The 57,671-nt window shown below is 72.1% G+C and carries 48 protein-coding genes, 1 tRNA gene and 1 other RNA gene (2 of these 50 cut by a window edge); 34 read left to right on the plus strand and 16 right to left on the minus strand.

The genetic code is table 11. The annotated features are described in order from the left end of the window. The 9 genes in view from ACIQM0_RS32070 to ACIQM0_RS32110 are tightly spaced (at most 49 nt apart) and all read right to left on the minus strand, a layout consistent with a single transcriptional unit that may run on beyond the window. Positions 1–473, minus strand: the 5' end (the start) of a protein-coding gene (locus ACIQM0_RS32070; protein WP_401293464.1) for an ATP-grasp domain-containing protein. The gene continues 781 nt to the left of window position 1, outside the view; the window shows 473 of its 1,254 coding nt (coding positions 1–473); its start codon is at positions 471–473; the stop codon falls past the left edge of the window. A gap of 49 nt (positions 474–522) precedes the next feature. Further along, positions 523–1,476, minus strand: coding sequence for a transketolase (locus ACIQM0_RS32075; protein ID WP_401293467.1), 954 nt, complete (start codon positions 1,474–1,476; stop codon positions 523–525). Further along, complete coding sequence (locus ACIQM0_RS32080) at positions 1,473–2,315, minus strand: 1-deoxy-D-xylulose-5-phosphate synthase N-terminal domain-containing protein (RefSeq protein WP_401293470.1); 843 nt, start codon at positions 2,313–2,315, stop codon at positions 1,473–1,475. The genes ACIQM0_RS32075 and ACIQM0_RS32080 overlap by 4 nt, the downstream gene beginning before the upstream one ends. Continuing rightward, positions 2,315–4,168 carry a M20/M25/M40 family metallo-hydrolase gene (locus ACIQM0_RS32085; protein WP_401293473.1) on the minus strand — a complete coding sequence of 618 codons (1,854 nt, stop codon included), beginning with the start codon at positions 4,166–4,168 and terminating at the stop codon, positions 2,315–2,317. Before ACIQM0_RS32085 ends, ACIQM0_RS32080 begins: the two co-directional genes overlap by 1 nt. Beyond that, complete coding sequence (gene argC, locus ACIQM0_RS32090) at positions 4,165–5,238, minus strand: N-acetyl-gamma-glutamyl-phosphate reductase (RefSeq protein ID WP_385351509.1); 1,074 nt, start codon at positions 5,236–5,238, stop codon at positions 4,165–4,167. The genes ACIQM0_RS32085 and argC overlap by 4 nt, the downstream gene beginning before the upstream one ends. Beyond that, positions 5,231–6,550 carry a DegT/DnrJ/EryC1/StrS family aminotransferase gene (locus tag ACIQM0_RS32095; RefSeq protein ID WP_363030606.1) on the minus strand — a complete coding sequence of 440 codons (1,320 nt, stop codon included), beginning with the start codon at positions 6,548–6,550 and terminating at the stop codon, positions 5,231–5,233. Before ACIQM0_RS32095 ends, argC begins: the two co-directional genes overlap by 8 nt. After that, on the minus strand, positions 6,547–7,176 hold the full coding sequence (locus ACIQM0_RS32100) for a degT/DnrJ/EryC1/StrS aminotransferase (protein ID WP_363030607.1): 630 nt from the start codon (positions 7,174–7,176) through the stop codon (positions 6,547–6,549). Before ACIQM0_RS32100 ends, ACIQM0_RS32095 begins: the two co-directional genes overlap by 4 nt. Before the next feature lie 20 nt (positions 7,177–7,196). Further along, a complete protein-coding gene (locus ACIQM0_RS32105; protein ID WP_401293477.1) occupies positions 7,197–8,078 on the minus strand; it encodes a RimK family alpha-L-glutamate ligase in 882 nt (293 codons plus the stop codon). Continuing rightward, complete coding sequence (locus ACIQM0_RS32110) at positions 8,075–8,263, minus strand: lysine biosynthesis protein LysW (RefSeq protein WP_362961380.1); 189 nt, start codon at positions 8,261–8,263, stop codon at positions 8,075–8,077. The genes ACIQM0_RS32105 and ACIQM0_RS32110 overlap by 4 nt, the downstream gene beginning before the upstream one ends. A 231-nt stretch (positions 8,264–8,494) precedes the next feature. On the opposite strand from ACIQM0_RS32110, the gene ACIQM0_RS32115 reads away from it, so the two are divergent. Further along, positions 8,495–9,400, plus strand: coding sequence for a hypothetical protein (locus tag ACIQM0_RS32115; RefSeq protein WP_401293480.1), 906 nt, complete (start codon positions 8,495–8,497; stop codon positions 9,398–9,400). A 91-nt stretch (positions 9,401–9,491) separates the two neighbouring features. Here ACIQM0_RS32115 and pabB read toward each other — a convergent pair whose 3' ends face one another. Further along, entirely contained in the window at positions 9,492–11,579 is a 2,088-nt protein-coding gene (gene pabB, locus ACIQM0_RS32120; RefSeq protein ID WP_401293483.1) for an aminodeoxychorismate synthase component I, read from the minus strand. Between the two features lie 9 nt (positions 11,580–11,588). Then, on the minus strand, positions 11,589–12,305 hold the full coding sequence (locus tag ACIQM0_RS32125; RefSeq protein WP_401293602.1) for a methyltransferase domain-containing protein: 717 nt from the start codon (positions 12,303–12,305) through the stop codon (positions 11,589–11,591). Positions 12,306–12,584: 279 nt separating this feature from the next. On the opposite strand from ACIQM0_RS32125, the gene ACIQM0_RS32130 reads away from it, so the two are divergent. Continuing rightward, complete coding sequence (locus ACIQM0_RS32130; protein ID WP_401293486.1) at positions 12,585–14,537, plus strand: helix-turn-helix domain-containing protein; 1,953 nt, start codon at positions 12,585–12,587, stop codon at positions 14,535–14,537. Here ACIQM0_RS32130 and ACIQM0_RS32135 read toward each other — a convergent pair. Further along, complete coding sequence (locus tag ACIQM0_RS32135) at positions 14,513–15,844, minus strand: IS701 family transposase (RefSeq protein ID WP_401293489.1); 1,332 nt, start codon at positions 15,842–15,844, stop codon at positions 14,513–14,515. The two genes, ACIQM0_RS32130 and ACIQM0_RS32135, sit on opposite strands and share 25 nt — an antisense overlap. Positions 15,845–16,158: 314 nt before the next feature. Here ACIQM0_RS32135 and ACIQM0_RS32140 point away from each other — a divergent pair, with 314 nt between their 5' ends. Both ACIQM0_RS32140 and ACIQM0_RS32145 read left to right on the plus strand, forming a co-directional pair. Next, positions 16,159–17,694 carry an arginine decarboxylase gene (locus ACIQM0_RS32140; protein ID WP_401293491.1) on the plus strand — a complete coding sequence of 512 codons (1,536 nt, stop codon included), beginning with the start codon at positions 16,159–16,161 and terminating at the stop codon, positions 17,692–17,694. Between the two features lie 4 nt (positions 17,695–17,698). Next, positions 17,699–19,261, plus strand: coding sequence for a class I adenylate-forming enzyme family protein (locus tag ACIQM0_RS32145; protein WP_401293494.1), 1,563 nt, complete (start codon positions 17,699–17,701; stop codon positions 19,259–19,261). A 31-nt stretch (positions 19,262–19,292) separates the two neighbouring features. Here the strand turns inward: ACIQM0_RS32145 and ACIQM0_RS32150 are convergent, their stop codons facing one another. After that, positions 19,293–19,496 carry a hypothetical protein gene (locus ACIQM0_RS32150; protein WP_363030616.1) on the minus strand — a complete coding sequence of 68 codons (204 nt, stop codon included), beginning with the start codon at positions 19,494–19,496 and terminating at the stop codon, positions 19,293–19,295. 259 nt (positions 19,497–19,755) lie between these two features. On the opposite strand from ACIQM0_RS32150, the gene ftsE reads away from it, so the two are divergent. The 9 genes from ftsE to ACIQM0_RS32195 all read left to right on the plus strand — a co-directional run bounded on the left by ftsE (position 19,756) and on the right by ACIQM0_RS32195 (position 29,754). Then, the gene (ftsE, locus tag ACIQM0_RS32155; protein ID WP_024489199.1) at positions 19,756–20,445 is read left to right on the plus strand and encodes a cell division ATP-binding protein FtsE; all 690 of its coding nucleotides are present in this window, start codon (positions 19,756–19,758) and stop codon (positions 20,443–20,445) included. Positions 20,446–20,468: 23 nt separating this feature from the next. Then, on the plus strand, positions 20,469–21,386 hold the full coding sequence (ftsX, locus tag ACIQM0_RS32160; RefSeq protein WP_401293497.1) for a permease-like cell division protein FtsX: 918 nt from the start codon (positions 20,469–20,471) through the stop codon (positions 21,384–21,386). Positions 21,387–21,454: 68 nt separating this feature from the next. Continuing rightward, the gene (locus ACIQM0_RS32165) at positions 21,455–22,642 is read left to right on the plus strand and encodes a S41 family peptidase (protein WP_401293500.1); all 1,188 of its coding nucleotides are present in this window, start codon (positions 21,455–21,457) and stop codon (positions 22,640–22,642) included. 18 nt (positions 22,643–22,660) lie between these two features. After that, complete coding sequence (smpB, locus tag ACIQM0_RS32170) at positions 22,661–23,149, plus strand: SsrA-binding protein SmpB (RefSeq protein ID WP_123471409.1); 489 nt, start codon at positions 22,661–22,663, stop codon at positions 23,147–23,149. 122 nt (positions 23,150–23,271) lie between these two features. Beyond that, positions 23,272–23,659, plus strand: a transfer-messenger RNA (tmRNA) gene (gene ssrA, locus ACIQM0_RS32175). Between the two features lie 318 nt (positions 23,660–23,977). After that, positions 23,978–24,658 (plus strand): hypothetical protein, encoded by a 681-nt coding sequence (locus ACIQM0_RS32180; protein WP_401293507.1) that lies wholly within the window; start codon positions 23,978–23,980, stop codon positions 24,656–24,658. Then, complete coding sequence (locus tag ACIQM0_RS32185; RefSeq protein WP_401293509.1) at positions 24,659–26,854, plus strand: glycosyltransferase; 2,196 nt, start codon at positions 24,659–24,661, stop codon at positions 26,852–26,854. It abuts the gene before it with no gap. Beyond that, positions 26,851–28,242 (plus strand): acyltransferase, encoded by a 1,392-nt coding sequence (locus ACIQM0_RS32190; protein ID WP_401293511.1) that lies wholly within the window; start codon positions 26,851–26,853, stop codon positions 28,240–28,242. Before ACIQM0_RS32185 ends, ACIQM0_RS32190 begins: the two co-directional genes overlap by 4 nt. A gap of 369 nt (positions 28,243–28,611) precedes the next feature. After that, positions 28,612–29,754 (plus strand): uroporphyrinogen-III synthase, encoded by a 1,143-nt coding sequence (locus tag ACIQM0_RS32195; protein WP_401293514.1) that lies wholly within the window; start codon positions 28,612–28,614, stop codon positions 29,752–29,754. Positions 29,755–29,871: 117 nt separating this feature from the next. Here ACIQM0_RS32195 and ACIQM0_RS32200 read toward each other — a convergent pair whose 3' ends face one another. Beyond that, the gene (locus tag ACIQM0_RS32200) at positions 29,872–30,066 is read right to left on the minus strand and encodes a hypothetical protein (RefSeq protein WP_401293517.1); all 195 of its coding nucleotides are present in this window, start codon (positions 30,064–30,066) and stop codon (positions 29,872–29,874) included. A gap of 105 nt (positions 30,067–30,171) precedes the next feature. Between ACIQM0_RS32200 and ACIQM0_RS32205 the strand changes: the two genes are divergently transcribed. The 7 genes from ACIQM0_RS32205 to ACIQM0_RS32235 all read left to right on the plus strand — a co-directional run bounded on the left by ACIQM0_RS32205 (position 30,172) and on the right by ACIQM0_RS32235 (position 38,050). Further along, positions 30,172–30,756: a GNAT family N-acetyltransferase gene (locus tag ACIQM0_RS32205; protein WP_401293520.1), complete on the plus strand. Its 585-nt coding sequence runs from the start codon at positions 30,172–30,174 to the stop codon at positions 30,754–30,756. 102 nt (positions 30,757–30,858) lie between these two features. After that, the gene (locus ACIQM0_RS32210) at positions 30,859–31,470 is read left to right on the plus strand and encodes an ABATE domain-containing protein (protein ID WP_363030635.1); all 612 of its coding nucleotides are present in this window, start codon (positions 30,859–30,861) and stop codon (positions 31,468–31,470) included. Between the two features lie 112 nt (positions 31,471–31,582). Then, positions 31,583–32,176, plus strand: a complete 594-nt coding sequence (locus ACIQM0_RS32215; protein ID WP_363030630.1) for a sigma-70 family RNA polymerase sigma factor — start codon at positions 31,583–31,585, stop codon at positions 32,174–32,176. Continuing rightward, positions 32,173–33,000: a zf-HC2 domain-containing protein gene (locus tag ACIQM0_RS32220; protein WP_401293524.1), complete on the plus strand. Its 828-nt coding sequence runs from the start codon at positions 32,173–32,175 to the stop codon at positions 32,998–33,000. Before ACIQM0_RS32215 ends, ACIQM0_RS32220 begins: the two co-directional genes overlap by 4 nt. Before the next feature lie 214 nt (positions 33,001–33,214). Further along, positions 33,215–35,521, plus strand: coding sequence for a HelD family protein (locus ACIQM0_RS32225; protein WP_401293605.1), 2,307 nt, complete (start codon positions 33,215–33,217; stop codon positions 35,519–35,521). A gap of 472 nt (positions 35,522–35,993) precedes the next feature. Beyond that, positions 35,994–37,427, plus strand: coding sequence for an NAD-dependent malic enzyme (locus ACIQM0_RS32230; RefSeq protein WP_363030633.1), 1,434 nt, complete (start codon positions 35,994–35,996; stop codon positions 37,425–37,427). A 341-nt stretch (positions 37,428–37,768) separates the two neighbouring features. Next, the gene (locus tag ACIQM0_RS32235; protein WP_003968811.1) at positions 37,769–38,050 is read left to right on the plus strand and encodes an HU family DNA-binding protein; all 282 of its coding nucleotides are present in this window, start codon (positions 37,769–37,771) and stop codon (positions 38,048–38,050) included. Between the two features lie 420 nt (positions 38,051–38,470). Here ACIQM0_RS32235 and murA read toward each other — a convergent pair whose 3' ends face one another. Then, positions 38,471–39,811 (minus strand): UDP-N-acetylglucosamine 1-carboxyvinyltransferase, encoded by a 1,341-nt coding sequence (murA, locus tag ACIQM0_RS32240; protein ID WP_327337128.1) that lies wholly within the window; start codon positions 39,809–39,811, stop codon positions 38,471–38,473. 274 nt (positions 39,812–40,085) lie between these two features. Between murA and ACIQM0_RS32245 the strand changes: the two genes are divergently transcribed. The 13 genes from ACIQM0_RS32245 (at position 40,086) to ACIQM0_RS32305 (ending at position 56,893) form a co-directional block, all read left to right on the plus strand. Beyond that, the gene (locus ACIQM0_RS32245; RefSeq protein ID WP_385041935.1) at positions 40,086–40,646 is read left to right on the plus strand and encodes a YqgE/AlgH family protein; all 561 of its coding nucleotides are present in this window, start codon (positions 40,086–40,088) and stop codon (positions 40,644–40,646) included. A 30-nt stretch (positions 40,647–40,676) separates the two neighbouring features. Next, on the plus strand, positions 40,677–40,970 hold the full coding sequence (locus ACIQM0_RS32250) for a DUF3039 domain-containing protein (protein WP_073723799.1): 294 nt from the start codon (positions 40,677–40,679) through the stop codon (positions 40,968–40,970). 229 nt (positions 40,971–41,199) lie between these two features. Then, positions 41,200–42,504, plus strand: a complete 1,305-nt coding sequence (locus ACIQM0_RS32255) for an extracellular solute-binding protein (protein ID WP_401293527.1) — start codon at positions 41,200–41,202, stop codon at positions 42,502–42,504. Between the two features lie 2 nt (positions 42,505–42,506). Further along, entirely contained in the window at positions 42,507–43,481 is a 975-nt protein-coding gene (locus ACIQM0_RS32260; RefSeq protein ID WP_401293529.1) for a carbohydrate ABC transporter permease, read from the plus strand. Beyond that, on the plus strand, positions 43,478–44,326 hold the full coding sequence (locus ACIQM0_RS32265; protein WP_401293530.1) for a carbohydrate ABC transporter permease: 849 nt from the start codon (positions 43,478–43,480) through the stop codon (positions 44,324–44,326). Before ACIQM0_RS32260 ends, ACIQM0_RS32265 begins: the two co-directional genes overlap by 4 nt. Before the next feature lies 1 nt (position 44,327). Beyond that, the gene (locus ACIQM0_RS32270) at positions 44,328–45,971 is read left to right on the plus strand and encodes a beta-N-acetylhexosaminidase (RefSeq protein WP_401293533.1); all 1,644 of its coding nucleotides are present in this window, start codon (positions 44,328–44,330) and stop codon (positions 45,969–45,971) included. 339 nt (positions 45,972–46,310) lie between these two features. Further along, on the plus strand, positions 46,311–47,207 hold the full coding sequence (locus ACIQM0_RS32275) for a xanthine dehydrogenase family protein subunit M (RefSeq protein ID WP_073738181.1): 897 nt from the start codon (positions 46,311–46,313) through the stop codon (positions 47,205–47,207). Continuing rightward, entirely contained in the window at positions 47,204–48,892 is a 1,689-nt protein-coding gene (locus ACIQM0_RS32280; RefSeq protein ID WP_401293536.1) for a 2Fe-2S iron-sulfur cluster-binding protein, read from the plus strand. Before ACIQM0_RS32275 ends, ACIQM0_RS32280 begins: the two co-directional genes overlap by 4 nt. Then, on the plus strand, positions 48,889–51,234 hold the full coding sequence (locus ACIQM0_RS32285) for a xanthine dehydrogenase family protein molybdopterin-binding subunit (RefSeq protein ID WP_401293539.1): 2,346 nt from the start codon (positions 48,889–48,891) through the stop codon (positions 51,232–51,234). The genes ACIQM0_RS32280 and ACIQM0_RS32285 overlap by 4 nt, the downstream gene beginning before the upstream one ends. A 64-nt stretch (positions 51,235–51,298) precedes the next feature. Continuing rightward, positions 51,299–52,945 (plus strand): PucR family transcriptional regulator, encoded by a 1,647-nt coding sequence (locus tag ACIQM0_RS32290; RefSeq protein WP_401293542.1) that lies wholly within the window; start codon positions 51,299–51,301, stop codon positions 52,943–52,945. Between the two features lie 183 nt (positions 52,946–53,128). Continuing rightward, on the plus strand, positions 53,129–54,508 hold the full coding sequence (locus tag ACIQM0_RS32295) for a diaminopimelate decarboxylase (protein WP_401293545.1): 1,380 nt from the start codon (positions 53,129–53,131) through the stop codon (positions 54,506–54,508). After that, positions 54,505–55,338, plus strand: a complete 834-nt coding sequence (locus ACIQM0_RS32300; protein WP_401293547.1) for a M55 family metallopeptidase — start codon at positions 54,505–54,507, stop codon at positions 55,336–55,338. The genes ACIQM0_RS32295 and ACIQM0_RS32300 overlap by 4 nt, the downstream gene beginning before the upstream one ends. A 115-nt stretch (positions 55,339–55,453) precedes the next feature. Further along, complete coding sequence (locus tag ACIQM0_RS32305; RefSeq protein WP_401293550.1) at positions 55,454–56,893, plus strand: amino acid permease; 1,440 nt, start codon at positions 55,454–55,456, stop codon at positions 56,891–56,893. Positions 56,894–56,957: 64 nt separating this feature from the next. Here the strand turns inward: ACIQM0_RS32305 and ACIQM0_RS32310 are convergent. After that, positions 56,958–57,029 (minus strand) — tRNA-Cys (locus ACIQM0_RS32310). A 182-nt stretch (positions 57,030–57,211) separates the two neighbouring features. Between ACIQM0_RS32310 and ACIQM0_RS32315 the strand changes: the two genes are divergently transcribed. Next, on the plus strand, positions 57,212–57,671 hold the beginning of the coding sequence (locus ACIQM0_RS32315) for an MFS transporter (protein WP_401293552.1). 1,019 nt of this gene lie beyond the right edge of the window; 460 of the gene's 1,479 nt are visible here — the first part of the coding sequence; the start codon lies at positions 57,212–57,214; its stop codon lies beyond the right edge, outside the window.

Here is a 57,671-nt window from a genome sequence, read left to right on the forward strand (position 1 = left end):
GACGGCTTCACCACGCAGGGGAAGCCGATCTCGCGGACCGCCGCCACCATGTCCTTCGGGTCCGCGACAGCCACGAAGCGCGGCTGGCGCACGTCCGTGTGCTCCAGGGTGAGGCGGGTGCGGTGCTTGTGGCGGGCGTTGAGGGCGCCCTCCACGCTCATCCCGGGCAGGCCCAGCGAGCGGGCCACCGACGCGGCGTGCACCGTGTGGTACTCGCTGTACGTCATGACGCCGTGCACCGGCTTGGCGGCGTGGATCTCCTTGGCGAGCCGCTCCAGCTCATCGATGGAGAAGGCCTCGACGCTCTTGATCACATCGCACTTGGGGTGGGCGAAGGCCGCCTCGGCCAGCGGCGAGGCGCCGAGGTAGAAGTCGGGGTCGGCGGAGACGAAGGTGACGTCGTGCCCCAGCTGGAGGGCGTTGGCGATGCCGGCGATGCCGTTCGGGTTGCATTCGACCATGAGGATGTGCATGGGAGATTCCTTTTCTCGGCAGGGTTGGGGGAGTTCAGGGGTGCGGCGGTCAGGCGGCCGCGGCGAGCACGGCGGGCAGATCGAGTCCGAGCCCGGCCATCACCTCTCGGTGGTCGCCGCCCTCGGTGGGCCAGGTGTGGCCCGCGTTCACGCCCACGACCTCGCACCGGGGCATCAGGAGCGCCAGCGCCTCGGCGGCGCCGCCCTCGCGCCGGTGCTCCTCGACGACCACGAACCGCCGGTGCGCAGCGGCCAGTTCACCGGCCGCGCGGGCGAGGTGGGCGTGGTCCAGATAGACGAGGTGCGCGTGGCCGAGCTCCGGGCGCCGCTCGCGTGCTTCGAGCGCCAGCCGGGTGCCCTCCTCGCCGACGGAGACGAGGCACGGCTCACCGGCACGGCCGGTGGAGTCCCAGGTCACCAGGGGCGGTTCGGAGCCGTCGCCGTCTGTCGCGGGCAGCGAGGTGTACGAGGCGTTGCGTCCGGTACGGATGTAGTGCGGCTTGCCCGAGCGGGCCGCGGCGCGCACGACGGCCCGCATCTCGGCTTCCCCGTACGGTGCCGCGATCGTCACGCCGGGCACGCTGCGCAGGACCGCGAGGTCCTCCAGGCAGTGGTGGGTGGTCCCGAACCAGGCCCCGGAGACACCGGCGTAGGGTGCGACGACGGTGACCCCGGCGCCCAGGTAGCCCAGCGTGAGCTTGAGGCTCTCGGCCGCCCTGAGCGCGGCGAACGGCGCGAAGGTCGACACGAACGGGCGGTAGCCGCCCACCGCGAGACCCGCGGCCATGTCCACCATGGCGCCCTCGGCGATGCCGAGGTTGAAGAACCGCTCCGGGTGGGCCAGTTGGAAGGGGTGGTTCTTGCCGCCGAGGTCGGCCTCCAGGCAGAGCACCCGGGAGTCCCGCGCGGCGATCGAGGTCAGCTCGTCGCGGTAGGCGTCCCGGCCCGAGAGGGCCTTCGGTGCCGCCTGCGGGGCCTGCGCCTCCGTCACGGTCGCCGTCATCGGATCGCTCGCTTCCACTTGGCGGCGCGCGCCGCGTCGATGGTGACGTAGTGGGAGGCGGCCTTGCCCTCCACGGCGGGGACGCCCTTGCCCTTGACCGTGTCGGCGACGACCGCGAGCGGCCGGGTGGCCGCGGAGCGGTCGCCGGACAGCACCTCGGTGAGGGCGGTGAGGTCGTGTCCGTCCACCTCGGCCGTCTCGAACCCGAAGGCGGCGAAGCGCTCGGCCAGCCGCGGCAGCGGTGAGACGTCCGCGACCATCCCGTCGTTCTGGCCGCCGTTGCGGTCGACCACCAGCACGAAGTTGCCCAGCCGCTGGGCGGCGGCGACCTGGCAGGTCTCCCAGACGAGGCCCTCCTGGAGCTCGCCGTCGCCCGTCACGGCGATGCCGAGGCCCGGCTGCCGGGCCAGCCGGCGGGACATCGCCCAGCCGGCCGCGTACGGCACACCGTGCCCGAGGCTGCCGGTCGGGAAGCGGACCCCGGGCACCTTCGGGCCCGGATGGCCGGTGTAGGGGTGGCCCGCCAGGCCGTACAGCGGGGCCGGGTTCTCCGGCAGGGTGCCGTTCACGTACAGGGCCGCGTACAGACCGGCGGCGGCGTGGCCCTTGCTGAGGACCACCTCCGTGCCGTCACCGGACGAGGCCCGGTGCAGTGCCGCGATCAGGATGTCCAGTACGGACAGGCTGCCCCCGAGGTGGCAGCCGCGCGGGCTCGCGGCCATGTCGACGACGAGCCCGCGGGCCCGCAGCGCCCGCTCCACCAGCAGTCCGTGGTCCGGGTCGACGGGACCGGCGGCCGCGGGACCCTGTGCGTCGATCGTGTCGGTCAGTACGGTCATCACCTGCTCCCTTCCGGCAGTGCGAACCAGCGGGCCACCGCGTCGCCCAGCAGCGACCGCGCGGTGCGGTACTCCTCGGCGCCGATGTGCTCCTGGTCCGTGTGGTCGAGGGCGGAGTCCCCGGGGCCGTAGGCGACCATCGGCACGCCGCGCCAGGTGGTGGCGAGCGTGTTCATGTCCGAGGTGCCCTTCTTGACGACGAACCTGGGCCGCACGCCCGTCTGCCCGAAGGCGCGGGTGAAGACCTTCACCAGCGAGCTGGTGCGGCCGCCGCTGTGGCCGGGGGTGGCCCGTTCCATCACGATCTCGACGCCGTCGCCCTCGTGCGCCAGTGCGGCGGTGCGCAGCGCGTCGAGGTCCGCGCCCGGCGGCACCCGGAAGTTGAGGATGCCGACGGCACGGTGGCGTTCCCGGCCGGTCTCGCAGCGGACGTCGATGACGGCGCTGAGGGCGTCCGGGGCCTGTCCGGTCACCGACGCCCTGATGGCGTCCACGGCCCGGATCAGCGTGTCGGGCGCGGAGACCGCGTCCATGCCCGCCGAGTGGCCGCTGTCCACGGAGGCCGTGACGCGGAGCTTGAACAGGCCGTAGTAGCCGAGCGTCAGCTTGTCGCTGCCGCTGGGCTCACCGATCACGACGGCGTCGGCCGGGTAGTGGTCGCGGGCGTGGAAGGCGCCCTTGGAGGAGGAGATCTCCTCCTCGACCGCGCCCACCACCCGCAGCCGGCCGTCGGCGGGTACGTCGGCGGCGGCCAGCACCTCCAGGAAGGCGGCGAGGCTGCCCTTGGCGTCCACGCTGCCCCGGCCGTGCAGTTCGCCCTCGCGCCACTCGGCGGGCCAGTGGTGCGGGACCGTGTCCAGGTGGCCGAGCAGCAGCAGCCCGCGGTCCCCGGTGCCCCGGGTGGCCACGAGGTTCCCGGCGGCGTCGATCTTGGCGTCGATGCCGCGTTCCGCGCACCAGTCCAGCAGGTACGCGGCGAGCTCGTGCTCGTCGCCGGAGACCGAGGGGACCCCGACCGCCCGGCCGAGCAGGGTCAGGTCCTCCTCGGGCCGGCCGCCCCGCCAGAAGCGGGTCCAGCCGGACGGGTCGGCCAGCGTGTGCGGACCGGTGATCGCGATGTCGGCGCTGCCGCCCTCCAGCGCCATCTCGGCGGCCCGCACCTTCTGCCGCATCCTGCCGCCCGCGTACCGCGCCGCCTCGCCCGGGTGGGCGTGGCGCAGCGTCGACGCCGGGTCGGCGGGGTCGGTGAGGAGTCCGGCGGTGCCGGTGACCAGCCGGAGGTGGTCGGCGCACAGCGCGTTGGAGAGCGCAGCGGCGAGCACGTCGGCGTCCACGTTCAGCGGGGCGCCGCCCTCCCGGTCACGTACCGGCGCGGAGAGGCACACCACGTCGTACGCGTCCAGCAGGGCCCGCAGCCGGGCCGTGTCGATCTCGGCCGGCACCCCTGCCCGGTGGTCGCGCACCACCCGGCCGCGGCCCTCGGCGCTCACCGTCTTCAGCGGCCGGTTGGCGCGTCCGGTGACCAGGCCGCCGCGTGCGGCGACCGCGGTGAACACGTCGACGCCCAGCGCGCGCAGACCGTCCTCGACGGCGGGCAGGGTGACCCGCTCGTAGGCGTCGACCAGGTGCGTCATCTCCTCGGGCGGGCAGTAGCGCACCGCGTCCCCGTTGGCGAGGCGCAGTTCCGGCATGGCCCGGCCGATGGCGCCGTAGTGCCGTTCGATACCGGCGGCGCCCCCGGCGACGAGCAGGACCCGGGCGCCGCGGGCGACGAGCGCGGCCAGTTCCGCGTACACGGAACCGCGGTCCAGGGTGGCGCTGCCGACCTTGACCACGTACAGGGGACGGTTCACGGTGCCACCGCCGCGCAGCTGAGACCGGTCCACTCGGCGTACCCGAGGGCCAGGTTCATCGCCTGGACCGCCTGGCCCGCCGCTCCCTTGATGAGGTTGTCGATCGCGGCGATGGACACGCACGCGTCGCCCTCCACGGAGACCGCGACCTCGGCGATGTTCGAACCGACGACGGCCTTGAGCATCGGGAAGTCCTGCGGGGCCTTGGGGGAGGGCCGCACCCGCAGGAACGCCTTGCCGGTGTACGCCTTGGCGTAGGCGCGCTTGACGTCCAGCGGGGAGACGCCGTCCTTCAGCCTGCTGTACGCGGAGATCAGGATGCCGCGCGGCACGTCCAGGCTGTGCGTGGAGAAGCGCAGATCGGGGGCGCTGCCGGTGAAGTGCGTCAACGCCTGGGTGATCTCCGGCAGATGGCGGTGCCCGTGCAGCTTGTGCACCCGGAAGTTCCCCGAGCGCTCGGCCGGCTGCTCCGAGCCGCCGCGGCCGCCACCGGTGGAGCCGGTCTTGGCGTCGACCACCACGTCCCGCTCGACCAGTCCGTCGGCGAAGAGCGGGTAGAGCGCGTAGATCGTCGCCGCGGCCATGCAGCCGGGCAGGTTGATGAACCTGCCCTCCGGCAGCGACTCCGACAGGTCCGGTACGTAGTAGAGGAACTCGTCGGCCGGCGGGTGGGCCACCGACGCCGGGTAGTGCTTCGCCTGTTCCTGCGGGTTGGTCAGCCGGAAGTCCCCGGCCAGGTTGAGCACGTACTTGGCGCGGTCCGCGATCCGCGGAAGCCGCTCGGGCAGCGCCCCGGTGGGCAGGCAGGTGATGGCCACGTCGACCTCACCGAGCTGGTCCAGCGGCCGCAGCTTGATCCCGGCCAGCCGGGGGTGGTTGCGGAGCCACGGATGGACGGCGCCCACCTGCTTCCCGGCACCGCGCTCCGCGGACAGGAAGGCGAGCTCCACGTGGGGGTGGTTGAGCAGCAGCCGGATGACCTCGCCACCGGTGTAGCCGCTCGCGCCGATCACCGCGACGCGGGTCCTGCGTGCGGACGGGGGGTTCTGGAGTGTCGTCTGCTCAGCCAAGGCGGGCCGCCTTCTCGTAGGGCCGGCGGTAGTCGCCGTCCTGGACGAGCTTGCGGATGGCGTCGGGGCGGCGGGCGACCTTGGTGAAGGCGTCCGCGTACCGCAGGGCCCGCTCGTACTCGACCGGTGAGCGCAGCTCGCGGCAGAGGACCAGCGTCGAGTCGAGCATGGCGAGGGTCGCCGGGAAGTCCTCCGGCCGGTGGTCGCGCACCGCCCCGGGGTTGAGCGTGAACGGGTAGCCCTTGCCGAATCCCGCCCGGTGCACGAACGGCAGGTGGCAGGGGATCGGGGTGTTCTGCCACTCCCGCGCCGGCACGCCCTCGGCGACCAGCAGGTCGTGCACCGCGTCCTTGACCGCCCACACCGGGAGGTCCTCCAGGCCGATGGCCTCGGGCCGCAGCGAGATCCGGTACATGTTGTACGCGTGGACGTGGCCCTCGGGCACGTACGGGGCGCGGAAGAACCCGGTGGCGTTCAGCGTGTCCGCGATCAGCCGGGAGTTACGGGCCCGCACCTCGTCGTAGTACGGCAGCCGCTCCAGCTGGCTCGCGCCGAACGCGGCGGCGACCCAGGACATCTCGTAGTCGATGCCGTTGAGCCGGGTGTGGTCGGCGGCGCGCCGGTGGGCCTCCTCGGTCGCGAAGAAGGCGATGCCGCCCTCGCCGCCGAGCGGGAAGTTCTTGTCGGCCATCAGGCTCTGGCCGGCCGCGTCGCCGAACGAGCCGGCGACACGGTCCCCGATCCGGGCCGAGTGGGCGTGCGAGGCGTCCTCGACGAGCGCGATGCCGTGCCGGTCGGCCAGGGCCCGCAGCGCGGGCACGTCGGCCGGGAGGCCGTGCACGTGCACCGGCATGAGGGCCCGGGTCCGGTCGGTGACGGCGGCGGCCGCGGCCGCCGGGTCCATGCAGTAGGTACGCGGGTCGATGTCGACGAACACCGGGATCGCGTGCGCGGCGACGACGGCCTGTGCGGTGGCGATGAAGGTGAACGCGGGCACGATGACCTCGTCGCCCGGCTGCACACCGGCGCCGATCAGGGCGAGGTGCAGGCTGGAGGTGCCGCTCGCGGTGGGCAGCGCGTACTCCGCGCCGACATAGCCGCGGTACGCCTCTGCGAAGTCGGCGACGACCTTCTCGGGCGACCGGCGCTGCGAGAGCAGCATGTTGAAGACGTCTTCCTTGGTGATGACCGGGAAGAGCGTGCGGCGCAGTTCCTTGGGGATCAGCGCCTCGCCGCCGAAGGCGGCCAGTTCGGCGGTGAGTTCCTCGGCGGAGGGCAGCGGAAGCGGGGCGGAGGGAAAGTCGGTGATCATGACGGGGCTCCGGTGGTGAGAGGGCGCGCGGCCTGGCTGAGTGCCATCCGGACACAGGCCGCGACGAGCGGGCTCAGCCGGTAGTTGAACTGCACGCCGGGGATCAGGTCCGGGTCGGCCTCCTCCTGCGTCCACATGGTCCGCAGGTCGTGGGCGCCGAAGATCTTCAGCCGTTCGGCGCGGGCCCAGACCGCGCGGTCGTCGGTGAGCATCGCGGCGGCGGGGCCGAAGCCGAGGCCGGTGAGGTCCACCACCAGGGCGGGGGCGGACCGGTCGCGGGCCCGGTCGTCGAACAGCTGGTCCCGGCCCGCGTCCAGCGCGATGTGGTCGAAGGCGGCGGGTCCGGGTTCGCTCGTGACGGCGATGCCCAGCCAGCTCAGGAACGCGGTGTCCTTGGCGGACAGCTCCGGCGCGTGGACGGTGTCGCCGTGGCCGATGCCCTGGCCGGCGAGTGCCGCGTGCACGGCGGCGCTGCGGCTGTTGAGCAGAACGGCGTGGGAACGCCCGGTCCGCTTGGTCAGCAGGCGCTCCAGGCCCGGTAGTTCGCGGTCGCTCTTCTCGATGCTCATGACCACACCCGAGGTCATCACCCGGGTGAGTACGGTCGCGGTGTCGAACAGTTCCATGAGATCTGTCTTCCTTCGTGTCACGCGGCCGCGGGCAGCGGGGTGTCGGTGCACAATTGCGCGATGTAGGCGGCCAGATGACCTGCCACATTCACGCCGTGCACGGCGGAGGAACGGGCGAACTCGGGATTCGCGTTCACTTCGAGAACCAGCAGTTCGCCGGTGGAGAGGTCCTCGATGAGGTCGATTCCGTAAAAGCCCTCACCGAGCGCGTCCACGACCTGTCCGCAGAGCTTCTCGATCCGGCCGGTGATCTCCAGGCGCTCGACCCGGGCGCCCAGATGCGTGTTGGTGCGCCAGTGGTCCGACACCCGCTGGATGGCGACGACCGGGGTACGTCCCACCACCACGACCCGCAGATCGTGGCCGGGCTTGTCGATGTACTCCTGCACCAGGACGGGGAACAGCTTTCCCCCGGCGTCCGCGGACTCGCGGCCGCCGACCCACGCCTCGACCGAGTCCGGGTCGGTCACCTTGGTGACGCCCCGCCCCCACGACCCGCTGACGGGCTTGATGACGGCCGGCAGGCCGAGTTCCGCCACCGTGGTGCGCACCTGGTCGTAGCTGAAGGCGTGGCGGGACACCGGGTGCGCGATGGAGTGCCGGGCGAACAGCAGGGCCTGCAGGCCCTTGTCGTTGCAGGTCTCGATGGCGTCGGCCCGGTTGAGCGTCGTGACGCCGGTGCATTCGAGGCGGCGGGCGACGCCGACGGCGTCACGGTGGGAGAGGTTGCGGATCATGGCGAAGGCGGGCGGGGGTTTCACGCCCGCGACCACCTCCGCGAGGTCCGCCGCCAGCAGCGGCCGGGCGTTCAGTCCCTCTTCGCGCAGTGCGCTGAGGAGGAGCTTCTCGTCCGGCCGCAGCATGGTGACCGAGAGCAGGACCTCGGGGGCGGAAGTCACTCGCCCCAGTCCTCTTCCACCTCGGGGGCCAGCGCGACGCGGACGACGGCGTCGTCCTTCTCGACGACCTCGTGCTCCTGCCCGCAGGCACCGCACTCGGTTATCTCGCCCTTCTCCCAGTCGTCCTGGATAACGAAGTCCGTGTCGCACACCAGGCACTGCGGCGCGGAAATGGTTGCAGGCATTGCGTTCCTCCCGTCTCGGCGGTCACCGGCTCGGCGACCTCACCGAATATCGCGCTCTCTCCGGGAGGCGGGCAAAGGGCGGCGGGGCATTCCGTCAACTGCTCCGTAATAAGTCAACTAGGGCCCCGGAGACTGACGGAGAGTCCGTGATCTGACGCTGCGTCGGCCGACTTGACGGAGAACCGGAGCGGGACTTCCCCGTGTCTGCGGGCTCCTCTAATCTCGGCTCCCATGATCAGTCCACCGGCCGCCGCGCTGCTGCGGCAACTGGCCGCAGAAGGCGTGGCAGGCTGGCTCGCGGAGAACGCGGCCTCGCCCTTCAGCCGGGCCCGGCTCCGCCGGCTCACCGCGAAGGGGATCTTCAGCGGTCTGCTCTCCGCCGCCGCTACGGCCGACTCCGTGCGCGACGCCTGCGACGCGCTGCTGCGGATGTACGAGGCGGGGGACGGCGACGACGGACTGGTCTCCGCCGCCGTCGACCGGGACACCTGCCGGGCCGTGGGCCGGCCCAACCTGCTGCTGCGCACCACGCCGGACGGGCCCGGCCTGCGGGCGGCCACGTCCGCGCTCGCCGCCGGGCTCGGCGTCGACATCGCGCACGTCTGCTCCCTGGACGACTGCGTCGAGGCGATGGACGCGTACTTCACCGGGCTCGAACGGGCGCTGGCCGCCGGCATCTCCCTGGAACGCCTCACCGCCGTCATCTCGGTGCCGGTGGGACAGCTCGACGCGGAGGTCGACGCCCGGCTGGACCGGCTGGCCTCGAAGAAGGCCCTGGACCACCGCGGCACGGCGGCCCTGGCGGTGGCCAGGCTGGTGTTCCGGATACGTGAGCAGAAGCTCGGTGAGGAGTGGTGGCGGGTGCTCCGGGCCGCCGGCGCCAGGCCCCCGCGCCTGCTGTGGACCGAGCCACGGCCGCACCAGCTGACCGCGCTGGTGGGCTGGCGGACCGGGCAGGCGGTGTCCGTCGAGGTGCTGGAGGAGGCGACCGCCCACGGCGCCCCCAACGGTGACACGCTGCTGAAGCGGGACGCGGCGGGGCGCGCCGCGCTGGCGGGGCTGGACGAGCTGGGCATCGACATGGCCGAGGTGTCGCAGGCGCTGGAGGCCGCCCACGGCGGAGCGGCCCGGTCCTGAGCGCGGGACACCCTGCGCCGGACAGGGCCGGACCCGGGGCGCGGACGCCCGGAGCCCGGCCGGAAGCCCGGAAGGCCCGCAAGAGGCACAGTCAGACGGTGGCCGTCTCCCGGACCCGGCCCGGGAAGGTGCTGCCCGTCAGCGCCAGCAGCGGCGCCGCCTTCACCGCGGTCTCCTCGAACTCCTCGTCCGCGTCGGACAGCGCCACGATCGCCCCGCCCACCCCGTAACGGACCCGGCCCGGGGTGAGGACCGCGGTACGGATCACGATGCTGAAGTCGGCGGCGCCGGAGAGCGAGAAGTAGCCGATCGCCCCCGAGTAGATCCCGCGGGCCCCGCCCTCCAGCCGGTCGATGATCCGCATCGTGCGCACCTTGGGCGCCCCGGTCATCGATCCGCCGGGGAACGCCGCCCGCACACACGCCACACTGCCGGTGTCCGGGCGGAGCCTGGCCCGTACCGTGCTCACCAGCTGGTGCACCGTCGCGTAGCTCCGCACCCGGAAGATCTCGTCGGCCCGGACGGACCCGGTGACCGCGCAGCGGCCGAGGTCGTTGCGGACCAGGTCGACGATCATCAGGTTCTCGGCACGGTCCTTCTCGCTGGTCAGCAGGTCCTCGACGAGTGCCGCGTCCTCCTGGGGGGTGGCGCCGCGGGGCCGGGTGCCCTTGATGGGCCTGGACTCGACGAGCCCGTCGGCGGACACGCTCACGAAGCGCTCGGGCGAGGTGCTGAGCACGGACACCTCCCCGAACTGGAGCAGTGCGGCGAACGGTGCCGGGCTCAGCCGGCGCAGCGTGCGGTAGCTCTCCCAGACGTCGAGGTCCCCGCGCCACTCGGCCTGGTTGGTGAGGCAGATCTCGTAGCTCTCGCCCGCGCCGATCTCCTCCAGGCAGTCGTCGATCAGCCGGAGGTAGGCCTCGCGGTCGTGACGCAGCCTGATCCCGCCCCGGGGCGCGGGCGGCTCCGGCGCGGGCCCGGCCGGCGGCGGGCCGCCCGCGGCGAGCCGGTCCGCGGTCGCGGTGAGCCAGCGCAGGGCGGGTTCCTCGTCGCCGTCCTCGGCCAGGGCGAGGAGACGGGTGGTGCCCTCCTGGTGGTCCACGACGAGTGCGCGGTCCGCGAACACCATGGTGGCGTCGGGTTCCTCTGAGCGGTGCACGAGGTCGCCGCCGCATTCGGCCTTGAGCTCGTAGCCGAGGTATCCGACCCAGCCCAGGGCGAATCCACCGGGCAGGGGCGGGAGTTCGACGGTGGTGGCGCGCAGGTCCTGCTCGATCCAGCCCAGGAACGGACCCGAGACGATACGGGTGCCGGACGCCTCGCGCACGGTCACCGTGCCGCTCCAGACATCGGCCTCCGCGACCCGGGCGAGGGGTCCGGTGGCGTCGCCCATGACGGAGAAGCGGCCGTCGTCGCCGCCGGGACGGCTGCTGTCCAGCCAGTACGCGTGGTCGTTGCCCCGGAAGAGCGCGGCGTACGCCGCCTCCGGGTCCCGGACGAGGGGCACCTCGCGGCTGAGGACCTTCAGCCGCCGGGCGGGGGCCGGAGCGGCGGGGGCCGGAGCCGCCGGGGCCGGTGTGCGGGGCCGCCGGCGCGGGGCACGGTGTTCCCGGGTCAGCCGTGCGAAGTTGCGCAGCAGCTCGTGCCCGTACCGCGTACGGATCGACTCGGGGTGGAACTGCACGCCCCACAGCGGCCGTTCCCGGTGGCGCAGCCCCATCAGGACACCGTCGGGCGTCCACGCGGTGGCCTCCAGCTCGTCGGTGAGGCCGGTCACCGCGAGCGAGTGGTAGCGCACCGCCTCGAACGGCGAGGGCAGCCCGGCGAAGAGGTCCGTGCCGTTGTGCAGGACGGGCGAGGGCCTGCCGTGGCGCGGCTCCGGGGCCCGGACGACGTCCGCGCCGCCGAACAGCCCGATGCCCTGGTGGCCCAGGCAGATCCCGAGCAGGGGTACGTCGGTCCGCCGGACGATGTCGTGGCAGATACCGAAGTCCGCCGGGCGGGAGGGGTGTCCGGGGCCCGGGGAGAGGACGACGTTGTCGAACTCCGCCAGCCGCCCGGCGTGCCAGTGCGGGGAGTCGTTGAGCACGATCTCGGGCTCCTCGCCGTTCACCTCGGCGAGGTAGTGGAAGAGGTTGTGGGTGAAGGAGTCGTGGTTGTCGACGAGCAGGGTCCGCATGACGCCCCCTCAGCCGCTCGCGACGGTGACTTCGAGCAGCATGTGCTCGACCAGGTCGCTGCTGTACTCGCCCTCGACCAGCAGCTCGCTCGCGACGGTGCGCAGCGTGCGCCCGCACTCGGCGGCGATCTCGTGCAGCCGGTCCACGTCACCGCGGTCGCTGAAGTGCAGCAGCACCCGGCCGTTCCCGGTGACGGCGTCCGTCGACTGGGCCAGGAAGCGGCGGTGGGTGCGGTAGCCCGGGTCCACGTAGGCAGCCTCGTGAATGGAGCCGTACGTGTATGTGTCGGGCGCGCGCACATAGTTGGAGCTCCAGAAGACGGTGTCGAAGCGCTCGCCGGGGAGCCCGGAGAACAGATCGCTGTGCACCGCGTCCAGCCGCGCCCGCACGCCGTGGCGTGCGGCGTTCAGTGCCGCGTTCCGTACGGCGGGACGGCTGATGTCGGCGGCGACCACCCGCCGGCAGCCGGCCAGCGCGCTGAGCACGGCGACGACCCCGCTGCCGCAGCCGATCTCCAGGAACGATCCGCGCGGGGCGTCCGCCGGACCGCCGGCCAGCCCCAGGAAGCCGATGGCGGCCTCGGTCGAGGGCGAGTAGACAGGGGCGAAGACCTCGTCCAGCAGATCCCACTCCCGGCCGGCCAGGGAGAAGACACGCGGCCGGTCGTCCCGGGTGAGGGAGGCGTGGCTGCGTTGCAGAGAGCGTTCGTAGCTCTGGACTTGCATCACGTGTGGATCCCCGATTCTGTGTGTCATCGGACGGGCACCGGGAGCGGCGCTCCGGCCCCGACGATGCCTTCGGGGCCGTGTCCGCAGGAAGGTGTCCCGGCCACAGCCTCCGGGACCGACGTGGTGCTCCGGCCACCCCCACCTACTCTGACCAGCAACTTCACAAAACAAGCCACTGGTTGACTCGGTCCGCTCGCAGGTTTTAGGTTCGCGGCAGGACTTTCGTGGTCCCGCGTCCCGGAACAACTGGGGCGGCCCTGGGGGAGGGAACCAGCGATGCCGAGCGACGCCGACCCGGTGAGCAGTGCCCTGTTCGGCCTGCTCGAACTGCTCGCGACCGAAGCGCCGCCCGACCGCTTCGAGGACTTACTGCGCACCGCCAGGTCCGAGGGCGGTGACGACCCCGAGTCCGCCGCGCTGCTGGACCGCGCCCGCGGCCTCGCCCTCGACATCCACAGCCTGTTCGCCCGCCGCCATCAGCGCGAGGCCGGACTCGCCGCCCTCGTCGACACGGCCAGGGAACTCACCCTGCCCTACGACCTGGACGCACTGCTCAAGGTCATCACCCGCCGCGCCCGGCTCCTGCTCAACCTCGACATGTCCTGGATCAGCTTCCACGACCCCGCGGAGGACTGCTCGTACGTCCGGGCGGCCGACGGGCACGCCTCCGCGATCACCGTGGGCTTCCGGGTCCCCGGGTCGGGCGGGGTGGGCAACCGGTCCCGGTCGCTCTCGGCCCCCTTCTGGTCCCCGAACTACCTCCGGGACGAGCGCTTCCCCCACTCCGGTGTCATCGACGAGGCGGTGCGCGCCGAAGGGCTCCACGCCCTCATGTCGGTCCCGCTGCACGACGGGAACCAGGTCTTCGGCTCCCTGTACGTCGCCGACCGGAACGTACGGCACTTCACGCCCGACGAGATCACCCAGATGTCCTCGCTCGGCGACCTGGTCTCGGTGGCGATCAAGAAGGCCCGGCTGCTCGCCCGCGCCAGGGAGGAGATATCGGAGCTGGAGCTCGACTCCTCCCGCGCCCTGGACTCCTCCTCCGCCTCCCGCCATCTGCGCGAGACCCAGAGCCGGCTGACCGACCTGGTGCTGCGCGGCCGGGACCTGCACGAGCTGGCCGTCGCGGCGGGCGACGCGCTCGGCGGCACCCTGCTGATCCGCGACGTGGCCGGGAGACCGCTGGCGGCCTCCGGCGCAGCGCCGGAGCTCGACGAGGCCGAACTGCTGAAGACGGTGCTGGACGCCCACACCGAGCGCGCCCCCACCCGGTCGGCCGCCGGACTGTGGTGCTGCCCGGCCGCCGCGGGCGACGAGATCCTCGCCACCCTCGTGCTCGCACCGCGGGAACCGGCCACCGACCACACCCTCCAGCTGCTGCGGACGGCCGCCCAGACCACCGCGGTCCTGCTCCAGGTCCAGCGCAGCGCCGCCGCGGCCGAGGGGCACATGCGCGACCAGCTCTTCCACGAACTGCTCAGCACCTCGCAGTACACCGCCGGACAGCTCGCGGACCGGGCCCGCAGGCTCGCGGTCGACCTGACGGAACCCCATGTGACGGTGGTGGCCAGGCCGGAGGGCGGTGTGCAGGGCAAGGCCGTCGTCTGGGCGTCGTCGTACGCCCACCGCCTCTCCGGCCTGAAGACCACGGAGGGAGGCTGCATCGTCCTGCTGCTGCCCGGCACCGACCCGGGGTCCCGGGCCCGCGACGTCTCGCGCGAACTGTCCTCGGTACTCGGCCATCCGGTGACCGTCGGCGCGGCCGGACCGATCACCGACCCCGTCTCCATCATCCTCACCTACCGCGAGGCGCGGCGCTGCCTGGACGCGCTGACCGCGCTCGGGAGCACCGGCGCCACCGCGTCGCCCGAGGAGCTCGGCTTCCTCGGCATGCTGCTGTCCGAGCGGCCGGACACGGCCTCGTTCATCGGCTCCACCATCGGGCCCGTACTGGACTACGACACCCAGCAGTTCACCGAGCTGGTGCGCACCCTGGAGGCCTACTTCGCCGCCGGGAACAGCCCCACGCGTGCGGCGGAGAGTCTGCATGTGCACCCCAACACCGTCTCGCGACGGCTGGAACGCATCACCGACCTCCTGGGCGCCGGCTGGCAGGAGCCCGTACGCGCGCTGGAGGTGCAGCTCGCGCTGCGGCTCCAGCGGGCCCGGCACACCCTGCGCCGGACGGGCACCGCGCCGCCTCAGGCCGAGGCACCGGCCACGTAGGGGCTGGGCAGCCGCACGGGCCGGATCGCGTGCTCCGGCTCCGGGCCCGCCGCGCGCAGGTGCTCCCAGGGCTGCCGCGGCGCCCCCGGGCCGGGCACGGCGACCGGGAAGGGCTGCCGCGGAGCCGGTCCGCCCCGGCTCGTCCCGCCGAGCAGCGCGGCGGCGTGCGCCACGGACGCCAGCGTGATGTGCCGGTGCCAGCCACGGAACGAGCGGCCCTCGAAGTCCCGCAGCCCGACCCGCTCGCCGACCTCGGTGAAGTCCCGTGCGACCCCGCGGGCCAGCCGGCTCATCCGCAGCAGCGCGGGCAGCGGGGCCTGCGTCATATCGGTGAGGAACAGCTCCCCCGCCGGGCGCAGCGGGTCGTTCCACACCCCGAGCAGCAGCAGACTGCGCTGCCCCCGGTTCGGCGCCCCGGCCCGCGCGTACGGGACCCGCTGCCCGAACACCACCCGCACCGCGACGACCAGCGCGCTCGACGCGCCCCAGCGCACCTGGTGGCGCAGCCCCTTGACCGTCTCGACGATCTGCTGCGCGGACACCACGCCGGCGCCGTACCCCGGCAGGGCCGGATCGGCCACCGCCAGCCGGCTCGACGGACCGATCCGGGCCAGCACCGGCATCCCGGCGGCGCCGAACTCCCGCATCAGCAGGGGGAGATCGTGGCCGCAGGCGTTGAGCAGCAGCGGCCGGGGCGGCACCGGCCACCGGTTCATCGTCTCCAGGACCACGGCCACCGCGCACTCGTCCGGGGACTCCGCGACGGTCTCCGCCGGAATGTCCGCGCGGCGCCGCCGCACGGCGTCCTGGAGCCAGAACTCGGGCAGATGCAGCCGCCAGTTGACCGGCACGCTCATCTCCTCCGAGGCGAACCACAGCCCGAAGGCCCGCTGTCCGGCCGCCCCGCCGCCCCCGGGCGTACCCGGAGCCACCCCCACCGACTGGTCACCGGCCTTGGGGATCGACATCTGCTGGAGCACCCAGGCCTGCGGCGGGACCGTCCGCTGCACATGGCCGGCCAGCGCCTCCCGGACGGGCGCCCAGTCCCAGGTGGAACTGGAGATGAAGTGCTGAAGGCTCTGCTCGGCGGCCGAACCCCCGGTGAGGGAAGCGATGTTGCGCATCGTCTTGCGACCGCCCACGGTCAGCAGCCCGCGCAGGTACTGCTCCCCCTTCATGCGCTGGTCCCTTCGGCGCAGGGACGCGGAGAACACCGTGGTGGCCAGCTCGGAGACCACATCGGACGGTTCGTCTGCGTCCGGGAAACCGGCGAATACGTCCCGGACTTGGTTCAGGGCTCCACTCATACGCCCACGGTGACCCCCGCGACCCGTGCCGGGCGAGGTGCGCCGGGCACCAGATCCCCCCGTCCGATGGTGCTCCGGCCACCATCAGGCGGGCCCAGGAGGCCCGGATCACCCGGTGTGGGGGCTGTGACGGGTGTGGTGGGACCACCACCCCGGTACGCCGGAGGTGACGAAGCACGTGACGGAACACCTGACGAAGTCACCCGCAACTGACAGGGCAGGGACGAGCCGCTGACGCATGCGCACACGGCTGCGCAGAGTGGTACCCCGCCACCCCTGACCGGGTGTTCCCTCACCTTCTGGAGTGCACAGACATGCTTGAACCCGGTAGCGGTTCTGCTGTACGTCCGGGGCCCGGGGCCCAGACCGCTCCCGGCGGGAGCGGCGCCCCGCTGGCCGAGGCGGTGCTCGCCGTGGCCCGGCGGGACATCGCCTCCTTCCACGCCCTGCCCCTCTCGCACGGGGGCTCCATCAGGAACTCGAAGGTCCGCGACGTCTACGAGGCCCTGTTCGGGCAGGCGCAGCTCGCCGCCGAGGTGTCCTACAGCGGCACCATGCTCGACTCCTTCTTCCGCCCGCGCGGACCGCTGCGCGCCGCACAGCGGCTGGCGGCGAGCAGCTTCGGCGCCGACGCAACCGTCTTCCTCTCCGCCGGCACCAGCACCGCCAACCGCGTCGCGCTCGGCGCCCTGGTACCGGCCGGCGGCCGGGTGCTGGCCGACCGGAGCTGCCACCAGTCCGTGCACTTCGCACTCGGTGACCTCGACGCGGTGACCGAGTACGCGCCGATGCGCCGCTGCTGCGCGCGGTGCCCGCGGACCTTCGCCGACCTGCGGCACCTGCTCGACATGTTCGCCCTCGCCGTCGCCGAAGGCGTGCCCTACGACACCGTGGTGCTCTCCGCCGTCTCCTACGACGGGGTCCGCTACGACCTGCCGTCGCTGCTCTCGGCCCTGGCCGAACTGCACCCGTCCGTCTCCGTCCTGGTCGACGAGGCGTGGGGCGCCGTCCACCACTACCACCCCAGGCTGCGGGCACTGACCGCGCTGGAGGCGGTGCGCGGGCTGCGCGAGACCGAGCCGGGGCTGCCGATGACGGTCGCGGTGACCCACTCCGCCCACAAGTCCATGTCGGCGCTGCGACAGGGGTCCTATCTGCACCTGATGGGCGACGGCGAACTGCGTGAACGCGTCGCGCAGTCCCTGTTCCAGCACCACACCACCTCGCCCAGCTGGCCCGTGCTGGCCAGTCTCGACCTGGCCAGGCTGCAGGCCGAGACCGAGGGGGAGGCGCTGCTGGACCGCTCGTTGAACCTGGCCAGGACCCTGCGCGCCGAGATCCGCTCCGACCCCCGCCTCTCGGCCTTCCGGGTGCTCGGGCCGGAGGGGCACCTGAGCGACCCCGCCCTGCTCGTCCACGAGGACCCCACCCGGGTCCTGGTGGACATCGGCGCACTCGGCATCACCGCGGCCGAGTTCCGCCGCATCCTGTTCGACGAGTACGCCCTCTACGTCGCCAGGGAGAGCGGCGACGCCGTCGTCTTCCACGTCCACATCGGCGTCGACGAGGGAACCCTGCTGCGGCTGCTCGACGCGCTGCGCACCATGCAGCGCACCTACCGGGCCACGTCGGAGGCACTGGCCGGGGACACCGCGGAACACTTCATCATCGCCTACCCGCCCGGCATCCCGATCACCGTGCCCGGCGAGAGGCTCTCTGCCCGGACCCGCGAGGAACTCGACGCGCTGCGCACCAGCGGGGTCGAGATCTACACGCTGCGCCAGGGGGGCACAGCGTCCCATCCGGCTCCGGCATCCTCCCTCCTCAGTGGAACGGCAGATACGGAGTGACCCCATGCTCAAACTCGTCGACATCCGCAGGCACGCGGCCGACCGCCCCGCACACACGGCCGTCGTCGACGGCCCGACACGGCTGACCTGGCGGCAGTTCGAGGACCAGGTGAGCCGGGTGACGGCCGGGCTCCACGCGCTCCTGCCCCCCGGCCGCCCGGCCCGCGCGGCGTTCGCCGCCGGGAACAGCTGGCAGCTCGTCGTCGTCATGGCCGCCTGCTCGACCCTCGGCATCCCGTGCGTCGGCCTGGACTTCACCGCGACGCCCGGAGCCACCGCCCGCGCCCTGGAACAGCTGCGCCCCACCGTGCTGTTCAGCACCGCCCCGCACCGCCCCCTGCTGGCGGCCGCGACCGCGGCCGGACCGGGCGGCGACGCGCTCGCCGTCCACCTCGACGGCCCCGCCGCGAGCACCCGGAGCTACGCCGCGCTGGCGGCGGCCGAACCCCGCGACGTGGACCCGGTCGAGCAGCCCTACGCGATGTACTGCTTCACCTCCGGGACCAGCGGCACACCCCGCATGGTGATCCGGCACACGTCGTTCGAGGCACGCCGACTGGCCCTGCTGGTCGAGCGGTTCGCGTTCGGCCGGGACGACGTCCACCTGCTGACCGTTCCGCTCCACCACTCCTCCGGCCCCGGCTGGGCACGGGTGTTCCTCGCCGTCGGCGGCCGGATCGTCCTCTGCCCGCCGGGCGACCCCGAGGAGATGGCCCGGCTGATCCGTACGGAGGGCATCACCACCACCCTGGTGGTGCCGCCCGACCTCGCGTCCCTGGTGTCGCACCCCGCCTCCGCGGACCTGGCCGCGGGCTCCCGGCTGCGCTTCGTGCTCTCCGGCGGCCGGCACCTCAACCGATGGCTGATCGACACCGCCTGGAAGCGGCTCGGACCCGTTCTGCACCTGTACTACGGCACCACGGAGACCGGTCTGAACACCCTCATCACCCCCGACGACCTGCACACCGCCCCCAGCCGCGCGGGCCGGGCCATGGAGGGCAGCACCGTCGCCGTGGTCGACGCGCGGGGGCACCTGGCGGCGCCGGGCGTCCGGGGCCGCGTCGCCGTCGCGAGCTTCCAGCTGATGGACGACTACGCGACGGGCGTGCCGGTCTTCCTGGACCTCGACACGGGCGACGGCGAGGGCACCCGGCGCTTCCTGCTCACCGGCGACAGCGGCGTCCTCGACGAGGAGGGGCGCCTCGAACTCACCGGCCGCACGGACGGCGTCTCCAAGGTCGACGGGACGGCTCCGCTGGACGTCAACGTCTTCGGGCTCGAGTACGACCTGATGGACCTCGACTGCGTACGGGACACGGCCGTCCTGCGCGTGGACCTGCCTGGCATCGGTGACGCGCTGATCGTGCCCTTCGTGCCGGTCTCCCCGGAGCGCGGGGCCGAGGGCGAGAGCGCGGTCCGGGACGCCTGTGCGAGCAGGGTGCCGTGCCTGCCCGCCCACGTGGTGCGGGTCGCCTCGATCCCGTACAGCCCGACCGGCAAGGCACGGGCGGGGGAGCTGCTGGCGCGGGTGCTCCCGCGCGTGCTCGCGCGCGAGCCGGTGGCCTGACCGCTTCGGGTGACCGGGTGACTCCGCTCGGTCACGCCGCCTGGTGGGCGAGCAGTGCCAGCGCGCACAGCAGCACCACCAGCAGGGCGATCAGCATCATCGGGTTCATCCCGCCGAAGGGGCCCTGCTCCTGTTCCTGCTGCTCCAGTCGCGCGCGGCTGGCCCGGCACACGGGGCAGCGCCCCTCGGCCACGGGCGCCGCACAGTTCGCGCACACCAATCGGTCGTAGGTCATGCGCTTTCCTCCTCCCGCGCGGCGGAGCCGCACAAGCCCTCACTCCGCACAACGCTCACGGAAACGCGACCGTTCCCCCTACCACTGTGCCAGCTCGCGAGGATTTCGGCGCGGCCCGCCGGACAGGTCACGGAAGCTCCCGGTTCGCTCCCGCTTGCGTTCCGCCATAAATCACCCATCCCGGTACGCGCGCCTGCACGCGTCAGTCCGGTTCGCGTATGGTCACGCTCACCTACTCCCGGCCGACCGTGGTGCATCCGTGATCCGATTCGACAACGTCTCCAAGACCTACCCGAAGCAGAGCCGTCCCGCTCTACGGGATGTGTCTCTCGATATCGAGAAGGGCGAGTTCGTCTTCCTGGTGGGCTCCTCCGGCTCCGGCAAGTCCACCTTCATGCGACTCATCCTCCGTGAGGAGCGCGCCAGCCAGGGCATGGTCCATGTCCTGGGCAAGGACCTCGCGCGCATGTCCAACTGGAAGGTGCCGCACATGCGCCGCCAGCTGGGCACCGTCTTCCAGGACTTCCGGCTGCTTCCCAACAAGACCGTCGCGGAGAACGTGGCGTTCGCCCAGGAAGTGATCGGCAAGCCGCGCGGTGAGATCCGCAAGGCCGTTCCGCAGGTCCTCGACCTCGTCGGCCTCGGCGGCAAGGAGGACCGCATGCCCGGTGAGCTCTCCGGCGGTGAGCAGCAGCGCGTGGCGATCGCGCGGGCCTTCGTGAACCGGCCCATGCTGCTGATCGCGGACGAGCCGACCGGCAACCTCGACCCGCAGACCTCGGTCGGCATCATGAAGCTCCTGGACCGGATCAACCGGACCGGGACCACCGTGATCATGGCGACCCACGACCAGAACATCGTCGACCAGATGCGCAAACGCGTCATCGAGCTCGAGCAGGGCCGTCTCGTACGCGACCAGGCGCGCGGCGTCTACGGCTACCAGCACTGAGCACCCAGCACTGAAAGGACGCCATGCGCGCCCAGTTCGTCCTGTCGGAGATCGGCGTCGGCCTCCGTCGCAACCTCACGATGACCTTCGCCGTCGTCGTCTCCGTCGCCCTCTCGCTCGCCCTGTTCGGTGGCGCGCTGCTCATGCGCGAGCAGGTCAGCACGATGAAGGACTACTGGTACGACAAGGTCAACGTCTCCATCTACCTCTGTGGCAAGGGGGATTCGGAGACGGTGGTCCAGTGCGCCAAGGGTGCGGTCACCGGGGAGCAGAAGAAGGAGATCGAGGGCGATCTCAGGAAGATGGACGTCGTCGAGACGGTGACGTACGAGTCGTCCGACGAGGCGTACAAGCACTACCAGGAGGAGTTCGGCGACTCTCCGATGGCCGGCAACATCACGCCGGACCAGATGCCGGAGTCGTTCCGCGTCAAACTCCACGACCCGACCAAGTACAAGGTCGTCGCCACCGCCTTCGCGGGCCGCAACGGGGTGCAGTCGGTCCAGGACCAGAGAAGCATCCTGGACAACCTCTTCGGGCTGATGAACGGCATGAACGTCGCGGCGCTCTTCGTGATGGCGCTGATGCTGGTCATCGCGCTGATGCTGATCGTGAACACCGTCCGGGTGTCCGCGTTCAGCCGACGGCGCGAGACGGGCATCATGCGGCTCGTCGGCGCCTCCGGCTTCTACATCCAGATGCCGTTCATCATGGAGGCCGCGTTCGCCGGTCTCATCGGCGGCGTACTGGCCTGCGTCATGCTGCTGGCCGGCCGCTACTTCCTGGTCGACGGCGGCCTGGCGCTCCAGGACAAGCTGAATCTGATCGACTTCATCGGCTATGACGCGGTCCTCACCAAGCTCCCGCTGGTCCTGGCGATCGGTCTGCTGATGCCCGCGGTCGCCGCTCTCTTCGCGCTGCGCAAGTACCTCAAGGTATGACGATCACCTCCTGAGGCGCGCGGCCAACCGGCCGCGCGCCGGGGAGGCGTTGTCCTAGACTCAACGCCATGTCTGGCCCCGTACGTCGTGTCGGGCCCCGCGGACTCTGTCGCGGGGCGGCCCTGACATTGGTCTTCGCGAGCGTTCTCGCCACCGGAGCCGCCACCGGGGCGCTGCCGCGCGGCGAAGGGCGGACTCAGGAGACGAGGACCCGGTCCGTCGCCTCCTCCGCGGACCGGGACGCGGTGGCCGAGGCCGCCGCCGACGCCGTGGCGGACGGCAAGTCCGGTACCGAGGCGGCCGAGGAGGTCGTCAGCCGCAGCGGGGACCGCTGGGGCGCGGTGTACGACGAGCGGGAGTACCAGGAGTTCGAGCAGGCCCTCGACGGCTCGTACACGGGCGTCGGGATCGCCGCGAGACGCTCGGCCGACGGGCTGGTCGCGGTCGCCCGGATCCAGCCGGGCAGCCCCGCCGACCGGGCCGGTATCCGCGCGGGCGACCTGATCCGCACGGTCGACGGCCGCCGGGTCGACCGCCGCCCGGTCTCCGACGTGGTGGCCCTGCTGCGCGGCGACCGTACCGGCGCGGCCGCGGGGAGCGCCGTCGTCCTGGGGGTGCAGCGGGGTTCCGCCGACCTGACCGAGACGCTGCACCGGGCCCGCCTCACCACCGAGGCCGTCACCGTGCGCCGGCTCGGACCGGACCGTGCCGATCCCTCCGCGGCCGTACTGATCGAGGTCGGCGCGTTCACCAAGGGTTCGGGCGCCGAGGTCCGTGACGCCGTCCGGGAGGCACCGGCGGGCGCCGGTGTGCTGCTGGACCTGCGCGGCAACTCCGGCGGGCTGGTCACCGAGGCCGTCACCGCGGCCTCCGCCTTCCTGGACGGCGGTCTGGTCGCCACCTATGACGTGCACGGGGAGCAGCGCGCCCTGTACGCGGACGGCGGGGGCGACACCGTGCGCCCCGTCGTCGTCCTCATCGACGGCGGCACGATGAGCGCGGCCGAGCTGCTGACCGGCGCCCTCCAGGACCGGGGGCGCGCGGTCACGGTCGGTTCGCGCACCTTCGGCAAGGGTTCCGTCCAGATGCCGAGCAAGCTCGCGGGCGGCTCGGTGGCCGAGCTGACCGTGGGCCACTACCGGACTCCGGCGGGCCGGAGCGTCGACGACCGGGGCATCACGCCCGACCTCGCGGTGAGCTCGCGGGCCCAGCAGCGGGCCGAGACGGTATTGAGTGGCCTCGGGGGTGGGTCGTAGTGCGAAAATGGCCGCACTATGGCTAAGGAAAAGGACACCGGGCGCAAGATCATCGCGCAGAACAAGAAGGCGCGTCACGACTACACCATCCTCGACACCTATGAGTGCGGCCTCGCGCTGATGGGCACCGAGGTCAAATCACTGCGCATGGGCCGGGCCTCGCTGGTGGACGGCTTCGTGCAGATCGACGGCGGCGAGGCGTGGCTGCACAACATCCACGTCCCGGAGTACGTCCAGGGCACCTGGACCAACCACTCGGCCAAGCGCAAGCGCAAGCTGCTGATGCACCGGGCCGAGATCGACAAGCTGGAGTCGAAGGCGCAGGAGAGCGGGCACACGATCGTGCCGCTCGCGCTGTACTTCCTCAACGGGCGGGTCAAGGTCGAGATCGCGCTGGCGAAGGGCAAGAAGGAGTACGACAAGCGGCAGACGCTGCGCGAGAAGCAGGACACCAGGGAGACGAACCGGGCGGTCTCGGCGGCCCGCCGGCGCCAGCGGAGCGCCTGACCGGACCCGCGGGGACCGGCCGGCGGCCGGTCCGCCAGGAATACGCTGGCATCGGCGTGCGTTGGTCACGTACGATGGCACTGCACCCCACGGGGTGTGTACCACCTTTGAAAAATCAACATGGGGATGATCGGTTTCGACAGCGGATGTCGAAGCAGGGGAAGCGAGTCGAGGAAGCGGCAATGATCTCGTTAACCATATGTCGCAACCAATAATCGCCAATTCCAAGCGCGATTCCTCCGCCTTCGCCCTCGCTGCCTAATTAGCAGCTAAGCGAAGACTCTGCGGAGTGTCAGCCCGGGGGTGATCCCGACCCGGATCCTGGCATCATTCAGGGATCTAAACTTCTAGGCCCGGTCACGGGGCCCTGAAGGAAATCAAACAGTGGCTGGGCCTGTCGGAGGCTTGTTCGCGTGACCTCCGGGGCCGAGAAAAGCGCAGCGAACTGCACTCGGAGAAGCCCTGATTCCGCACCGTTGGACGCGGGTTCGATTCCCGCCATCTCCACAATTCCCATGTGAACGAGGACCCCGTTGCCGCTGGCAACGGGGTCCTCGTTTTTTCTGCCCCGATGGCCGACCGTGAGGGGGCGCGTGGGAGCGCGCGCCTGGCGCCCGGGGTGGTGGTCGTACCGCCAGTCGGAACAGATGTATGTCTCATGATGAACAACACCGGACAGTAGGGTCGGAGCGTCCTCGGCGTGCGCTACATTCGTCGTCCGGGTGCGCTGTGGTAGGGGGCGCTTGGACAGGGTGGGGGCCCGGTCCGGCGATACACAACCGGTCATGTGCGCGCACTCGATCCTGAGTGGGGGAAGTGCGTACAACAGTGGAAACTTGGCGTGAAGGTGCCCATGCGGGGCACACACACGAGCCGAACGAAGTCACCATCCAACTCGACGGTCTGGGACGGCAGCTCTCCGAGCTGCTACCGGAACCCGGCGCTCCGGAAGGCTCCGACGGCCCTGTTTTCGTCGACGAGAGCGGACGGCGGAGCAAGACGCTCCGGCGGTTCGGCTGGGTGATCGCGGCGGTCTGCGTCTGCTTCGCGGTGACGCTCGTCGGCGCCGTCCTCGGCGGCAACTCCAGCGCTCCGTTCCTGCCGCTTTCCGGCCAGGACGAGCACAAGAAGGCGGAAGAGGTGCGGGTGTCCCCGGCGCCCGGCGAGAGCGCGGGCGCCCTGGTGACACCCGGTGCGTCGGTCGGCTCCTCGCCGTCCGCCCCGGTGAACGGGAGCAGCGCCCCGGTGGTACCGGGCAGCTCCGCCGCCGCCGGTTCCTCCGCGCCCGGCGCCGGCTCCTCGGCACCGTCCGCCGTCGTACCGGCCGCGGACCGGACCGAGATCAGCGGCGGTGGTGGCACCGCGCCGACCGCCGACCCTCCGGTCTCCGCCCCGCCCACCGGCACCGTGACCCCGCCCGTCGTCCCGGAGACGCCGCCGCCGGACACCACGACACCGCCCGTCGAGCCTCCGGAACCTCCTGTGCAAGAGCAAGAAGGCGCCAAGTAGATGACCACCCCCGTTACGCGGGGCAGGCACAACCGCAAGAAGCAGGCCCGTCGGCGCAGGCTCCCCATGCGCTATCTGCTGCCGTTCCTGCTCCTCGTCGCCCTGCTCGCCATGCTGATGCTGCGCGGCTACGTGCACAGCGAAATCCTCGCCGACCACCGGATCCAGCCACCGGCGGCCACCGACCAGGTGCCTCAGCAGGTCCTCGAAGGCGGACCGGTCATCGACGCGCGCAGCGCGGCCGAGCCCGCCAAGACCCTGCGCATCCCCGATCACCGCATCGTGCTGACCTTCGACGACGGCCCCGACCCGGTGTGGACCCCGCGCGTGCTCGACAAGCTCAAGGAGTACGACGCGCACGCCGTCTTCTTCGTCACCGGCACCATGGCCTCGCGCTATCCGGAGCTGGTGAAGCGCATGGTCGACGAGGGGCACGAGGTCGGGCTGCACACCTTCAACCACCCCGACCTCTCCTACCAGTCCGACGCCCGCATCGACTGGGAGCTCTCGCAGAACCAGCTGGTGCTGGCGGGCGCGGCCGGAATCCGTACGTCGCTCTTCCGCCCGCCGTACTCCTCGTTCGCCGACGCCATGGACGACAAGTCCTGGCCGGTCACCCAGTACATCGGCGGCCGCGGCTACCTCACCGTCGTCAACAACACCGACAGCGAGGACTGGAAGCGCCCCGGTGTCCGCACCATCATCGAGAACGCCACACCGAAGCACGGCAGGGGCGCCGTCGTCCTGATGCACGACTCCGGTGGTGACCGGTCCCAGTCCGTGGCCGCGCTCGACCGCTTCCTGCCCACGATGCAGGACGGGGGCTACGAGTTCACCAACCTCACCACCGCCCTCGGCGCCCCCAGCGCGCACACCCCGGTCACCGGGCTCGCGCTCTGGAAGGGCAAGGCGTTCGTCCACGCCGTCGCTGTCTCGGAGCACATCACCGATGTGATGGCGGCCGGTCTCGCCGTCATCGGGGTGCTCGTCATCACCCGCTTCGGGCTGATGCTGCTGCTCTCCTTCGTGCACGCGCGCCGGGTCCGGAAACGGGACTTCAGCTGGGGCGAACCGGTCACCCGCCCGGTGACCGTCCTGGTGCCGGCGTACAACGAACGCGAGTGCATCGCCAACACAGTGCGCTCCCTGGTGGCAAGCGACTATCCGGTCGAGGTCATCGTGATCGACGACGGCTCCACGGACGGCACCGCGAACATCGTCGAGGCGATGCGGCTGCCGAACGTACGGGTGGTGCGCCAGCGCAACGCCGGGAAGCCCGCGGCCCTCAACAACGGCATCGCGCACGCCCGCCACGACATCATCGTGATGATGGACGGCGACACGGTCTTCGAACCGGCCACCGTCCGCGAGCTCGTGCAGCCCTTCGCCGACCCCCGGGTCGGGGCCGTCGCGGGCAACGCCAAGGTCGGCAACCGGGACTCGATGATCGGTGCCTGGCAGCACATCGAGTACGTGATGGGCTTCAACCTCGACCGCAGGATGTACGACCTGCTGCGCTGCATGCCCACCATCCCCGGCGCGGTCGGAGCGTTCCGCCGCGACGCGCTGGAGCGGATCGGCGGCATGAGCGAGGACACCCTCGCCGAGGACACCGACGTCACGATGGCCCTGCACCGGGACGGCTGGCGCGTCGTCTACGCGGAGAACGCCCGCGCCTGGACCGAGGCTCCGGAGTCCGTGCAGCAGCTGTGGTCGCAGCGCTACCGGTGGTCGTACGGCACGATGCAGGCCATCTGGAAGCACCGCCGCGCGGTCGTCGAGCGCGGCCCTTCCGGCCGCTTCGGACGCGTCGGGCTGCCGTTCGTCGCCCTCTTCATGGTCGTCGCCCCGCTGCTCGCGCCCCTCATCGACGTCTTCCTGCTGTACGGACTCGTCTTCGGCCCCACCCAGAAGACGGTCATCGCCTGGCTCGGCGTCCTCGCGGTGCAGGCCGTCTGTGCCGCGTACGCCTTCCGGCTCGACCGGGAACGCATGACGTATCTGATCTCGCTGCCCCTCCAGCAGATCCTCTACCGGCAGCTCATGTACGTGGTGCTGCTCCAGTCCTGGATCACCGCTCTCACCGGCGGCCGGCTGCGGTGGCAGAAGCTGCGCCGCACCGGAGCCGTGGAGGCGCCCGGCTCGATGCCGAGCCAGCGGCGCGGCAGCAGCAATGACCGGAGGCCCGTCGCATGACCCACCCGAGCCACCCCTCGGCGTACCCGCAGCAGCCGCCCGGGGAGCCGCACACGGTGCCGTTCCCGGTGCAGCAGCAGTGGGTGCCCGCCGGACAGGGGCAGTACCCGCCCGCCGACGTCCGCCACCCGCTGCCCCCCGTGACCGGGGCGGCGGTGCCCGCCCCCGCGAAGGAGCAGGCGGCCGCCGCGCCGCGGGCGGGCGGCCGCGACCGCTACCTCGACCTGCTCCGAGCCGTCGCGCTGGTCCGCGTCGTCGTCTTCCACCTGTTCGGCTGGGCCTGGCTGACCATCCTGTTCCCGTCCATGGGCGTGATGTTCGCCCTGGCCGGCTCCCTGATGGCCCGGTCGCTGGCCCGGCCCGCCTGGAGCGTCCTGCGCGGCCGGCTGCGCAGACTGCTGCCGCCGATGTGGGCGTTCGCCGCCCTCGTCGTACCGATGATGTTCGTGATGGGCCTCAAGCCGGTGCGGGAGGAGGGCATCTGGTGGTTCCTGAAGCTGGGCTGCTACATCCTGCCGGTCGGCTCGCCGCCGTTCCCCTGGGAGAGCGGCTCCGAGGGCGGGTTCCTGGAGCAGTCGTGGGCCGAGCAGGCGGTGGGCCCGCTCTGGTACATCCGCGCCTACCTCTGGTTCGTCCTGGCCTCCCCGCTGCTGCTGAAGGCGTTCCGCCGGCTGCCGTGGGCGACGATGCTCGCGCCGATCGGCCTCACCGCCGTCATCGGCACCGGTCTGGTGACCGTTCCCGGGTCGACGGGCGAGGCGCTCGTCGACTTCGGCACGTTCGGCTCCTGCTGGATCCTGGGCTTCGCCCACAACGACGGGCTGCTGCAAAGGATCCCGCGCTACCTCTCGGTCTCCACGGCCGCGGTCGTCATGGCCTTCGGCCTCTGGTGGGCGTCCGGGCACCTCACCGACGAGGGCTGGAACCTCGACGAGATCCCGCTCGCCCAGGCCACCTGGTCCCTGGGCTTCTGCGCGATCCTGCTCCAGTACGCGCCCTCGTGGAAGGAACTGCCGGGCCGGCTGGCCGGCTTCGACAGCCCGATCACCCTCGCCAACAACCGGGCCGTGACGATCTACCTCTGGCACAACATGCTGCTCATGGCGACGATGCCGATCATCGACCAGCTGTGGAACATCCCGTGGTTCGGTGACCACCTCGGTACGTACATCGACGCCTCGTACGACGTGCTCGTGCTGATCCTGATCTGGCCCCTGATAGGGGTGATGATCGTCGCGGTCGGCTGGGTCGAGGACGTGGCGGCGAAACGGCGGCCCCGGCTCTGGCCCAACGGCGAACCGAGGCGGACCGGGAAGCGGGCCGCCGGACGCCGCGCACCGGAACCGGAACCGGAACCGGCCCGGCCGCCGGGACCGCGCCCGCGATGACCGCCCTCACCGGGCCGGCACCGGCCCGGTGAGAGCGAGGTCGCCCACCGGCCACCTCATGGAATCTGTGGTTCTCCGCCCTCCCCGAGCACATCGGTTTCTCGGTCCGGACGCCGTGGTCCACGCCTCCGGCATGGAGTCGCTCACCGCGCTCCTCGTGTCCCGTACCCACCCGGGCGGTATACCTTCGCCGCCCCGCGACGGCCCCGGTGAAGCCCCAGCTCAACCAGGCCGAGGTGGGATGATGGCCGCACGGTGCCGGGTGACGTAACGGGCGGGAAATACGGGCGAACCGAGCCTGTCACGCATCGTTGACAGGGTCGGTCCTCCGCACCACCGAGCAGCAGCGGGACGAGAGCCGGGTAGACCATGCACGACGACGAACAGCACGGGCCCCTCGCGGGTTTCACGGTCGGCGTCACCGCCGCGCGCCGGGCGGACGAACTCGCCGCGCTGCTGCGGCGCCGGGGCGCCGTCGTCGTGCACGCGCCCGCCCTGCGGATCGTGCCGCTCGCCGACGACAGCGAACTCCTGGCCGCCACGGAGGAACTCCTCGACAGCGCCCCCGACGTGGTCATCGCCACTACCGCGATCGGCTTCCGGGGCTGGATCGAGGCCGCCGACGGCTGGGGCGTCGGTGCCCGGCTGCTGGACCTGCTGGGCGGCGCCGAACTGCTGGCCCGCGGCCCCAAGGTCAAGGGCGCGGTCCGGGCCGCCGGGCTGACCGAGGCGTGGTCACCCGCCTCCGAGTCCATGGCGGAAGTGCTGGAACGGCTCCTGGCGGAGGGCGTGGAGGGCCGCCGCATCGCCCTCCAGCTGCACGGCGAACCGCTCCCCGGCTTCGTGGACTCGCTGCGGGCGGCCGGCGCCGAGGTCATCGGCGTCCCGGTCTACCGCTGGATGCCGCCCGAGGACATCGGCCCGCTCGACCGGCTCCTCGACCTCACCGCCGCCCGCGGCCTGGACGCGCTCACCTTCACCAGCGCCCCGGCCGCCGCCTCGCTGCTGCGCCGCGCCGGGGAGCGCGGCATGCTCCCCGAACTCCTGGGCGCCCTGCGGGACGACGTCGTGTCGGCCTGCGTCGGACCGGTCACCGCGCTGCCGTTGCAGGCCCACGGGCTCGACACCATCCAGCCGGAGCGCTTCCGGCTCGGCCCGCTCGTCCAGGTGCTCTGCCGTGAACTGCCGACCCGGGTACCTGCGTTGCCGGTCGCCGGGCACCGGGTCGAGATCCGCGGCCACGCGGTCCTGGTCGACGACGAACTGTGCCCGGTGCCGCCGGCCGGGATGGCCCTGCTGCACGCCCTGGCGCGCAGGCCGGGCTGGGTGGTGGCCCGCGCAGATCTGCTGCGCGCCCTGCCCGGCAGCGGTACGGACGAGCACGCGGTCGAGACGGCCATGGCCCGGCTGCGTACCGCGCTCGGCGTGCCCCGGATCGTCCAGACGGTCGTCAAGCGCGGTTACCGGCTGGCCCTGGACCCGGCGTCCGACGCCACGTACGCGGATTCCTGAGGGAGCTGCCGTTCCATCAGGCAGGAGGCCCGCAGGAGGAGGGCGAGCGCGGCGGTGCACAGGACTGCCCGTACCGCGTTCCAGGAGCCGGCGAAGAACACCGGATTCTCCATGACGTCATGACGTCATGACGTCGTTGATGTTCCGCATGACCTCGATGAAGGTCCGGTCGCCGCTGCGGCCGAGCGCGGGCACGACCGCGCAGGCGAAGACGTGGAACGTGCCCGCGACGAGGCCGGTGGCGACGGCGGCGCCACCGAGCACGAGGTGGCGGAGGGCGGGGTGCGGCCGGTGGGCCTGGCTGGATGTCATGGCTCCAGTGAGGTGGCGGGGCCGTCCCGGCCCCATCGCCCAGGCGCGCAGCTCCCTACGCGGGCGTCCAAGGGGCGTCCGGGACCGCCGGGATACCGTGCGGGGATGGTCAATGACACCCACCGGCTCGACGCGGAGATACGGCTCCGTCCCGTCACCGAGGCCGACGCCGCCTCCCTCGCCGCATCGATGACCCGCAGCCGTAGGTACATGAGCCCCTGGGAACCCCGGCGGCCCGACGCCTTCTACACCGAGCAGGGGCAGCGTGAGCGGGTGGCCGGACTGCTGGTGGAACGCGAGGCGGGGCGCGTGATGCCCTGGTCGCTGGTGGACGGGGAGGACCGGGCGATCGGCGGGTTCCACCTCAACGCCGTCGTGCTCGGCTCCTTCCGCAGCGCCACGCTCGGCTACTGGGTGGACGTCGAGTACGCGGGCCGCGGGCTGGCCACCGCCGCGGTGCGCAGGATCTGCGAGCTGGCCCGGGACGAGCTGCGGCTGCACCGGGTCGAGGCGGGAACGGTCCTGGACAACGTGGCGTCGCAGCGGGTGCTCACCAAGTGCGGCTTCGAGCAGTACGGCACGGCCCCGGGCTATATGCACATCGACGGGGAGTGGCGCGATCACCGCCTCTTCCAGCGCATCCTGCACGACGGCCCGTTGACCGGGCAGCCGGCCGGGCGCGGGGTCTGAGAGCCCGGCTGCCGGGTCCGCGCGGCGGCAGGGGTTACGGGCCGGGTCCGGGAGGGGCACTCTGGTGTGGACGTCGGCCGGACCCAAGGCGGTGGCATGCGCATGGCAACGCGCAAGGGCTCGTGCGACTGGCGGTTCGACGCCGGGCGGCTCTGTCTCGACCTGGTGGCGACGGGAGCGGGCAGCGCCGACGCCCCCGATCCGCTGGACCGGCCCGAGCGGCTCGCCCACTGGCTGGTGGCCTCCGGGGCCGTACCGCAGAACACCCGGCTCGCCACCGTGGACCACAACTGGCTCGTGCTCTTCCGCCAGTTGAGGACCGCCGTCGACCGGCTGCTGACCGCCCAGCTCGGCGGCCGCGGGGCCGAGGGCGCCCTGGAGCGCGTCAACGCCCTCGCCGCGGGAGCCCCGCCCGCCGTGCGCGCCGTGCGCACCGGGAACGGCGCCTTGGTGCGCGGACTCAGTACCGAACCCGACTGCCGGGCGCTGCTCGCCACCGTGGCACGCGACGCCGTGGAGCTCCTCACCGACCCGGCGGCCCTGGGCGGGCTGCGCCGCTGCCAGGGCGACAACTGCCGCCGGATCTACCTGGACACCTCGCGCGGGCGGCGCCGGCGCTGGTGCTCCAGCGAGGTGTGCGGGAACCGCGAACGGGTCGCCCGGCACCGGCGGCGCAACGCGGACCCGGCCGCGGGCCGGCCCACGAGGCCGTGACCGCGGAACCCCTGCCGAGCCCCCGCCGTGAAGAATCCTGGCCCGGACTGAGTGGATCGGCCCGCATCCCCGTACCGATGGTCAAGGAGCTCGACAGGGTCTCGACCGGGAGGTGCGGGTGCGCGAGGATGCCGCCGTGGCCGATGACCGTCCGCGCGGGGCCCGGCAGCGCGGTGAGCCGCCGCCGTCCCCCTCCGCCGTTCCCGACGAGGAGCTGATGCGGGCGCTCTACCGCGAGCACGCCGGACCGCTGATCGCCTACGTGCTCCGCCTCGTCGCCGGTGACCGGCAGCGCGCGGAGGACGTGGTGCAGGAGACGCTCATCCGGGCCTGGAAGAACGCCGGCTCACTGGGCGGCGCGACCGGTTCCGTCCGGCCCTGGCTGGTGACGGTGGCCCGGCGCATCGTCATCGACGGCCACCGCAGCCGCCGGTCCCGGCCGCACGAGGTCGAGCCGTCACCGCTGGAGGTCATTCCCGCCAAGGACGAGATCGACAGGGCGCTGTGGCTGATGACGCTCTCGGAGGCCCTCGGCGACCTGACCCCCGCCCACCGGGAAGCGCTGGTCGAGACCTACTTCAGGGGCCGCACGGTCGACGAGGCGGCCGAGGCGCTCGGCATCCCCAGCGGCACGGTGCGGTCGCGGGTCTTCTACGCACTGCGCTCGATGAAGCTCGTACTCGAGGAGAGGGGGATCACGGCATGAGCGACGACGAGGGGGAGCCCTCCGGGCGCCGCCCGGCAGACCCCTCCCGCGACCCCGCCGGACCTACCGGACCTTCCGGCCCCGGCGAGGGGGCCGGGCACGATGCCGTGGGCGCGTACGCCCTGGGGATCCTGGACGACGCGGAGGCCACCGCCTTCGAGGCGCACCTGGCCGGCTGCGCCCGCTGCGGCGAGCGTCTCGACGAGTTCGCCGGCCTGGAGCCGCTGCTCGCGCTGCTCGCCGAGTCACCGACCGGGGTGCCCGGCGCCCGCACGCCCCCGCCACGGATGCTCGGGGAACTGGTCGACGAGGTCGTGGCCGGGCGGGCCCGGCGCACCCGGCGGGGCAGATATCTGATCGCGGCGGCAGCGGCCCTGATCATCGGCGGCCCGCTGCTCGCCGTGACGGCCACCGGCGGCGACCGGCCCCCGGCGCGGGCGACGGACCCGCGGCCCGCCGGACCGGCCGGGGACGCCCACTTCCGCGACCTGACGGAGAAGGTACGGGCCACCGACCCCGTCACCGGGGTCGACGCCACGATCGGCATGGGGCCGAAGGCCTGGGGCACCGACACGGTGCTGGAGCTGAAGAACGTGACGGGCCCGCGGAAGTGCCGGCTGGTCGCCGTCTCCAGGACGGGCGAGGAGGAGGTCGTCACGTCCTGGTCCGTACCGAAGTGGGGCTACGGCATCGAGGGCTCCACGTACCCCGGCGCCGCGTACCCGCTCTACGTCCGCGGCGGGGCGGCGATGGCCCGGAGCGACATCGACCACTTCGAGGTGCGTACGTTCGACGGGAAACGGCTGGTGAGAGTCGGCGGGTAGGTGCTCCGGCCCGGCCCGCCGGGTCCGGGGACGGGCCGCTGTTCCGGCCGGCGAGATCACATGCTCGTGGCAGGTGCGCGACGGGCCCCGCGTCGCATAGGGTTGACGGCTGCCCAATGCACGTCAGAAGGGGGTCTCAGTGGCCGCGCAGGATGCCGCTGTCGATTCGTTGCGGGACCGGGAAATCGGTGTCGAGCAGGAACATCTCGACCATGTGTACCGCCGCCTCGAGGAGAAGATCCACGAGGCGGAATTTCTCATGACTGATGCCGTGAAACGCGGCCAGGTCGGGACACCGGGGGCGCTCGCCGAGCGCGACGCCCAGGTGTTCCGGGCCGGAGTCCACCTCAACCGGCTGAACAGCGAGTTCGAGGACTTCCTCTTCGGAAGGATCGACCTGCTGCTCGGCAAGGACGGCGAGCGCGGCCCCGACGGCGCGTTCACCTCCGTGGAGCCGGCCGACGACGCAGTACGGAAGGACAGCACCGCCGACATCGCGGAGACACTGCACATCGGCCGGATCGGGGTCCTCGACTCCGACTACGCGCCCCTGGTCATCGACTGGCGGGCGCCGGCCGCCGCGCCCTTCTACCGGTCGACGCCGAAGGAACCGGGCAGGGTGGTACGCCGCCGGGTCATCCGCTCCAAGGGCCGCAGGGTCCTCGGGGTCGAGGACGACCTGATGCGTCCCGAGCTGACCGCCTACCTGGGGGGCGAGAAGCTCCCCGTCATCGGGGACGGAGCGCTGATGGCGGCGCTCGGGCAGGCCCGCAGCCACACCATGCGGGACATCGTCTCCTCCATCCAGGCCGAGCAGGACCTGGTGATCCGGGCGCCCGCCGCCTCGGTCACCGAGGTCTCCGGCGGTCCCGGCACCGGCAAGACCGCGGTCGCCCTGCACCGTGCCGCGTACCTGCTCTACCAGGACCGGCGGCGGTACGCGGGCGGCATCCTCGTCGTCTCGCCGACCCCGCTGCTGGTCGCGTACACCGAAGGGGTGCTGCCCTCGCTCGGTGAGGAGGGCCAGGTCGCGATCCGTGCGGTCGGCTCGCTGTCGGACGAGGCGGCGGGCACGGCGGGCGCCACCACCTACGACGAACCGGCCGTCGCCCGGATCAAGGGCTCGTCCCGGATCCTCCACGTGCTGCGCAAGGCGGCCCGCGGGGCGCTGGAACAGCCCATGGCCCGGCCGGCCGCCGGGGACGACGGCCAGCTGGCGTTCGGGGAGCCCGAGGAGGCCCCGCGGGAGGCCGCCACGCCCACCAGGCTGCGGGTGGTGGCCTTCGGCGCCCGCGTCGAGCTGAACGAGGACGAGCTCCGGCGCATCCGGAACAACGTCCTCAGCGGTACCGCACCGGTCAACCTGCTGCGCCCGCGCGCCCGCAAACTGCTGCTGGACGCGCTGTGGAGCAGGTCGTCCGGCCGGGGCCGCTACACCGATCAGGAGCTGGCCGCCGAACTGCGCTCGTCGTTCGACGAGGACGTCTCCACCGAGACGCCGTTCATCCAGTTCCTGAACGCCTGGTGGCCCGAGCTCACCCCGCGCGGGGTGCTCGCCGCGATGGCCGACGAGAAGCGGCTCGCCCGGTGGGCGCGCCGGATCCTCAACCAGGGCGAGGTGCGCCGGCTCGCACGCTCCCTGAAGCGCCTCGACAGCGCGGGGCAGGGGCCGCTGTCCGTCCACGACGTGGCGATGCTGGACGAGTTGCAGCACCTGATCGGCACCCCGAACCGGCCGAAGCGCACACGCGAGTTCGACCCGCTGGGCCACCTCACCGGTCTGGAGGAGCTGATGCCGCAGCGGGAGGAGACGCAGTGGGAGCGGGCCGAACGGCTCGCGGCGGAGCGCACGGAGTACGCGCACGTCATCGTCGACGAGGCGCAGGACCTCACGCCCATGCAGTGGCGGATGGTCGGCCGCCGCGGCCGGCACGCCACCTGGACGATCGTCGGGGACGCGGCGCAGTCCTCCTGGTCCGACCCGGACGAGGCGGCCGCGGCGCGCGACGAGGCGCTCGGCAACCGCCCGCGCCGCCGGTTCACCCTGACCGTCAACTACCGCAACCCGGCGGAGATCGCCGAACTCGCCGCCAAGGTCCTCGCGCTCGCGATGCCCGGCATGGAGTCACCGGCGGCCGTCCGGTCCACGGGCGTCCGGCCGCGCTTCGAGACCGTACGGGACGGCGATCTGGCCGCGACCGTGCGTGAGGAGGCGCGGCGGCTGCTCGGTGAGGTGGACGGCACGGTCGGTGTCGTCGTCGCGATGAACCGGCGGGCCCAGGCCCGCAAGTGGCTCGCGGAGCTCGGCGAACGGGTGGTCGCGCTGGGCAGCCTGGAGGCGAAGGGCCTGGAGTACGACGCCACGGTGGTCGTCTCGCCCGCGGAGATCGCGGACGAGTCCCCGGCGGGGCTGCGGGTGCTGTACGTCGCGTTGACTCGGGCCACGCAGCAGCTCACGGTCGTGTCGGGGGAGCGGGACCTGCCCGACGAGGACGGGGTGCCGGACCTGCTGAGGGACTGACGCCCGCCGCCGGGGCCGCGGGCCGAGGAGCCTTTTCGGGGTCAACACGCGCTGCGGGAATCACTTCTCCGGGGTGTTTGTTAGCCTGGAGTCGGCATCGGCTCGATCCAAGCCCCCGGGCCCAACCTTAGTCGCTTCGAGCGACCACTTGCCGCGAGGCGAGCATGGCGGGCCGGTGCCGCTCAACCGCAGAAGACAGACCCGCGCCACCTCCCGGTGGCGCGGGTCTGTTTCTGTTTCACGGGCCCGGACGCGGCCCCGGAAGCGGCGGGGTGCAGGGTGAGATGTGAGCCCGTCGGGGGTTCCGCTGGAGCCCCCATATCTCGTATGGTGGAAAACACTTTCCGAAGTGTGGCAGTCATTACCGGCTACCCACCGGTAGGTGCGAATATCTGAATGCGTGTGCGGGCCTGTTCTCGTTGACGGACCCGGCCGCGTAGCAATGAAGCTAAGGAAAGCGAAGGACTCGGCCATGGCAACGGCGCCCAGCGTCTCGTACTCGATGACGGTCAGGCTGGAGGTGCCCGCGAGCGGCACAGCGGTCTCCCAGCTCACCACGGCCGTGGAGTCCTCCGGTGGTTCGGTCACCGGCCTCGACGTGACCGCCTCCGGCCACGACAAGCTTCGGATCGACGTCACGATCGCGGCCTCCTCCACGTCGCACGCCGACGAGATCGTCGAAGGCCTGCGCGACATCGAGGGCGTCGTCCTCGGCAAGGTGTCCGACCGTACGTTCCTGATGCACCTCGGCGGCAAGATCGAGATGCAGTCGAAGCACCCCATCCGCAACCGTGACGACCTCTCGATGATCTACACCCCCGGTGTGGCCCGGGTCTGCATGGCGATCGCCGAGAACCCCGAGGACGCCCGCCGCCTCACCATCAAGCGCAACTCCGTCGCAGTCGTGACGGACGGTTCCGCGGTGCTCGGCCTCGGCAACATCGGCCCGATGGCCGCCCTCCCGGTGATGGAGGGCAAGGCGGCCCTCTTCAAGCGGTTCGCCGGCATCGACGCCTGGCCGATCTGCCTGGACACCCAGAACACCGACGAGATCGTCGCGATCGTCAAGGCGATCGCACCGGGCTTCGCGGGCATCAACCTGGAGGACATCTCCGCGCCGCGCTGCTTCGAGATCGAGGCCCGGCTGCGCGAGGCCCTGGACATCCCCGTCTTCCACGACGACCAGCACGGCACCGCCATCGTCGTCCTGGCCTCGCTGACCAACGCGCTGCGCGTGGTGGGCAAGGCCATCGGGGACGTGCGGGTCGTCATGTCCGGAGCCGGGGCGGCCGGTACGGCCATCCTGAAGCTCCTCATCGCCGCGGGCGTCAAGCACGCGGTCGTCGCCGACATCCACGGCGTGGTGCACTCGGGCCGCGAGGACCTCGTCTCCGCCGCGCCCGACTCGCCGCTGCGCTGGATCGCCGACAACACCAACCCGGAGTCCGTCACCGGCACCCTCAAGCAGGCTGTCGTGGGCGCCGACGTCTTCATCGGCGTCTCGGCCCCGAACGTGCTGGACGGGACCGATGTCGCGGCCATGGCGGACGGTGCGATCGTGTTCGCGCTCGCGAACCCGGACCCCGAGGTCGACCCCGCGGTCGCCCGCGAGACGGCGGCGGTCGTGGCCACCGGCCGCTCCGACTTCCCCAACCAGATCAACAACGTCCTGGTCTTCCCCGGAGTCTTCCGCGGACTCCTGGACGCCCAGTCCCGGACCGTCAACACGGAGATGATGCTCGCCGCCGCGCACGCCCTCGCCGATGTCGTCGCCGAGGACGAGGTGAACGCGAACTACATCATCCCGTCGGTCTTCAACGACAAGGTCGCGGGAGCGGTCGCCGGAGCGGTCCGGGACGCCGCCAAGGCGGCCGGCGCGGCTGTGACGGGTCCCACGTCCGTCTGATGTCCGGCGCGTCGCGGGTCGCGGCGCCCCAAACGCCCCTTTAGGGTGAGCGGGCGATGCGTCCCGCGGAGCCCCGCACCCGCTGCGGACCGTTTCCGGGGAGTCGACGGAACGTCACCACGACGAGGCAGTGGCGCTTTTCGTGTGACTCCGGAGGGTGCCGGATTGGCTTTCCCGCCGCAGGTGGGGGCAGGATGCTTTCCCAAGGACTTCGTCCGGGGGAGACCCCACGGGGCGCGAGGGTTCTCACACGGACCCGAGTCCGGGGACTGTCCGAGGGCCCTGGCAGCATCGGCTTCGATCTCACGCCTCACAGGCAAGAAGAACACGGGAGTAACAAAATGAACCGCAGTGAGCTGGTGGCCGCCCTGGCCGACCGCGCCGAGGTGACTCGCAAGGACGCCGACGCCGTGCTGGCCGCGCTCGCCGAGACCGTCGGTGAGATCGTCGCCAAGGGCGACGAGAAGGTCACCATCCCCGGTTTCCTGACCTTCGAGCGCACCCACCGTGCCGCTCGGACCGCGCGTAACCCGCAGACCGGCGACCCGATCAACATCCCCGCCGGCTACAGCGTGAAGGTCTCCGCGGGCTCGAAGCTCAAGGAAGCCGCCAAGGGTAAGTAACACCCCCTGGCACCACGAAGGGCGGTCACCCCACCAAGGGTGGCCGCCCTTCGGCGTGCGGGCCGCAGAGGGGCCGTTCTGTGCCTTCCCGAGGCACACCGGCTGATTCCGGGCCACCGGCGTGGAGGACGACGCCCTGCATCGAGCCCCCGGCCGCGGCCAGGGGCCGTCGCTCGCTGACGTACCGGCATTCGGGGGAACCGTGTCCGGACACGCCACGCTGCGCATCCGGCGCCAGGACCGCACTGCGCCACCTGGCGATCGGGGCCGCCGCGTCACTCGTCTCGGGCCTGCGGCGGCAAGGGCGCCGTGAACAACTGCAAACGCCTCTGAGCATCGGCTCCCCGGACACATATCGGGGCCGGTTCCCGGAGGCGAGCGCCTCCGGGAACCGGCCCCGATATGTGTCAGGCCGGCGGATCAGACGAGTGAACCGCCCGGCAGCTCCACCTTCGCGCCGAGCTTCTCCAGCTTGTCCATGAAGTTCTCGTAGCCGCGGTTGATCAGGTCGATCCCGTGCACCCGGGACGTCCCCTGCGCCGCCAGAGCGGCGATCAGGTACGAGAAACCGCCGCGCAGGTCCGGGATGACCAGATCCGCGCCCTGGAGCTTCGTCGGCCCGGAGACGACCGCGGAGTGCAGGAAGTTGCGCTGCCCGAAGCGGCAGTCGGAGCCGCCCAGGCACTCGCGGTAGAGCTGGATGTGCGCACCCATCTGGTTGAGCGCAGAGGTGAAGCCCAGCCGGGACTCGTACACCGTCTCGTGGACGATCGACAGGCCCGCGGCCTGCGTCAGCGCCACGACCAGCGGCTGCTGCCAGTCGGTCTGGAAGCCGGGGTGCACGTCCGTCTCCAGCGCGATGGCGTTCAGCGCGCCGCCCGGGTGCCAGAAGCGGATGCCCTCGTCGTCGATCTCGAAGGCGCCGCCGACCCGGCGGAAGGTGTTCAGGAACGTCATCATCGAGCGCTGCTGCGCCCCGTGGACGTAGATGTTGCCCTCGGTCGCCAGCGCCGCGGACGCCCAGGAGGCGGCCTCCAGGCGGTCCGGGATCGCGCGGTGCGTGTAGCCGTCGAGACGGTCGACACCGGTGATCCGGATCGTCCGGTCGGTGTCCAGGGAGATGATCGCGCCCATCTTCTGCAGTACGCAGATGAGGTCCTCGATCTCCGGCTCCACGGCCGCGTTGGACAGCTCGGTGACGCCCTCGGCGAGCACGGCCGTCAGCAGCACCTGCTCGGTGGAGCCCACCGACGGGTACGGCAGCCGGATCTTGGTGCCGCGCAGCCGCTGCGGGGCCTCCAGGTACTGGCCGTCCGCCCGCTTCTCGATCGTCGCGCCGAACTGGCGCAGCACGTCGAAGTGGAAGTCGATCGGCCGGCCGCCGATGTCGCAGCCGCCGAGCCCCGGGATGAACGCGTGGCCCAGCCGGTGCAGCAGCGGGCCGCAGAAGAGGATCGGGATGCGCGACGAGCCCGCGTGGGCGTCGATGTCGGCGACGTTCGCGCTCTCGACGTGCGTGGGGTCGAGGATCAGCTCGCCCGGTTCGTCACCCGGACGGACCGTCACGCCGTGCAGCTGGAGGAGCCCGCGGACCACCCGCACATCGCGGATGTCGGGCACGTTGCGGAGTCGGCTGGGCCCGCTGCCGAGCAGCGCGGCGACCATTGCCTTCGGCACCAGGTTCTTGGCGCCTCGGACGCGGATCTCGCCCTCCAGCGGGGTTCCGCCGTGGACAAGCAGGACATCGTCTGTGCCGGTCATGAATCTCGCGTTCCGGAGTGGTCGGGCGGGGGGCCAATCGAAAGGGTAATGGCCGTACGCCCCCCATCCGTAAGAAAGCGGGGGGTGTACGAACGTCATGAATCCGCCACAACACGCTCCGCGTCCTGGATCTTGCGGAGGGTTACCGTCCGGATGGGTGCCCGGACGTGCGCTCCTCGTGCCCCCGTGCGCCCTGAGCTGCGCTCGGGCACTCGGGGCGGCGACCGGGTGACTTGGCCCCCGCGGAAGCCGAAGATGCGGGATCATTTCTGGCATGACCGAGGTGTCCTCGCTCACAGGGCGGCTGCTCGTGGCCGCACCCGCCCTGGCGGACCCGAATTTCGACCGCGCGGTGGTGCTGCTCCTCGACCACGACGAGGAGGGCTCGCTCGGCGTGGTCCTGAACCGCCCGACCCCGGTCGGGGTCGTCGACATCCTGGCGTCCTGGGCCGGTCTGACCGGTGAACCCGACGTCGTCTTCCAGGGCGGCCCGGTCTCCCTCGACTCCGCGCTCGGCGTGGCGGTGATCCCCGGGGACGAGGGGCCGCTCGGCTGGCGCCGGGTGTACGGGGCGATCGGCCTGGTGGACCTGGAGGCGCCCCCCGAGCTGCTGGCCGCGGCCCTCGGCTCGCTGCGGATCTTCGCCGGCTACGCCGGCTGGGGGCCCGGACAGCTGGAGTCGGAACTCTCCGAGGGCGCCTGGTACGTCGTCGAGTCGGAGCCGGGGGATGTCTCCTCGCCGCGCCCGGAGAGCCTCTGGAGAGCCGTCCTGCGCCGTCAGCGCAGCGAACTGGCCATGGTCGCCACGTACCCGGACGACCCTTCGCTGAACTGATCCCCCGGGCTTTCAGTACGCTTGGCGGTTATGAGCACTCTTGAGCCCGATCGCGGGGCAGGTACGGGAACCCTCGTGGAGCCGACGCCACAGGTGTCGAACGGCGACGGCGACCACGAGCGCTACGCCCATTACGTCCAGAAGGACAAGATCATGGCGAGTGCCCTGGAGGGCACCCCCGTGGTGGCGCTGTGCGGCAAGGTCTGGGTGCCGGGGCGCGATCCCAAGAAGTACCCGGTGTGTCCCATGTGCAAGGAGATCTACGAGTCCATGGGCGCCGGCGGCGACAAGGACAAGGGCAAGGGCGGCAAGGACAAGAAGTAGTCCGCGGCAGCAGAACCGACCTGTCCGGGAGAACCCCCGGGGCACGCAGTCGCGTGCCCCGGGGGTTCTTCGCCGTTCCGGGCCCGCCGCGTCGCGCGGGCCGCGTCCGCGGGTCACAGAGTGGTTGAGACCACTTGTCGGCGACTTCGTCTAGACCTACCCTCCTGCAAGTTGTGCAGAACGAAACGCGCGTTGCGCATGTTGCAACGCCTACCGGTAGGGGTCCCGGATGAAGCTTTCTGCCCGAATTGCCGCCCCGGCTGCGGCGCTTGTGCTGGCGGGTCTCACCGCCACCGCCTGCGCGCCGCAGACCTCCGACACCGGCGCCAAGGGGGACGAGAAGACCGGCACGCTGCGTGTCTGGCTGTTCCAGGAAGTCGGCAACAAGCCCAAGGAGAAGGTCGTCGACGCCGCGGTCGCGGACTTCGCGAAGGCCCACAAGGGCGCGAAGGCCGAGATCGAGTACATCCCCGTCGAGACCCGCGCCCAGCGCGTCAAGGCCGCGTTCAACGACCCCGAGAGCGCCCCGGACCTCATCGAGTACGGCAACACCGACACCGCCGGCTATGTGAAGGACGGCGGACTGGCCGATGTCAGCCCCGAGTTCGGCGCCTGGGCGGACGCCAAGGACACCGACCCGACCGCCAAGCAGTCGGTCACCGTGGACGGCAAGGTCTACGGCGCCCCGCTCTTCGTCGGCGTCAGGGCGCTGTACTACCGCACCGACGTCTTCGCGGACCTGGGGATCGAGGTGCCCAAGTCCCAGGCGGAACTGATCTCCACCGCGAAGAAGATCCACAAGAAGAAGCCCGCCCTGTACGGACTCGCGGTCGGCGGCGCGTACACCTACGGCGCGATGCCGTTCATCTGGGCCAACGGCGGCGAACTGGCCGACGGGAGCGGAGCCTCGTACAAGGCGGCCATCAACAGCGCGAAGGCCCGCAAGGGCATCGCCGCCTACACCTCGCTCTTCGGCGACGCCAACTGCCCGGCCGCCAAGTGCGCCGCCATGGGCGGCAACGCGACCGTCACCGCCTTCGCCTCCGGCAAGGCCGCCATGGCCATCGGCGGCGACTTCAGCCACGCGGCCGTCGAGGCCGGCACGGTGAAGGGCACGTACGCGGTCGTGCCGCTGCCGGGCGTGGCCGAGAACTCCGTCGCCCCCGCGTTCGCGGGCGGCAACAACATCGGAGTACTGAAGAGCAGCAGGCACCGCACCCTCGCCGTCGACCTGATGAAGTCGCTGACCGGCAAGGAGACCCAGGCGAAGATGTTCGACGCGATGGGCTTCCTGCCGACGTACACGGACGTGCTGGCCGCGGCCGCGAAGAAGGAGCCCTTCGTCGAACCGTTCGTCAGGACACTCGGTGCGGGCGCCAAGTTCGTCCCGGCCTCGCCCGCCTGGGGCCAGATCGACTCCTCGATGATCCTGCCGACGATGTTCCAGGAGATCGTCAGCGGCCGTAAGGACGTGGCCGGCGCCTCGGACGACGCGGCGAAGAAGATGGACGCCGCGTTCGCCGACGCGGGCTGACGATGACGGCGAACAGCACGGCGTACACAACGCCCCGCACACCCGGAGCACGCCGGGACGCACCCCGCCCGCCCCGGCGCCGCCCCTCCGCCTCCCCGGCCCGGCGGTCCGGCTGGACCCCCTGGCTCTACCTGCTGCCCGCGCTCGTCCTCCTCGGCGGGCTGCTGGTCTACCCGATCTACCAGCTCGGCCTGATCTCCTTCCTGGAGTACACCCAGGCCCAGGTCAGCGGCGGTGAACCGGCCACCTTCCAGGGGTTCGGCAACTACGCGACGCTCTTCCACGACAGCCAGTTCTGGCAGGTGCTGCTGGCCACCGTGGTCTTCGCGGCGGTCTGCGTGCTGGCCACCCTGCTGGTCGGCTGCGCGCTGGCCGTCCTGCTGACCCGGGTGCGGGCCCTGCCGCGGCTCGCGCTGATGATGGCCGCGCTCGGCGCCTGGGCGACCCCCGCGATCACCGGGTCGACCGTCTGGGTCTTCCTCTTCGACGCCGACTTCGGGCCGGTCAACCGGGTGCTGGGGCTCGGCGACTTCTCCTGGACGTACGGGCGCTACAGCGCCTTCGCGCTGGTGCTCCTCGAAGTCCTGTGGTGCTCGTTCCCGTTCGTGATGGTCACCGTGTACGCGGGCATCCGGGCGATCCCCACCGAGGTGCTGGAGGCGGCGGCGCTGGACGGCGCCTCGCAGTGGCGGATCTGGCGGTCGGTCATGGCGCCGATGCTGCGGCCGATCCTGATCGTCGTCACCATCCAGTCGATCATCTGGGACTTCAAGGTCTTCACCCAGATCTACGTCATGACCAACGGCGGCGGCATCGCCGGCCAGAACCTGGTGCTCAACGTGTACGCCTACCAGAAGGCGTTCGCGTCCTCGCAGTACAGCCTCGGCTCGGCGATCGGCGTCGTGATGCTGGTGATCCTGCTGGCGGTCACGCTGGTCTATCTGCGCCTGGTGAGGCGCCAGGGGGAGGAACTGTGAGCCTGCCGTCCCTGTCGCGCGTCCGCCGGCCCGGCCGGCTCGCCGCCGAGGCCGCGGCCCTGCTGATCGCCGCCGCCGTGGCCTTCCCGCTGTACTGGATGGTGCTCTCGGCCCTCAAACCGGCCGGCGAGATCCAGTCCACGCACCCCAGGCCCTGGACGTTGTCGCCGTCCCTGGACTCCTTCCGCCGGGTCTTCCAGCAGCAGGACTTCGGGCGCTACTTCCTCAACAGCCTGCTCGTCGCCGGCACCGTCGTCATCGTGTCCGCGCTGATCGCCTTCCTGGCGGCGACGGCGGTGACCCGGTTCAGATTCCGCTTCCGCACCACGCTGCTGATCATGTTCCTGGTCGCGCAGATGGTGCCGGTCGAGGCACTGACGATCCCGCTGTTCTTCCTGATGCGGGACTTCGGCCAGCTGAACACACTCGGCTCGCTGATCCTGCCGCACCTCGCCTTCTCGCTGCCGTTCGCGATCTGGATGCTGCGCGGCTTCGTCAAGGCCGTCCCCGACGCACTGGAGGAGGCGGCGTACATCGACGGGGCGAGCCGGGCCCGCTTCCTGTGGCAGATCCTCTTCCCGCTGGTCTTCCCCGGACTGGTGGCGACCAGCGTCTTCTCGTTCATCTCGACCTGGAACGACTTCCTCTTCGCGAAGTCGTTCATCATCAGCGACACCTCCCAGTCGACGCTCCCGATGGCGCTGCTGGTCTTCTTCAAACCCGATGAGAACGACTGGGGCGGGATCATGGCAGCCTCGACGGTGATGACCGTTCCCGTGCTGGTCTTCTTCGTACTCGTACAGCGACGCCTGGTCTCGGGACTGGGCGGAGCGGTTAAGGACTGACGTGGTCACTCTGATCCCGGCGCCCCTGAGCGCCGAATACCTCACCGATGCGGCCGGCTTCGTTCTGGATCAGGACACCGTGGTCGACGCGCCATCGGGCACCGAGGGGGTCGCGCGGCTGCTGCGTGCCGCCCTGGGCGCCGCGACCGGGCTGCCGCTCGCACCGGGCCGGGGCGACACCGGGCGAGCGATCCGGCTGCGGATCGAACCCGGGGCCGCGGACGAACTGGGCCCCGAGGGCTACCTGCTCGCCGTGGACGCCGACGCCGTCACCCTGCGGGCCGCGGCCCCGGCCGGGCTGCACTGGGGCGTCCAGACGCTGCGCCAGCTGCTCGGGCCGGAGGCCTACCGGCAGGCGCCGGTGAACCCGGACCGGGTCTGGACCGTACCGAGCTGCACCATCCAGGACCGCCCGCGCTTCGGCTGGCGCGGCATGATGCTCGACGTGTCACGGCACTTCATGCCCAAGACCGACGTCCTGCGCTACCTCGACCTCCTCGCCGCCCACAAGCTGAACGTCTTCCACTTCCACCTCACCGACGACCAGGGCTGGCGCATCGAGATCAAGCGCTACCCGCGCCTGACCGAGGTCGGCTCCTGGCGCTCGCGCACGAAGCACGGCCACCGGGCCTCCGAGCTCTGGGACGACACCCCGCACGGCGGTTTCTACACGCAGGACGACATCCGCGAGATCGTGGCGTACGCCGCGGCCCGGCACATCCGTGTCGTCCCCGAGATCGACATCCCGGGCCACTCGCAGGCGACCATCACCGCCTACCCGGAACTCGGCAACACCGACGTCATCGACACCACCGCCCTCTCCGTCTGGGACGACTGGGGCGTCGCCCCGAACGTCCTCGCCCCCACCGAGAACACCCTGCGCTTCTTCGAGGGCGTCTTCGAGGAGGTCCTCGAACTCTTCCCCGCCGCCACCTCGCCGTTCGTCCACGTCGGCGGCGACGAGTGCCCCAAGGACCAGTGGAAGCAGTCACCGACGGCCCAGGCGCGCATCAAGGAGCTCGGCCTGGCCGACGAGGACGAGCTGCAGTCCTGGTTCATCCGGCACTTCGACCGCTGGCTCACCGCACGCGGCCGCCGCCTCATCGGCTGGGACGAGATCCTGGAGGGCGGGCTCGCCGAGGGGGCGGCCGTCTCCTCGTGGCGCGGCTACGGGGGCGGCATCGCCGCCGCGGAGGCCGGGCACGACGTCGTGATGTGCCCGGAGCAGCAGGTCTATCTGGACCACCGTCAGCACGGCGGCCCCGACGAGCCGATGCCGATCGGGTACGTCCGCACCCTGGAGGACGTGTACCGCTTCGAACCCGTTCCGCCGGGCCTCTCCGAGGAGGCGGCCCGGCACATCCTCGGCACCCAGGCCAACGTCTGGACCGAGGTCATGCAGAACCGGGCCCGCGTCGACTACCAGGTCTTCCCGCGCCTCGCCGCCTTCGCCGAGGTCGCCTGGTCGGCCCTGCCCGCCTCGCAGGACCGGGACTTCGCCGGCTTCGAGCGGCGGATGGCCGCGCACTACGCGCGGCTTGACGCGCTCGGCGTCGACTACCGGCCGCCGGGCGGTCCGCTGCCCCGGCAGCGGCGGCCCGGCATCCTGGGACGCCCGATCGAGGGAGCGCCCCCGCGCGTGTGAGCCCGCGTGAAGGGAGCGGTTCCGGCTGCCGCGGCAGCCGGAACCGCTCCCTTCCGTGCTGTTCCGGCACGGTTTCCCGTCCGTCCTCCCGCACTTTCCCGTGACTCTCCCGTGCAACGGAGTAAGTCGTACAAGCTCGCTGAATAGTGGCAATTCGCACTCCGCGCCGAAGAGGTGCGAATCGGGATCATTCCCCTGGCCAGGGACGGATACTCCCTTCGCGGACCCTCGCGTCGGGCCGGTCCGAAGATGTGCCAGAGTTGCCACGTCCAGGCTTTGAGCACGTACCGTACGGCGAAACAGACGGGACAGCCGGGACACCGGGAAGGGGCAGCTGGGTTGACCACGCAAGCACCGCAGGCGACGCAGTCCGTCACGCTGCCGGCCTCGCTGGACGAGGCAGTGGCGGCACTCGGCGCCATGCCTGCCGCCGTCCCCGTGGCGGGCGGCACGGACCTGATGTCGGCTGTCAACAAGGGCCTCCTGCGCCCCTCGGGGCTGGTCGGCCTCGGCCGGATCAGCGAACTCCGAGGCTGGCACTACCAGGACGGCCACGCCCTGCTCGGCGCCGGACTCACGCACGCCCGCATGGGGCGTCCCGACTTCGCCGCCCTCATCCCGGCCCTGGCCGCGTCCGCGCGCGCCGCGGGACCGCCCCAGATCCGCAACGCCGGAACGCTCGGCGGCAACATCGCCACCGCCGCCCCGACCGGCGACGCGCTGCCGGTCCTCGCCGCGCTGGAGGCCGAGCTCGTCATCGCGGGCCCCGGCGGCGCCCGGCGCGAGATCCCGGTCTCGCACCTGCTGGCGGGCCGCGAGATGCTGGAGCCCGCCGAACTGATCGGCTTCGTCCGCGTTCCGCTGCTGCACGCCCCGCAGGTCTTCCTCAAGGCGACGGGACGCACCGGCCCCGGCCGTGCCACCGCCTCCGTCGCGATCGTCCTCGACCCGGCCCGGCGCGGAGTGCGCTGCGCGGTCGGCGCCATCGCGCCGATGCCGCTGCGGCCGCTGGAGGCCGAACGCTGGATCGCCTCACTGATCGACTGGGACGGCGAACGGGGTCTGGCGCCCGACGCGCTGGCCGCGTTCGGCGAGTACGTCGCCGCCGCCTGCATCCCGGACGAGCCACCGCCCGCCGACGGGGGAGAGGCGCCACCGCTGTCCCCCGCCGTACTGCACCTGCGGCGCACCGTCGCCGCGCTGGCCCGACGCGCACTGGGGAGGGCACTGTCGTGAGCAACGAGGACCACACCGAACCGCACGGGGGATGGGAGCCGACCCCCCAGAGCGGCGAGTACGACGCGGACGCGACCGCCTTCGTCCACCTGCCGCCGGAGGACCTGGCGAACATCCCGCTGGCCGCACCCGGCCAGGGCTACGTGCCGCCGATGATCCTTCCGCTGACCCCGGCCGCCGGGACCGACCCGGCCGCCACCGGCAACTGGGCCGTCCGGACACCGGACCAGCAGGACCCCCGCACGGAGGCCGACCAGTCGGCCCCCGAGGCGGTGCACTGGCCCGACCCGAACCAGCAGCGGACGCCGTACGGATACCCGCAGACCCCGCAGACACAGACCCCGCACCAGCCGCCCGGGGAGCAGTACCCGGACCGGTACCGCGACAACCGCGCCGACACCGGCCAGTGGAGCTTCGCCGAGTCCGCCGAGCCCGCGGGGCACACCGGTCAGTGGCAGATCCCGGTCGCCGACGGCGATCTCCCGGAGGAGTCCGGCGAGTTCTCGGCCTCCGCGCTGGCCGCCGGCTGGTACGCGGACCGGACCCCGCCGGCCACCCTGCCCGGCGGCGCACCCGCGCCCTGGGCGACGCGGGAGCCGGAGCCCGCGCCCGGGGACGACACCCCGCCGCAGGGGACGGACCCCGGCACACCGGACGTGCCGCACGACACCGCGGACGGAGCCGGGGACGCCGACGCGCCGCCCCCGGAGCCGACCCCCGGCCCGCACGAGGCCGGGCACGAAACCGGCCACGAAGTCCCGCCCGCAGCAGCCCTCCAGGACGCACCGCACCCCGGCACGGAGCACCTCGGTACGGAGTACTCCGGCACAGCCGAACCGGCCGTCGAACCGGTCGTCGAAGCGGCACTTGACCCCGGGACGGCACCGGACACCGAGGCCACGGACACCGAGGCCACGGACACCGAGACGGCACCGGAAGCCGGGGCCGCGGAAGCCGACGTCCTGGACCCCGACGTCCTGGACCCCGACGTCCTGGACCCCGACTCCCTGGGCCCCGACGCCTCGGACCCGGGCGCCCCGGACCCGGACGCCGTCGAGGCCGCTCCGCTCGACCTGCCCAGCGAACACCCCTCCGCCTCCTACCTGCTGCACGTGAACGGCGCCGACCGCCCCGTCACCGACGCCTGGATCGGCGAGTCGCTGCTCTACGTGCTGCGCGAGCGCCTCGGCCTCGCCGGGGCCAAGGACGGCTGCTCGCAAGGCGAGTGCGGTGCCTGCAACGTCCAGGTGGACGGGCGTCTCGTCGCCTCCTGCCTGGTCCCCGCGGCCACCGCGGCGGGCAGCGAGGTCCGTACCGTCGAAGGACTGGCCGTCAACGGCGAGCCGTCCGACGTACAGCGGGCGCTGGCCGACTGCGGCGCCGTCCAGTGCGGCTTCTGCATCCCCGGAATGGCGATGACCGTCCACGACCTGCTGGAGGGCAACCACGCCCCCAGCGAGCTGGAGACCCGCCAGGCGCTCTGCGGCAACCTCTGCCGCTGTTCCGGCTACCGGGGCGTGCTCGACGCCGTGAACGAGGTCATCGCGGGCCGCGAGGCAGCCTCCGAGGCCGCCTCCGCACCCGTACCGGAATCCGCGGAACAGGACGAGGCCCGCATCCCGCACCAGGCGGCCCCCGGCGCGGGTAGTGTGCAGGCCCATCTGCAGGACGGAGGCATGGCGTGAGCAACGACGCAGCCCCCGCGGCCGGCGCGACCCACACGGCGATCAGCATCCCCTCACTGGACGGCCCCGACGGCCCCGGGACCGAGCAGCCACTGCTCGGCCTGGGCGCCTCGCTGCCCCCGGCCGACTCCCGCGCCAAGACCGAGGGCACCTTCCCCTACGCCGCCGACCTGTGGGCCGAGGGACTGCTCTGGGCGGCCGTGCTCCGCTCTCCGCACCCTCACGCCCGCATCCTGTCGATCGACACCTCGGCCGCGGCCGAGATGCCGGGCGTTCGCGCGGTCGTCACCCACGAGGACGTCCCCGGCGAGAGCTCCTACGGGCGCCGCGTCGTGGACCGCCCCGTCTTCGCCTCCGACCTGGTCCGCCACCACGGCGAGCCGATCGCCGCGGTCGCCGCCGACCACCCCGACACGGCCCGGCTCGCCGCCGCGGCCATCGCCGTCGAGTACGAGGTGCTGGAACCGGTCACCGACCCGGAGAAGGCCTTCGCCGCCGAACCGCTGCACCCCGACGGCAACCTGATCCGCCACATCCCGCTGCGCTACGGCGACCCGGAGGTCGTGGGCGAGGTCATCGTCGAGGGCCTGTACCGCATCGGCCGCCAGGACCCGGCGCCGATCGGTGCCGAGGCCGGGCTCGCCGTGCCCCGCCCCGACGGCGGCGTCGAGATCTACACCGCCTCCACCGACCCGCACACCGACCGCGACCTCGCCGCCGCCTGCTTCGGCCTGGAGCCGGACCGGGTGAAGGTCGTCGTCACCGGCGTCCCCGGCGCGACCGGCGACCGCGAGGACCCCGGATTCCAGCTCCCGCTGGGTCTGCTCGCCCTGCGCACCGGCTGCCCGGTCAAGCTGGCCGCCACCCGCGAGGAGTCCTTCCTCGGCCACGCGCACCGCCACCCCACCCTGCTGCGCTACCGCCACCACGCGGACGCCGAGGGCCGGCTGGTGAAGGTCGAGGCGCAGATCCTCCTCGACGCGGGCGCGTACGCCGACGCCTCCTCCGAGTCGCTGGCCGCCGCCGTCGCGTTCGCCTGCGGCCCCTACGTCGTCCCGCACGCCTTCATCGAGGGCTGGGCCGTCCGTACGAACAACCCGCCGTCCGGCCACGTCCGGGGCGAGGGCGCGATGCAGGTCTGCGCCGCCTACGAGGGCCAGATGGACAAGCTGGCCGCCAAGCTCGCCATCGACCCGGCCGAACTGCGGCTGCGCAACGCCCTGTCCACCGGCGACATCCTGCCCACCGGCCAGACCGTCACCTGCCCCGCCCCCGTCGCCGAACTCCTCGGTGCGGTACGGGACTTCCCGCTCCCCTCGCTCCCCAAGGACTCCCCGGAGGACGACTGGCTGCTCCCGGGCGGCCCGGAGGGCGCGGGCGAGCCCGGCGCGGTGCGGCGCGGGGTCGGATACGCGCTCGGCATGGTCCACATGCTCGGCGCCGAGGGCGCCGACGAGGTCTCCACGGCCACGGTCCGGGTCCACGACGGGGTCGCCACCGTCATCTGCGCCGCCGTCGAGACGGGCCAGGGCTTCTCGACACTGGCCCGCCAGGTCGTCCAGGAGACCCTGGGCATCGAGGAGGTCCACGTGGCCTCCGTCGACACCGACCAGCCCCCGGCGGGACCGGCCACGCACGGCCGTCACACCTGGGTCTCCGCCGGAGCGGTCGAACGCGCCGCGAAGATGGTCCGCACCCAGCTGCTCCAGCCGCTGGCCCACAAGTTCGGCATGTCCACCGAGCTGCTCCAGATCGCCGACGGCAAGATCACCTCGTACGACGGGGTGCTGTCCACGACCGTCATGGAGGCGATGGACGGCAAGGAGCTCTGGGCCACCGCCCAGTGCCGCCCGCACCCCACCGAGCCGCTCGACGAGTCCGGGCAGGGCGACGCCTTCGTGGGCCTCGCGTTCTGCGCGATCCGCGCGGTGGTGGACGTCGACATCGAGCTCGGCTCGGTCCGCGTCGTGGAGATGGCCGTCGCCCAGGACGTCGGCCGGGTCCTCAACCCGTCCCAGCTGGCGACCCGGATCGAGGCGGGCATCACCCAGGGCATCGGCACCGCCCTGACGGAGAACCTCCGCACCGCACGCGGTCTGATCCGGCACCCCGACCTGACGGGCTACGCCCTGCCGACCTCCCTCGACGCGCCGGACATCCGCATCGTCAAACTCGTCGAGGAACGCGATGTGGTGGCCCCCTTCGGCGCCAAGCCGGCTTCCGCGGCCCCCGTGGTGACGTCCCCGGCCGCCGTGGCCGCCGCGGTCCGCTCGGCCACCGGCCGCCCGGTCAACCGGCTCCCGATCCGGCCCCAGGCAGCGGTCGCGGCGCCCAAGTCCTGATCCGGTCCCCCGTGCGTGACGGGGGACATGGCAGTCCGCGGCGTCATGCGGCGAGTATGGGCGGATGCACCTCTCCGGAACGGACGGCCCCGACCACGGCCCCACGCTCGCGCAGCTCCTCGCGCTGATCGCCGCCGGGACACTCGACGTGGTCGTGGCACCCCTCGGCACCGGCGTGCCCGTGTCCGACGTGGTGCTGCACGACCCGGGCGAGGAGCGGGACGAGGAGGTCTGGGCGGCCACCGGGCTGGTGCTGCTCGCCGTCGGTGTGGAAGTCGCCTCGCCCGACGCGGTCGACGTGCTGCGCGCCGCCGACCGGGCCGGCGCGGCGGCCGTGGTGATGCGGCGCGGCGTCCGGGGGCCGGGGACGGCGCTGCTGGAGGCGGCGGAGCGGGGGCGTACGGCGTTGCTGACCCGGCGGCCAGGACAGGGCTGGACCGAGGTGCTCGGCGGGCTGCGGACCGCGTTGGTGCACAGCGTCGCGGACGGGGCCGGGGGCGCGGGCAGGGTCGACGGGCTGCGGCTGGGAGATCTGTCGGGCCTGGCCAACACCGTGGCGGACCTGGTCGGCGGCGCGATCACGATCGAGGACCCGCAGTCGCGGGTGCTGGCGTACTCGCGCATGGACCACGAGCCCGATCCGATGCGCAGGCTCACCATCCTCGGCCAGGAGGTGCCGCGCTGGCGGGTCGTCGAACTGCGGGAGAGCGGCTTCTTCCAGACCCTGTGGAACACCGACGACGTGGTGCGGCGCCCCGCCGACGACCGGTACGCCGAACGGCTGGCCGTCGCGGTGCGGCACGGATCCGAAGTGCTCGGCTCGATCTGGGCCGCCGCCGACGGGCGCCCGCTGGCCGAGGACGCGGTGGCGGCGCTGCGGACGGCGGGCCGCGCGGCGGTCCCGCATCTGTCGCACCACCGGACGTGGGGCCGGGCCGCCACCCGGGCGCGCGAGGGAGCGGTGCACGCGCTCCTGGCAGGCAGCACCCAGGCGGCACACGACGTCGGGATCGTACGGGGCCGGCCGTACGCCGTGATGGTGGCGGAGGTGTACGAAGGCCGGGAGCCGGCGCCCGGGGACGTCGTGCAACGGGTGCTCGACGTCCTCGCGCTGCAGGCCGCCGCCTACCGCCCGGGGTGTGTGACCGCACGGTCGGGACAGCGGCTGTACACCCTGGTGCCGGCCGCGGACGGCGAGACGGACCCCGCCCGCACCCTGCTGGCGACGGCCCGCTCCGTACCCCGCGGCGTGGTCTTCGCCGGTGCCGGGCCCGTGGTGACGGACCTGGCGCGGCTGCCCGCCTCCCGTGAGGCCGCGGAGCTGGTGGTACGGGTGCTGGGGGAGCGGGCCGCGCGGCTGCCCGCCGCCGGGGCCGGTTCGGAGGTGGCCTCGTACGCGGAGGTGGCGGCCGAGGCCGCGGTGCTGCGGCTGCTCGACCGGGTGGAGCCGCTGTGGGGGACGCTGTCGGGGCCGGTGCACGCGATGCTGGAGCACGACCGGGCGCACGGCGCGCGGTACGGCGAATCGGTCGCCGGGTACCTCGACGCCTACGGCGACACGGCCGCCGCCGCGCGTCGCCTCAACGTGCACCCCAACACCCTGAGGTACCGGCTGCGCCGGGCCCGGGAGCTGTTCGGCGTGGACCTGGCCGACCCGGCCGTGCGGCTCCTGGCGGACGTCGGGCTGCGGCTGGGCCGGCGCGACGGCTGAGGACGCCGGGGGCGACGACGTACTCCATGATCGTTTAGTTGTGGGGCCGGACAGGCGATCCGGCCTGTCCTGGTCGTGGACGACGGAGACATGCCGGGCTCCGCGCACCGAAGCTGGGCACAACGGCCCGCGGCCCGATGGGCGCGGCGCACGAGCGGTCCATCACGTAGGAGTGTGGTTCAGGTGACATCCGGTCCGGCCCCCCAGCGCAAGCGCGCCCGAGAGGCGGCGCTCGCCCGTGCCGTCGAGGAGGGGCTGCTCGGCCCCGGCTCGCCCCTGGTCGGCCTGCTCGACGTCGACGGGGTGCTGGCCGCGGTGGACGCGCTGAACGAGGCGTTCGAGGGGCCGGCCACGGTCCACCACACGTTCGCGGCCAAGGCCTGCGGACTGGTGCCGGTGCTGCGGCTGCTCGCCGAGGCCGGCATGGGCTGCGAAGTCGCCTCGCCGGGCGAGCTGGAACAGGCCCTCGCCGCCGGCTTCAGCCCGGACCGGCTGGTCTTCGACAGCCCCGCGAAGACGGTCGAGGAGCTGGAGTTCGCTCTGGAGCACGGCATCGCGATCAACCTGGACAACTTCCAGGAGCTGGAGCGCGTCGACCGGCTGCTGGCCGGACGCGAGCCGGCCGGACCCATCGGCCTGCGGGTGAATCCGCAGGTCGGCGCCGGTGCCATCGGGGCGATGAGCACCGCGACCGCGACGTCCAAATTCGGTGTCGCGCTGCGCGACCCGGGAGCCGTGGACGCGGTGATCGACGCCTTCACCCGGCGGCCCTGGCTCAACCGCCTGCACGCGCACGTCGGCTCCCAGGGCTGCCCGCTGCCGCTGATCGCCCAGGGGGTCGGTGCCGCCTACGAGCTCGCGGAGCGGATCAACGAACAGCTGGGGCACGCCCGGATCACCGGCCTGGACATCGGTGGCGGCCTGCCCGTCAACTTCGAGAGCGAGGACGACCGCCCCACCTACGCCGACTACGTCGCCGAGCTGCGCGGCGCCGCTCCGGGGCTCTTCGACGGCCGCTACACCCTCGTCACCGAGTTCGGCCGCTCGCTGCTGGCGAAGAGCGGCACCATCGGTTCGGTCGTCGAGTACACCAAGTCCGCCGGCGGCCGGCGGATCGCGGTCACCCACGCCGGGGCCCAGGTGGCCACCCGCACCGTGTTCATGCCCGAGGCATGGCCCCTGCGCGTCGGCGTGTTCGACGCCGCGGGCCGCCCCAAGGAGGGGCCGCTCCAGGTCGTGGACATCGCGGGACCGTGCTGCTTCGCCGGGGACCTGACCGCGACCGCCCGCGAACTTCCGGCGGTCGACCCCGGGGACGTGGTGGCGCTGTACGACACAGGGGCGTATTACTTCTCTTCGCACTTCTCATACAATTCCCTGCCCAGACCGGCTGTGTACGGATATCGCATGGATGTCGCCGGGAAGGTCCGTCTCGCCCTGGTCCGTGAGGCCCAGAGCGTGCGCGAAGTCGTCGAGGAGAGCGGTCTCTCCCACGCGGACGCCCTCGTGGCGCTGTGCGCCGACGGTCCGGAGCAGGGAACGAACAAGGAGGTGGCGGGGTGAAGCGTGTTCTCATATCCGCCGACATGGAGGGGGCGACGGGCACTGTCTCCCCGGCGGACGTCGCAGCGGGGACACCGCGCTACGAACGCTTCCGCCGGCTGCTCACCCGGGACGTCAACGCCGCGGTCGCCGGGTTCGCCGACGCGGGCGCGGAAGAGATCGTCGTCAATGACGCCCACTGCGGCATGGACAACGTGCTCATCGAGGAACTCGACCCGCGTGCGGTCCTGATCGTCGGCCGCCACAAGCCGCTCGGCATGATGGAAGGGCTGGAGGAGGGCATCGACGCGGTGGCGTTCGTCGGCTACCACACGGGTGCCGGCGAACAGGGCGTCCTCGCGCACACCTATCTCTCCCACAGCATCCTCGGTGTCCGCATCGACGGCGAGCCGGCCGGCGAGGGGCACTTCAACGCCCTTGTCGCCGCCGAGGCGGGCGTCCCCGTCGTCCTGGTCACCGGTGACGACGTGACCTGCCGCGAAGCCGCCGGGTACGCGCCCGGCTGCCGGACCGTCACCGTGAAGAAGGCGATCTCCCGGCACGCGGCCGTCTGCCGCACCCCCGCCGTCACGGCGGCCGACATCCGCCGCGAGGCCGCGGCGGCCCTCTCGGCGCCCCCGCCCCGTCCCACCCCCCGCCCCGCACCGCACGTGGTGGAGGTCGACGTGGACAGCCCGCACCTCGCGGACCGCGCGAGCGCGCTCTCCGGGGTCGAACTGTCCGGCCCCCGGACCGTCCGCATGGAGACCCCCGACGCCATGACGGCGCTGCGCCGCTTCCGGGCGCTCAGCTGGGTGATCGGCGGCGGTCGCGAGGGCGACTGGACGTGAGAACACCGCGGCCGGGCCCGGAACAGGCCGCCCGGCCGCGCCGCTTCGACGGCGCGCCCCTGCCCCGAGGGGTGTCCCGCGCCCCCGTACGACGTTGTCCACGACTGGAGCTGCCATGACTTCATCCCCACCGCAGAGAGAGCCGCAGAGCCCGCAACCGGAACTCAGCCGCTCCCTGCGCAACCGCCACATGTCGATGATCGCGATCGGCGGCGCGATCGGCGCCGGACTGTTCGTCGGCAGCGGCTCGGTGATCAAGACCGCCGGGCCCGCCGCGATCGTGTCCTACTGCCTGGCCGGCGCGCTGGTGCTGTGCACCATGCGGATGCTCGGCGAGATGGTCGTGGCGAAGCCGTCCGCGGGCTCCTTCGCCGACTACGCCCGCACCGCCATCGGGCCGTGGGCGGGCTTCACCATCGGATGGCTGTACTGGTACTACTACGTCATCATCGTGGCCGTGGAGGCCGTCGCGGGCGCGGCGATCCTGCACGCGTGGATCGACCTGCCGCTCTGGGTCCTGGCCATGGGCCTGATGGTCGTGATGACCGCGACCAACCTGCTCTCCGTGAAGTCGTTCGGCGAGTTCGAGTTCTGGTTCTCCTCCGTCAAGGTCGCCGCGATCGTGGCCTTCCTGATCGTCGGCGGCCTCTACGTCTTCGGCCTCTGGCCGGACTCGTCCTTCGACTTCTCCAACCTGACCGCGCACGGCGGCTTCACACCGAACGGCTTCACCGCGATCTTCTCCGCGATCGTCGTGGTCATCTTCGCCTTCGGCGGAGCCGAGATCGTCACCATCGCCGCCGCCGAGAGCAAGGAGCCCGAGCGCTCGGTGGCCCGCGCCACCACCGGGATCATCTGGCGGATCATCCTCTTCTACGTGGGCTCCATCGTCCTGGTGGTCACCATCGTGCCGTGGGACAGCGCCCAGGTCCTGGCCAGCCCCTACGTCGCGGCCTGGAAGATCATCGGGCTGCCGGGTGCGGGCGTCGTGATGGACATCGTGATCCTCACGGCCGTGCTGAGCGTGCTCAACTCCTCCGTCTACGTCTCCTCGCGGATGATGCGGGCGCTCGCCACCCATGGCGACGCCCCCACCTGGCTGGTGGCGACGAACAAGCGCCAGGTTCCGGTCCGCGCGATCCTGGCCGGCACCGTGGTCGGCTGGATCTCGGTGCTCCTGGCCTACCTGTCCCCGGACACCGTCTTCACCTACCTGGTGAACTCCTCCGGCGCGATCGCCATCTTCATGTACCTCATGATCGGCGTGTCCCAGCTGCGCATGCGCCGCCGGCTGGAGCGCGAGGAGCCCGAGCGGCTGACCCTGCGCATGTGGCTCTTCCCGTATCTCACCTGGGTGGTGATGGCCGGCTTCGCCGCGGTGCTGGTGGCCATGGCCGTCATCGCCGACCAGCGCACCCAACTGCTCACCAGCATCGGCAGCCTGGCCGTCGTTCTCGTCGCGTACGCGGTGCGCAAGGCGCGTGGCAGCCGTCCCGCGCCGGCCGTGACCGCCGGCGAGGGCGCCCCCGAGCCGGACTCGGTCTCCACCCGCTGACCCCCGCCGAACGCAGAGCGCCCGCCCCTCACGGATGAGGGGCGGGCGCTCTGCGTCTCCACCGAGGCCGTGACCGGAATCGAACCGGTGTAACTCGAGTTGCAGTCGAGCCCCTAAGCCTCTCGGGCACACGGCCGTGCGTTGTTCTGTTCCCGACCGTATGCCCCGGGGGCCCCGGCGCCAAGGGTGCGGACGGCCCCGCAACGCGACCGCCACACGCCGTTCATGCCCGACCGGCCGGTCCTACGACCAAGGGACGAGAACGGGAGCGACCCAGGACAGGGGCCACGGTGGCTTTTGCCCCTTACTCTAGGGTTCATGACCGCCCTGGAACCGCGTGACGCCGAGGTCTCGGCCCGCACCGAAGAGACCGATGACCTGCACGAGACCGTCGTCGCCGCAGCACCGGAAGGGGTGCTCGGGCGGACCTATCGGGCGCTCAGCATCGGCATCATCTCCGTCGTGTTCCTGATCGCCTTCGAGGCGACCGCGGTCGGGACCGCGATGCCGGTCGCCGCCCGCGAGCTGCACGGCGTCCCGCTCTACGCGTTCGCGTTCTCCGCGTACTTCACCACCAGCCTCTTCGCCATGGTGCTCTCCGGCCAGTGGGCCGACCGGCGCGGGCCGCTGGGGCCGCTCGCCGCCGGGATCACCGCCTTCGGGGTGGGCCTGCTGCTGTCCGGGACCGCGGGCACCATGTGGATGTTCATCGCGGGGCGGGCCGTGCAGGGGCTCGGCGGCGGACTGGTGATCGTCGCGCTGTACGTGGTGGTCAGCC

Origin of the sequence: Streptomyces sp. NPDC091387 (assembly GCF_044756945.1) — a bacterium.
In the GTDB taxonomy this organism is placed as follows: Bacteria; Actinomycetota; Actinomycetes; order Streptomycetales; family Streptomycetaceae; genus Streptomyces.

Excerpts from the sequence above, each read along its gene's own strand:
- smpB (WP_123471409.1), top strand. The coding sequence starts at position 22,661 with ATGGCTAAGGAAAAGGACACCGGGCGCAAGATCATCGCGCAGAACAAG.
- ACIQM0_RS32150 (WP_363030616.1), bottom strand. The coding sequence starts at position 19,496 with ATGACCTACGACCGATTGGTGTGCGCGAACTGTGCGGCGCCCGTGGCC.
- ACIQM0_RS32115 (WP_401293480.1), top strand. The coding sequence starts at position 8,495 with ATGATCAGTCCACCGGCCGCCGCGCTGCTGCGGCAACTGGCCGCAGAA.
- ACIQM0_RS32235 (WP_003968811.1), top strand. The coding sequence starts at position 37,769 with ATGAACCGCAGTGAGCTGGTGGCCGCCCTGGCCGACCGCGCCGAGGTG.
- ACIQM0_RS32195 (WP_401293514.1), top strand. The coding sequence starts at position 28,612 with ATGCACGACGACGAACAGCACGGGCCCCTCGCGGGTTTCACGGTCGGC.
- pabB (WP_401293483.1), bottom strand. The coding sequence starts at position 11,579 with ATGCGGACCCTGCTCGTCGACAACCACGACTCCTTCACCCACAACCTC.
- ACIQM0_RS32290 (WP_401293542.1), top strand. The coding sequence starts at position 51,299 with ATGCACCTCTCCGGAACGGACGGCCCCGACCACGGCCCCACGCTCGCG.
- ACIQM0_RS32095 (WP_363030606.1), bottom strand. The coding sequence starts at position 6,550 with ATGATCACCGACTTTCCCTCCGCCCCGCTTCCGCTGCCCTCCGCCGAG.
- ACIQM0_RS32100 (WP_363030607.1), bottom strand. The coding sequence starts at position 7,176 with ATGGAACTGTTCGACACCGCGACCGTACTCACCCGGGTGATGACCTCG.
- ACIQM0_RS32135 (WP_401293489.1), bottom strand. The coding sequence starts at position 15,844 with ATGAGTGGAGCCCTGAACCAAGTCCGGGACGTATTCGCCGGTTTCCCG.
- ACIQM0_RS32245 (WP_385041935.1), top strand. The coding sequence starts at position 40,086 with ATGACCGAGGTGTCCTCGCTCACAGGGCGGCTGCTCGTGGCCGCACCC.
- ACIQM0_RS32185 (WP_401293509.1), top strand. The coding sequence starts at position 24,659 with ATGACCACCCCCGTTACGCGGGGCAGGCACAACCGCAAGAAGCAGGCC.
- ACIQM0_RS32125 (WP_401293602.1), bottom strand. The coding sequence starts at position 12,305 with ATGCAAGTCCAGAGCTACGAACGCTCTCTGCAACGCAGCCACGCCTCC.
- ACIQM0_RS32140 (WP_401293491.1), top strand. The coding sequence starts at position 16,159 with ATGCTTGAACCCGGTAGCGGTTCTGCTGTACGTCCGGGGCCCGGGGCC.
- ACIQM0_RS32080 (WP_401293470.1), bottom strand. The coding sequence starts at position 2,315 with ATGACCGTACTGACCGACACGATCGACGCACAGGGTCCCGCGGCCGCC.
- ACIQM0_RS32190 (WP_401293511.1), top strand. The coding sequence starts at position 26,851 with ATGACCCACCCGAGCCACCCCTCGGCGTACCCGCAGCAGCCGCCCGGG.
- ACIQM0_RS32255 (WP_401293527.1), top strand. The coding sequence starts at position 41,200 with ATGAAGCTTTCTGCCCGAATTGCCGCCCCGGCTGCGGCGCTTGTGCTG.
- ACIQM0_RS32205 (WP_401293520.1), top strand. The coding sequence starts at position 30,172 with ATGGTCAATGACACCCACCGGCTCGACGCGGAGATACGGCTCCGTCCC.
- ACIQM0_RS32130 (WP_401293486.1), top strand. The coding sequence starts at position 12,585 with ATGCCGAGCGACGCCGACCCGGTGAGCAGTGCCCTGTTCGGCCTGCTC.
- ACIQM0_RS32210 (WP_363030635.1), top strand. The coding sequence starts at position 30,859 with ATGGCAACGCGCAAGGGCTCGTGCGACTGGCGGTTCGACGCCGGGCGG.
- ACIQM0_RS32145 (WP_401293494.1), top strand. The coding sequence starts at position 17,699 with ATGCTCAAACTCGTCGACATCCGCAGGCACGCGGCCGACCGCCCCGCA.
- ACIQM0_RS32230 (WP_363030633.1), top strand. The coding sequence starts at position 35,994 with ATGGCAACGGCGCCCAGCGTCTCGTACTCGATGACGGTCAGGCTGGAG.
- ACIQM0_RS32250 (WP_073723799.1), top strand. The coding sequence starts at position 40,677 with ATGAGCACTCTTGAGCCCGATCGCGGGGCAGGTACGGGAACCCTCGTG.
- murA (WP_327337128.1), bottom strand. The coding sequence starts at position 39,811 with ATGACCGGCACAGACGATGTCCTGCTTGTCCACGGCGGAACCCCGCTG.
- ACIQM0_RS32260 (WP_401293529.1), top strand. The coding sequence starts at position 42,507 with ATGACGGCGAACAGCACGGCGTACACAACGCCCCGCACACCCGGAGCA.
- ACIQM0_RS32305 (WP_401293550.1), top strand. The coding sequence starts at position 55,454 with ATGACTTCATCCCCACCGCAGAGAGAGCCGCAGAGCCCGCAACCGGAA.
- ACIQM0_RS32165 (WP_401293500.1), top strand. The coding sequence starts at position 21,455 with ATGTCTGGCCCCGTACGTCGTGTCGGGCCCCGCGGACTCTGTCGCGGG.
- ACIQM0_RS32220 (WP_401293524.1), top strand. The coding sequence starts at position 32,173 with ATGAGCGACGACGAGGGGGAGCCCTCCGGGCGCCGCCCGGCAGACCCC.
- ftsX (WP_401293497.1), top strand. The coding sequence starts at position 20,469 with ATGCGCGCCCAGTTCGTCCTGTCGGAGATCGGCGTCGGCCTCCGTCGC.
- ACIQM0_RS32110 (WP_362961380.1), bottom strand. The coding sequence starts at position 8,263 with ATGCCTGCAACCATTTCCGCGCCGCAGTGCCTGGTGTGCGACACGGAC.
- ACIQM0_RS32200 (WP_401293517.1), bottom strand. The coding sequence starts at position 30,066 with ATGACATCCAGCCAGGCCCACCGGCCGCACCCCGCCCTCCGCCACCTC.
- ACIQM0_RS32075 (WP_401293467.1), bottom strand. The coding sequence starts at position 1,476 with ATGACGGCGACCGTGACGGAGGCGCAGGCCCCGCAGGCGGCACCGAAG.